Below are 57,671 nucleotides of genomic sequence, written 5' to 3'. Positions count from 1 at the left end.
GGCGCCTGTCGTTTCCGTACCGTTCCGGAACCGTCGGGGCAGCGACCCGGGAGGTAGTACGGACATGAGCACGAGCACAGTGGACACCGGTGCGGGCAGCGCCGACGCGGCGTCGCTGATCAGCGACGCGCGGCAGCGGATCGACGATCTGGACCAGCGCATCATCGGCCTGCTGGCCGAGCGCGTCACGGTCTCGGAGCAGATCCAACGCGAGCGGATCGCCTCCGGCGGGCGGCGGGTGCACCTGTCTCGCGAGATGGAGGTCATCAACCGCTACAACGGGGAGCTGGGCAGGCAGGGCACCGCTTTGGCCATGACGGTCCTCGCCCTGTGCAGGGGGCAACTCTGAGGCCGCTTCGGGGTTTCCCCGCCCGCCCTCTTCTCAGAAGCGCCCCCGACCCGCGACAAGCCGTGCGCGACGCCGGGCGAAGGCCGAGGGGCGCGTGTGACGGTGGGAGGAAGGCGGGCGCGGCGGCGCGCGGACGGCGCACACGGGCGCACCCGGGAGGCACGCCGCGGAAGGCCGCGCCAGCAGCCTTCCGGACATCACCCGTACGGCGCGTGACCAGGCAGGTGGCGGTTCGTTGGACCCGGTGTCCGTTCCAGCCAGGTGCGGTCGGGAGTAGTGATTACCACGCGTGGAGACCGCCCAGACGCAGCTGGGTGGATTCACCGGGGCGATGAGGCGTGCCTGGTCGCACGTCGTGGGACCTCGCCCTGGTTAACAGGTGACCGGTCAGCAGGGGACAGCAGCCCGGTCGCCCGACTGAAAACAGGCGGTCGGTCCTGGGGACGCTTGGGGCCGACCGCTCTGCGAAGCGGCGAAGAAACGCTCCGCGAGGCGGTACGCGATGCACCCTACCGCAAGCGACCCGCTGTGACGTTGATCACCGAAAAACCAGCGCGGGTGTGGGCAACTGCCCGAATTCAATGGTTTGAGCCGTGCGCCGCACAGAAGCGTCTCTGTGGCGGCTGTGAAGACACCGGCCACACAACCTCCACACGGCTTTACGATCAGCGCCTGCCGCACCGCGAGCCGCCCCCCACCACCGCGACGGCCTCTCATCTTTTTCTGACCTAGAAGAGGTCTCAATGAAGCTTCGCCGCGCCTTGGCCGCGGTCGCCACGACCGCAGCCATCGCCCCCGCCGCGCTGCTGAGCGCACCGAGCGCGTTCGCCGCGGACGCCGCCGCGCCCGTCCCCAGCGCCGCCACGGGCACCCCCTCGGCCGCCCCCGCGCCGCCCGCCTCCGCCACCGCGTCGGCGGAAGCGCCCAGCCCGAACACCCCGGCCGCCCACACCGGCACCACGCCGAGCGTGCCGCCGACCGCCACGCCCAGCGCGCCCGGCGTCTGCGTCGTGCGGAACCCCGGGTACAAGGCCGCCGTCCGCACCGCGATCAGCGGGCTGCCCGGCAGGATCGCCCGGGGCAGCGGCTGGCACGGCTTCACGCTGTCGGTGGACAACCCGACGTCGACCAGCGTCACGCGGATCAACCTGTTCGCGGGCGTCGGCCCGGCCGCCAAGCAGGCCCAGGCGTTCGCCACCAGCCAGGTGGAGTTGCAGGCGTACCACCCGAAGACCAAGCAGTGGCTGGACGTCACAGACGGTTCCGGTCGCTCCGTCGGCTACTTCGGCTGGGGCATGCTGCCCGCCCGCACCCACTTCGACGTGCCGATGCGCATCGAGGTCAAGAAGAACGCCCCGATCGGCAACGGGCTGACCCTCGGCGCCGGGTTCTACCTCGACAAGCAGTACGACTGCGTGGCGGCCAGCGCCGCCGCCTACCGGATCCAGATCGTGGCGCCGGGCACCCGGACCACCGGTTCCGTGCCTCAGCCGCAGACCGGCGGCGAGGCCCCGGTCCCGGCCCCCAAGACCGCACCGGACAGCGCCCAGAAGGCAAGCGCCAACGAGGTCGTGCCCGCCTCGGCGACGTCCACCGACAGCGCGACCGGCGGCACGCTGGCGCACACCGGTGCGTCGTCCGCGCTGCCCGCGATCGCCGGAGCCGGTGCCGCCGCGGTGGTGCTCGGCGGCGGCGCGGTGTTCCTCGTACGGCGCCGCAAGGGCGGCTCCGCCGCCTGACGGCCGCGCAAGGCCGCACCAGCAGAACCCCGGGACCCGCGCCACGGCGCGGGTCCCGGTCGCGTCTCAGGCCCTCGGCGGCACCTTCGGCACCGGCAGCACCAGCGCCGCGAACGCGCCCTTGGGCACCGCCGGTCGCCGCGGCTCGACCGGCGAGACCCGCACATAGCCCTCGCCCTGCGCCGGACGCGGGTCGGGCTCGCCCTTGTTGGGCCACAGCGACATCGCGCGCTCGGCCTGTGCGGTGATGGTCAGCGAGGGGTTGACGCCCAGGTTCGCGGAGACCGCCGAGCCGTCCACCACATGGATGCCCGGATAACCGTGCAGCCGGTGGTACGGGTCGATCACGCCGTGTTCCGGATCCTCGCCGATCGGACAGCCGCCGAGGAAGTGCGCGGTCATCGGCACATCCATGATCTCGCCGACGCTGCTGCCCGCGAAGCCGTTGATCTGCTCGGCCAGCACCCGGGCCGCGTGCGCGCCTTCGGGTATGTACGTGGGGTTGGGCGTGCCATGTCCCTGACGGGCCGTCAACAACCCCTTGCCCAGCCCCTTGCGCTTCCGGTACGTGGTCAGGGAGTTGTCGTGGGTCTGCATCACCAGGCCGATGATGGTCCGCTCCGACCAGCGGCGGTTGGACAGCGAACGCGCCGTCAGCGTCGGGTGTTTGACGCTGTTGGCCAGATAGGACAACCAGCGCGGCAGGCGTCCGCCGTACGGCACCTGGAGCACGGACAGCGCGCCCATCGCGTTGGAACCCCTGCCGTAGCGGACGGGTTCGATGTGCGTGGTGTCGTTGGGGTGGATCGAGGAGGTGATGGCCACCCCCCGGGTGAAGTCCGCGCGCTCGCCGCCGTGTGCGGCGCGGTATCGGCGGTCGGTGGTCTGCGCGCCGACCAGCGCCTCGGAGTTGGTCCGGGTCAGCTCGCCCAACCTCGCGGACATCCGGGGCAGTTCACCGCGGTCGCGCATGGCGTGCAGCAGGGTCTGGGTGCCGTAGGTGCCCGCGGCCAGCACGACGTGCGGGGCGCGCAGCACCTTCGGGGCGGCCCTGCGCCGGCCGGTCGGTACGGTGGCGACCCGGTAGCCGCCGTGCTCGGGGTCCTCGGCCAGGCCGACCACGGTGGTCATGGGGTGGATGACGGCACCGGCCCTCTCGGCCAGGTAGAGGTAGTTCTCGGTGAGCATGTTCTTGGCGCCGTGCCGGCAGCCGGTCATGCACTCGCCGCACTCCACGCACGCCCGGCGGGACGGTCCGGCGCCGCCGAAGTACGGGTCGGGGACCTCGGTGCCCGGTGGCACCTTCGCCGATCCCCCGGCGTCCTCGCCGTCCCCGAAGAACACGCCGACCGGCGCCATGTGGAAGGTGTCCGCCACGCCCATCTCCTCGGCGGTGGCCTTCAGATGGACGTCGGAGGGGGTGAGCGTGGGGTTCAGCCGTACCCCCAGCATCTTCCTGGCCTGCTCGTAGTACGGCGCCAGTTCCTCCCGCCAGTCGGTGATGTGGCCCCACTGGCGGTCGGTGAAGAACGGCTCCGGCGGTACGTAGAGGGTGTTGGCGTAGTTCAGCGAGCCGCCGCCGACCCCGGCGCCCGCCAGCACCAGGACGCTGCCCAGCAGATGGATGCGCTGGATGCCGTAGAGGCCGAGGGCGGGCGCCCACAGGTAGTCGCGCACCGCCCACGAGGTCTTGGGCAACGTCTCCCGGGTAAACCTCCGCCCCGCCTCCAACACCCCCACCCGGTACCCCTTCTCCGTCAGCCGCAGGGCGGCCACGGATCCGCCGAACCCGGATCCGACCACGATCACGTCGTAGGGGTACTCCTGATCCACGCGAAGTCCTTTCGTCGAACGGCGGGTTGGGGGCCGCGAGCGGCGGTCCGGGGGCCGAAGACCCCCGGGGGATCAGCGGAAGTGCAGGCGCTTGAGCGCCTTCAGGCTGCGGGTCATGAAGGCCGCGTACGCCTCGTCGTTCATGCCGAACGAGGGGGCCATGGGCAGGATTCGCTGGGTGGCCACCGTCTGCGGCTCGGTGTACTTGAGGATGCCCTCGGAGCCGTGCCTGCGGCCCAGGCCGGAGTCCTTCATGCCGCCCATCGGGGACTGCACACTGCCGTACGCCGCCGCGTAGCCCTCGTTGACGTTGACCGTCCCGGCGCGCAGGCGCGCGGCGACCGCGCGGCCACGGCGGGCGTCCCTGGTCCAGACGCTGGCGTTGAGGCCGTACGGCGTGGCGTTGGCGCGGGCGATCGCGTCGTCCTCGTCGTCGAAACGGTAGACGGACACGACCGGGCCGAACGTCTCCTCGGTGCACACCGCCATCGGCGGCTGGACACCGTCCAGGATGGTCGGCTCGTAGAACAACGGGCCGATGTCGGGGCGGGCGCGACCGCCCGCGAGCACCGTGGCGCCCTTGCTGACCGCCTCCTCGACGTGCCGGGTGACCGTCTCCAACTGCCGCTGCCCGACCAGCGATCCCATGTCCGCGCCGTAGGCCAGCCCCTTGCCGAGGCGCAACGCGCGGGTGCGCGCGGCGAACCGCTCAAGGAACGGCTCGGCGACCGAGGAGTGCACGTACAACCGCTCGATGGATATGCACAGTTGTCCCGCCGAGGCGAAGCACGCGCGGACCGCGCCCTCGGCGGCCTTGTCGAGGTCGGCGTCGCGCAGCACCAACATGGCGTTCTTGCCGCCGAGTTCGAGCGAGCAGCCGATCAGCCGGGCCGCCGCGCGCTGGGCGACGTCGCGCCCGGTGCGGGTGGAGCCGGTGAAGGAGACGTAGTCGGCGTGCTCCACCACGGCCGGGCCGACCACCGGCCCCTCGCCGATCACCACCTGCCAGACGGCGGGCGGCAGTCCGGCCTCGATGAGCTGCTCGCGCGCCCACAGCGCGGTCAGCGCGGTTTCCGTGTCGGGCTTCATCACGACCGCGTTACCGGCCACGAAGGCGGGCAGCGCGTCGCCGACGGACAGCTCGAACGGGTAGTTCCAGGGCGCGATCTGGCCCACCACACCGCGTGGTTGGCGCAGCTCGCTGACCTTGGTGAGGGCGGGCACGACGCCGGTGTGCCGCTTCGGGCGCAGATAGGCGGGCGCCTTGCGGCCGTAGTGCCGGGCGGCGACGGCGACAGCCTGCACCTCCTCGTGGGCGTGCAGCCGGGACTTGCCGGTCTCCACCTGGATGAGGTCGAGCACCTCGGACTGCCGCCGCAGCACGAGGTCGTGGAAGCGCAGCAGCACGGCCGCGCGCTGCCGCACCGGTACGGCGGCCCAGGCTCGCTGCGCCTCGCGGGCCGCCTCGAAGGCGCCGGTGATGTCCTCGGGGCCCGACTCCGGCAGTTCGGCGAGCCGCTCGCCGGTGAAGGGGGTGTGGTTGGCGGTGCGGCCGCTGCCCGCGACACCCCGGGTGAGCCGGGTGACCAGTTCGGCGGTGACCACATCGCCCGGCCCGCGGGTGCCCTCGGGGGCGACCGGGTTGCCGGATGTCTGCTGAGGCGTCTGTTGAGGCTTCGCGGAAATCTCCTGCGCGTCCGTCATGCCACGCGAGGTTACGGCTCCCGCCGGGTTTTGTGTACCCGGCAGTAACCCGATTTTGCCTGCCGGGGTGCACGGGGCCTGCCTCCGGCAGACGGTCCCGCCGCGACGGCGAGCACGCCCCACGGCGGCCACGACGGTGTCCGGGCGAACCGCGACCCGCCCACAGCTACTTGATCTGGCGCAACGCGTCCCCGATCGCCCGGTGGAACGTCGGATACGCCCAGATCTGCTCCCGCAGTACCGCCAGTGGGACGCGAGCGTGCACGGCGACCGACAGGGCGCCCAACACCTCACCGCCGTACGGACCGGCGGTCGTGCCGCCGACCAGCACACCGCTGAGCATGTCCGCGACCAGCTTGACGAAGCCGTCGTTGCCGATCTGGTGGGTGGTGCCGCGGGCGCTTGTCGACAGGTCCACCAGCCCGGTGCGCACCGCCAGGCCCCGCTCACGGGCCTCCCACTCGGTCAGCCCGACCGCACCGATCTCCGGGTCGGTGAACGTCACCCGGGGTACCGCGTGGTAGGCGGCGGGTGGACCGCCCTCGCCCAGGATCCCGCGCACCACCACGTCCGCCTGGTACATCGACACATGGGTGTAGGCGCCCTTGCCGGTGACATCGCCCAGCGCCCAGATGCCGGGCCGTCCGCTGACGGGCGGCGCCACCCGCAGCCGCTCGTCGACCGGGAGCGCGGGCGCCTCGGCGTCCACGTCGACGGCGAGCGCGCCCACCTTCGCCAGATCGCTGCGCCGTCCCGTCGCCACCAGCAGCCGCTCGGCGACCAGCCGTTCACCGCGGTCGCAGTACAACGTGAAGCCGGCGCCCTCCTCGTAGTCGACCGCGCCGACCCGGGCGCTGGTGTGCACCTCGATGCCGTTGTCGGTGAGTACCTTCAGCAGCAACTCGTGCGCCTCCGGCTCCTCGCGCGGCAGCAGCCGCTGCATGCCCTCGACCACGGTGACCGCGGTGCCGAACCGGCAGAAGACCTGGCCGAGTTCGAGCCCGATCGACCCGCCGCCGATCACCAGCAGCGAACCCGGTACCTCCTCCACCCGAATCGCCTCCCGGTTGGTCCAGTACGGCGTCCTGGCCAGCCCCGGGATCGGCGGTACGGCGGGCTCGCTGCCGACCGCCAGCACCACCGCCTGCCGGGCCCGCACCGCGGTCTCGTTGCCGTCCACGTCCGCGACCGTCACCTCGTCCCTGGCGGTCAGCCGCCCGGTGCCGCGCAGGAACCGCACACCGCGACCGATCAGCCGTTCCACGGCGATCTTGTCGTCCCAGTCGGCGGTGGCCTTGCGTACCGCCCGGGTCACCGGCCGCCATTCCGGGTGCACCATCGCGGTGCCGGCGTGCCCGGTGATCCGCCGCCCCTCGGCCAGCAGCCCGGCCGAGCGCACCATGATCTTGGACGGAATACAGCCGTAGTACGGGCACTCGCCCCCCACAAGGCCCTCTTCCACCCCCACCACGTCGAGCCCCGCCTCGGCCAGCCGTCCGGCCGCCTCCTCCCCGCCGGGGCCGAGCCCCACGACGACGACATCGGCGGTGTCCGCGCGGACAGCCATGGGGTCCTCCTCGCGTACGGGATGCGAACGGTTGGAGTCTTCTTCCACGGTACGCGCGCCAGGGGCCGTATGCCCGGTTACGGACCGGTCCGCTCGGGTCCGGCGCCCGGGTACTCGACGGGGTGGCAGTACGGCAGGTCATCGATGGGGCGGTCGGTGCAGAAGCGCAACAGGAGGTCGGTGAACTCCTCGATGCGTTCCATGTGCACCAGATGGTCGGCGTCCCTGACCGTCAGGAAGGCGGCACCGGGGAGTTGCGCCGCCGTCTCCCGCCCCATCCGCGGAGTGGTGAGCGAGTCGTACTCGCCGGTGAAGACCAGGGCGGACAGCGGTGGCACCGGTTCCGGGCGGTACCACTCGTGATTCAGCAGGCGGACGTTGTGGTCCACCACCGCCATGCCGATCTGCCGCGGCGTCTGCGCCATGAACTGCTGGTGGAGCAGTCGGGCGATGGCCGCGTGCCGCCGGATCCGCCGGGCGCCGGACGGTGACATGAACCGCGCCACCAGCTGGCCGGCCATCTCCTCACGGCGGTCCTCGTCCAGCATCCGCAGCCAGCGCGGAACCGCCTCCGCGTACTCCCGGGGCACCCTGGTGGTCATGCCGGCGAGCATCAGCCGCCGCAGGGCGTCCGGGTAGTGCTGGGCGAAGCGCAGCGCGATGGCGCCGCCGAAGCAGGCCCCCATCAGGTTGACCTTGGCCATGCCCAGTTCGTACAGGGTGTGCCGCACCGCGGCGGCCAGGAAGTCGATGCCGTACCTGGTGGGCAGCGGCTCGGCGGCACCGTACCCGGGCAGGTCGAGGGTGACCACGGTGCACGCCTCGGCCAGCCGCTCCTCGTGCCGCGCCCAGGAGAACCGGTCCTGGGAGGATCCGCCGAGCAGTACCAGCGGCTCGGTGACCGCGGCGTCCTGCCACACCACCCGGCACAGGTAGCCGAACCCGTCGAAGGAGAGCCGGTGTTCCGTCACGTCACACGGCGCCCGTTCCGCCGGGCGGGCGGGCGGCAGGCGTAGCGGTGCCGTCGTTTCGGTGGACATGCGGGACTCCCCAACTCGCCGGGTGGACAGCGGACTTGGAGCCGTTCGGCCGGACTGCCGGTGCCAACCGGGGCGCCGACGGCAACCCGGGATGTGTACCACCGCCGGCCGTCCCGCCCGGCGACGTTCACCCGTTGGAGGGCGCGCCGTTCGGATCCGCGCCGGTCAGCCGTTCGCGCGGAAGGTGAGCGTCGCCTTGTCGAAGTACTCGGAGATCACCGAGCGTTGGTCGTCGGGTCCGGTGAGCAGGACGATGTCGTACCGGCCACCGCGCGCGACCGCCATGTCGCGACCGTAGACCTGGTTGCCGGAGTCGGGGTCGCGCCAGGTGAACTCGCCCTCCGCGGCGGCCGCCCCGCCCGCGTCCAGGCGCTTGAGCCCGGCGGCCGAGGACCATGCGCTGGACCGGAACGGCGCCAACTCCGGTTCCCTGTCCAGGTAGGCGAGCGGGTCGGCGCCGTAGTCGGCCGTGCTGTCCCGGCCCACCACGACGACCAGCTGCATCATGTCGCCGCCGCTGGAGAAGACGGTCTCGCCGTTGGGGCCGGCGGCCCTGGTCCAGCCGTTGTGCACCGCGATCGAGAACCCCGCCGGGTCGCCGCGTACGGTGAAGTCCGATCCCAGCGACGGGGCTTGCTGGGTGGAGTGGTCGGTGGGCGTCGGAGCGTCCTGCGAGGCGGGCTCCGTCCGCCCCGCCGTCACGCCTCCGGAGACCTGCGCGGGCAGCGAGCGGCTGGAGGCGCCGCCCGCGCCCTTGGGCATGAACAGCACCGCGTACAGCACCAGCGCGGCCAGCAGCAGGAGGACCAGGCCGACCAGCAGCAGCCCCATCCGGTGCGGCGCCCTTGCGGCGGTCTGACTCAACTGTCCAGTGCGGCGCCGCACTTCGACCGTCTCACCGGCCGCGCCCGCCGGGGCGGGCCGCTGGCCGCGGCTGCGCGCGTGCCGGCCGTGTTGCGGGGCCGCGGCCATCGCGTCGCCGCCCGTGCGGCGACGTCTGCGCAGCCGGACCAGCTCGCCCCTGCGGCGCACCACGGGCAGCTTGTGCGGGTCGCCCGGACCGGCCGGCACCTGAACCATGCGGGCGCCGATGTCCGGCTCGGGCGCGGAGCGGACCAACGAGCGCAGCCAGCCGCTCAGTTCCTCGAACTCCGGCCGCTCGGTGGGGTCCTGGCGCAGCAGCGACTCCACGACCGGACGCAGCGGGCCGCAGTCCTCGGCGTGCGCGGGTGGCTCGGCGCAGACCAGGTCGACCAGTTCGGCCGCGCTCTCCTCGGGGAACGGCGGATGCCCCTGAACACAGCGGAACAGCAGCGCGCCGAGCGCCCACAGGTCGGCCGCCGGGCCGACGGGCGGCGCCAACTGCCAGTTCTGGTGCACCGGACCGGCCTGCTCCGGTGCCCAGCGCTCGGTGACCGGGCCGATCACGGTGATCCTGGCCTGCCGGGCGCGCTCCAGGGCCAGCGCGGAGTCCGGGCCGCCCCAACCGCCGCGCTCGGCGCGGTCGTCGCCGCCCGCGCCGGCCAGCACCTCGCGCGGCACCGGGTCGTAGCCGCACAGCGCCTCCTGGGCGGCGCCGAAGGCCAGTCCGTCCAGCATCGCCCGGCCGTCCTCGCAGACCAGCACGGTGCGGGCGGTGATGTTGCGGTGCGCCCAGCCGCGCGCGTGCAGTGCGCGCAGCGCGCCCAGCAGGTCGGCGGCGACCTCGGCGGCCCGGTACGGGGACAGCCGCCGGTCGGCCAGCAGCGAGGCGATCGGGCGGGCCGGGACCAGTTCGGAGACCACCCACAGGCTGCCGTCCTCCACCAGGACGTCGAAGACCTGGACCAGCGCGGGATGGTCCGGCACCGCGGCGGCGGCCCTGGCGGCTTCGAGAGCGCGGCCCGCGCTGTCCCCCGCACCGTTGTGCGCGGCGTCCGGCGCCGTCTCGTCGCCGACCACCTCGGCGTGCACGACCTCGGGCAGCAGCAACTGCCGTACCAGCACTTCCTGTCCGCTGTACGTGTCGAAGGCGCGGGTCTCCACCAGCTCGAACTCGTCGGCCGGCGGCCGGGGCAGCCGGTAGCGGCCCGCCAGCACCCGCCCGGCGTACTCGTCCACGGCTCCTCCCCATGAGCGTCGCATGAACGCGGTAGCACGGCTTTCGGTCAGGCGGCCGCACGGCACGGTGACGTCCGGCTGCCGGATGTTCGGTTTCTGGGCAGACGGCTTTCGGCCAAGCCGTCTTCGGTCAACCTCGGTCGGCGACGGACAGTCTGAGCCTTTTTACGATACGTGCTCATGGCCGGTCGGTTGACCGGTTTGAACGTGTTGAAGAAGGTCCGCCATGCGGTCGTCGGGCATACCGGACGCGTGTGAGGCGCCGGGCCGCTGACCGGACACGGCGCCGTCGGCGCGGTCGGCGGCGAAGGCCGTGCCGATGATGGCGCCCAGCACGGCGAGCACCACCACCGTCACCACTATCACCAGGGTGCGGCGCGGCACGACGTCGCTGAGCGGTGCGCGGGCCGGGGGGAAGCCGGAGGTGCGGGTGGGAGAGAACGGCGAGGTGACCGCGACCGGCTTCAACTTCGGCTCGGGGTCGGACTTCGCGGTGGCGGCGTTGGTCAACGCCCGCAGCGCGCCCAGCATCTTCTCCTGCTGGAACGACAGCGGCCGGGCGTCGGTCGGGGTGGGCTGCGGATCGGCCGGGATCGCCATCATGCGGGTCTCCTCGGCGTCCGGCGCCTCCGGGGCGTTGACCGCCTCCTTCAGCAACTCCCTTACGCCCGGCTCATCGAGGCGCTTCACCGGGTCCTTGATCAGCAGACCGTGGATGGCGTCCGCCAGCGGTCCGGTGACCTTCGGCGGATCGACGGGCTCGGTCATCACGGCGGTGAGCGTGGCGATCGCCGAGCCCTTGTCGTACGGCGGGCGGCCCTCGACCACCGCGTACAGCAGCGCGCCCAGCGACCACAGGTCGGACGGCGGTCCCGGCTTCTGGCCACGGGCCCGTTCGGGAGATATGTAGGACGGCGCGCCCACCAGCATGCCGGTCGAGGTCACCGACGGGTCGCCCTCGACCTGTGCGATGCCGAAGTCGGTGAGCACCACCCGCCCGTCGTCCGCGATCAGCACGTTGGACGGCTTCACGTCACGGTGCAGGATGCCCTCGCGGTGCGCCGCGCGCAGCACGTCGAGGACGGCGAGGCCGACCTCGGCCGCGCGTCTGGGTGGCAGCGGCCCGTCGGCGCGGATCGCGTCGGACAGCGAGCGGCCCTCGACCAGCTCCATCACGATCCACGGCCGCCTGTCCTCCTCGACCACGTCGAAGACGGTCACCGCGCCGTTCGCCCGGATCCGGGCGGTCGCCTTGGCCTCGCGCAGGGTGCGGGTGATCAGGCGGCGCTTCTCGTCGTCGTCGACGTTGCCGGGGAACCGCAGCTCCTTCACCGCGACGGTACGGCCCAGGGTCTCGTCGACCGCCCGCCACACCGTGCCCATACCGCCTTTGCCAAGGACCTCGCCGAGGCGGTAGCGGTCGGCGAGGAGACGGCCGGTGGTGCCTTGCGCCTGGGTCATCAACGTCCTCTGCAGATCGATATGACGGTGCATCGGGCGGCGCACGGGTCGACACGGGGTCGATGCGACTGCCCCATCACATCATCCCCTGTGGGTAGGACATCGGTACGCCTGCCCCCGGTTCCGGAACCGAGTGCTCATACTTCGACCGGTATACGCCGGTACTTCGACCGGTAAATGTCATCGCAGATGAGCGAGACCGGTCTCAGCCGCGCGGCTGGAAGGTCTTCACCGCGTTGTCGAAGGCCGGAAGCCGCTGCTGCCACTCGGAGTCCGGTGCCGAGAGGTAGATCGCGTACTCCGTGCCGCCCTCCTTGCCGAAGCCCAGGTCAATGGCGTGGTAGGTGCGGACCTTGCCGTTCCATTTCCACTCCCAGATCGCGGCCGGCACCTGCTGGCCGTTGATCTGCGCCTGGGTGGAGTTCATCCGAAGGGGGCTGTAGCCGTTGTTGTCGCCCTTCAACGTGACCTCCAGATCTCGGAAGTGCTGCAACGGACTCGGCCCGGCGTAGTCCTCGATGCTCACCAGCAGGTCGCACTTGCTCTGGGTGTCCACATAGTGGATGTTGCGGCCGTCCGAGTTCACCTGACGGGTCCAGCCGTTGGGCACCGCCATGGTGAAGCCCGCCGGGTCGTCGACCACATGGTAGCCGGGCGGCGCGGTCGGCGCGGGTCCCGTCGAGGGCCCCCCGGACGCTCCGCCGCCGGCCGTCTGCTTGACGTCCGACCCCCCGCCGTTCCGGGTCAGCAGCAGCCCGCCGGCAGCGACCGCGGCCACCACGACGACGGTGGCGGCACACCAGACGGCCACCCGCTTGCCGCGTCCGGTGCGGGGGGCGTCGTGCCGTGCGGGGTCGGCGGGGCGGGGCGCGGGTTGGGCGGACGCCGGGGCGGCGGCGGTCGGGGTGTGGACCTGTGCGGTTGGGTCCTCGGCGGACCGCTCGCCGTAGAGGTCACCGGTGTCCTGGGGGCGCTGGGTGCCCTGCGGGAGCTGGGTGACTTGTGGGTCCTGGGAGCCCTGCGGGTCCTGGGGGTCCGGTTCGGTGCGCTGCTCGGGGACGGCGGCGGGGGCGGCGGCGCGCTGGCCGACCACGGCGGTCGGCTGGTCGTCGGTGGCCTCGCGCAGCGCCCACGACGGGGTCGGCCGGGGGGCGCGGGTGGCGACCGTCTCCACGGAGGCGACCAGCAGTCGCTCGGCCTCCTCGGCGGTCATCCGCTTGTCGGGGTCCTTCTCCAGCAGCGACTCGATGACCGAGGTGAGCGGGCCCGCCCGGCGCGGGGTGGGCACCGGCTCGGAGGCGATGGCGTACGCGGTCTCGATCGGGGTGTCCCGGCGGAACGGCGCCACGCCCTCCACCGACTGGTACAGCGTCGCTCCCAGCGCCCACAGGTCGCAGGCCGGGCCGCCGGTGCCGCCGGTTATTCGCTCCGGCGCCAGGTAGTCGAAGGAGCCGATCAGCTCTCCGGTGCGGGTGAGGGTGGAGGTGCCGGTCGCGGAGGCGATACCGAAGTCGGTGAGCACCACGCGTCCACCCGGCCAACTCCCGCCGCCCTCCGGGCCCTCGGCGCTCAACAGCACGTTGGCGGGCTTGACATCACGGTGCAGCACTCCGGCGCGGTGTGCCGCGCGCAGCGCGGCGACCATGCCGCGGCCGATCCGCGCGGCCTCACGCGGCGTCACCGGACCGTCCTTCTTCAGTACGTCACCGAGTGTCCTGGACGGCACGTACTCCATCACGATGCACGGCAGGCCCTCGTCCTCGACCACGTCGTGCACCACGACCACGTTGGGGTGGGTGATCCGGGCGGCGCTGCGGGCCTCCCTGCGGGTGCGCTCGTAGAGCGTCTCCCGCTCGTCATCGTGCAACTGCGGTGGTACGCGCAGCTTCTTGACGGCGACCTGACGGCCGAGCAGTTCGTCCTCGGACCTCCAGACGGTGCCCATGCCGCCCCGGCCTATCAGCTCGACCAGCCGGTACCGCCCGGCCACCAGCCGCCCCTGATCGGACACTCTCCACCCCTCTCACTCCCCGTCACGCCTGAGATCCCGGTGGCCGCACGGTTTTTCTAGAGGGGCACGATATCTGGCGCACCCAAGCGAGCAGCGTCCGCGGTCAGATCGTCGGGTTGGCGTTGCGATTCACGTTCTGCCTCGACCCGCTTCTCGTAGTGCGTCACCTCCCTCTCCAGGTGTTCCTGGTCCCAACCCAGCACCGGTGCCACGAGTTCAGCCACCTCACGGGCGCTCAGAGTCCCGCGGTCGAAGGTCTCGATGGAGATCCTCGTACGGCGGGTGAGCACGTCGTCGAGATGCCGCGCGCCCTCGTGCGAGGCGGCGTACACCACCTCGGCCCGCAGGTAGTCGTCGGCCGCGGCGAGTGGCTCACCCAGCGTTGGGTCCGCGGCGATCAGATCCAACAGCTCGGTAATCAACGATCCATAACGATTCAATAGATGCTCGATCCTGGCCACATGCAGCCCCGCCTCGGCGGCGATCCGCGCCCGCGCGTTCCACACCGCGTGGTAGCCGTCCGCCCCGGCCAACGGCACCTCGTCGGTGCAGCACCGCGCGACCCCGCGGTCCAGTCCGTGCACCGCCGCGTCCACCGCGTCCTTGGCCATCACCCGGTACGTCGTGTACTTGCCGCCCGCCACAACGACCAGGCCCGGTACGGGATGAGCCACGATGTGCTCGCGCGACAGCTGGCTGGTCGCCTCCGACTCCCCGGCCAGCAGCGGGCGCAGTCCGGCGTACACCCCCTGCACGTCGTCACGGCTGAGCGGCACCGCGAGCACCGAGTTGACGTGCTCCAGCAGGTAGTCGATGTCGGCGCTGGACGCGGCCGGATGCGCCTTGTCCAGGTCCCAGTCGGTGTCGGTGGTGCCGACGATCCAGTGCCGCCCCCACGGGATCACGAACAGCACGCTCTTCTCGGTACGCAGGATCAACCCTGTCGTCGAATGGATCCGGTCCCTGGGTACGACCAGGTGGATGCCCTTGGACGCCCTGACATGGAACTGCCCCCTCTCCCCCACGAGTGCCTGCGTCTCGTCCGTCCACACCCCGGTCGCGTTGACGACCTGACGGGCCAGTACCTCGTACTCCCCGCCCTGTTCGACATCCTGCACCCTGGCACCGACAACGCGTTCCCCCTCGCGGAGGAACCCCACCACCCGGGCCCGGTTGGCGGCCAACGCGCCGTAGGAGGCGGCGGTGCGCACCAGGGTGGCCACATAACGGGCGTCGTCCATCTGGGCGTCGTAGTACTGCAGCGCGCCGACCAGCGCGTCCTTGCGCAGGCACGGCGCGACCCGCAGCGCCTTGCGCCGCGTCAGATGCCGGTGGCCGGGCAGGCCGCGGCTGTGCCCGGAGGACAGGCCCATGGCGTCGTACAGCGCGACCCCGCTTCCGGCGTACAGCCGCTCCCAGCCGTGGTGCGTCAACGGGTAGAGGAACGGCACCGGTTTGACCAGGTGCGGCGCCAGCCGCTGGGTGAGCAGCCCGCGTTCCTTGAGCGCCTCGCGCACCAGTGCGAAGTCCAGCATCTCCAGGTAGCGCAGCCCGCCGTGGATCAGCTTGCTGGACCGGCTGGACGTGCCCGACGCCCAGTCACGCGCCTCCACCACCCCGGTGAGCAGGCCGCGGGTCGCCGCGTCCAGCGCGGTCCCGGCGCCCACCACGCCGCCGCCGACGACCAGCACGTCGAGTTCCTGCTCGGCCATCCGGGCCAACGCCTCGCCACGCTGCTGCGGCCCCAGTAGTGCGGTCTTCACTGTGCCTCCCGTTGCGGACGCCCACGCTCCCCGTGGTTTCGATGGTGACCGGCATCAGAGGCGTCGGCCAGTCCGAAACCGCCTCGCGATGGTCGATACGGGCCATGGATCGCGCCACACTCCGCCACGCACAGCGTTCAATACTAAATTTCAGTCATATGTCCGCTTAACCTTAAATGCGCCATTCGGCACAACCAGACCTCCGGGAGAGGACTGAACCACCGTGCCCGCAGACCTCGCCGTCCTCGGCCTCCATCACTTCGGCCTTCCGCTCGCCCAGGCCGCGGCGGCCAGCGGCCTCGGCGTCATCGGCTATGACACCGACCGCGCCGTCGTCGACGGACTGAACGCCGGGCGCTCCCCGGTCGACGGGCTGAACGCCGCGGCGGTGCGCCGGATGCTCGCCGCCGGATTCCGCGCCACGGACGACCCCGCGGCGCTCGGCCGGGCCCGTACCGCGGTCATCTGCGCGCCGACACCGCTGGGCGAGGACCGCGCGCTCGACCTGTCGGCGGTCACCGAGGCCGCCCGCACCCTCGCCGCCCAGTTGCGACCCCACACCACCGTGATCCTGGAATCGACCGTCTACCCGGGCACCACCGAGGAGTTCCTGCGCGGCGTCCTCGAAGACGGCTCCGGGCTGCGCGCCGGACGCGACTTCCATCTGGCCTACTCCCCCAACCGGCTGGACCCGGGCAACCGAGTGCACGGCATCGCCAACACGCCCAAGGTCATCGGCGGGCTGACGTCCGCCTGTACGGAGGCCGCCGCCGCCTTCTACGGACGGCTCACCGAACGCGTGGTGCGCACCCGCGGACTACGCGAGGCCGAGGCGGTCAAGCTGCTGGAGACCAACTACCGGCAGGTCAACATCGCGCTCGTCAACGAGATGGCGGTCTTCTGCCATGACGCGGGGATCGACCTGTGGGACGTGATCCGCTGCGCGGAGACCAAGCCGTTCGGCTTCCAGGCGTTCCGGCCGGGCCCCGGCGTAGGCGGCCACGGCGTGGCGCTCGACCCCAACTACCTCGCGTACAAGGGCCGGACGCTGGGATACCCGCTGCGCATGGTGGAACTCGCGCAGGAGGTCAACGGGCGTATGCCGCGCTATGTCGTACAGCGCTGCGCCACCCTGCTCAACGAGCACGGCAAGTCGGTGCGCGGCGCCAGGGTGCTGCTGCTCGGCGTCACCTACAAGGCCGACCTGGCCGACCAGGAGGGCGCCCCCGCACGGGAGGTCGGCTCCCGGTTGATCGACCTGGGGGCGGCACTGAGCTACCACGATCCCTATGTGCCGGAGTGGCGCGTGATGGACCGTCCGGTGCCACGCGCCGACTCGCTGTGGGAGGCCGCCGCGGAGGCCGACCTCACCGTGCTGCTCCAGCACCACCGCACCTACGACCTGCAAGGGCTGGCGGTCAAGGCGCAGTTGCTGCTCGACACCCGGGGCGCGACTCCGGCGTGCGCCGCAGCCCGACTGTGAACGTTTTCGGTCAGTTCCGGCGCCGGGCGAACGCGATCGGTCGGCTCCAGAGCCAGCGGGCGAACGTGTTTGGTCAGTCCCGGCCCCTGCGGCGCGCCTGGCGCATCTTGTAGGCGCCCGCGAGCAGTGCCAGCAGCACCCCGCCCGCGATGATCGCCACCGCGCCCACCGAGAACTTGCGGACGGTCACCCGGAAGGTGAGCGGATCGCCCCACGGTCTGCCGTTGGCCTTGGTGTAGAGCCGGGCGGTGACCTGAACAGGTCCGTTGGTGTGGGCCTCGACCTTGATCTGCTCGGTGTGGTTGGCGGCGGCGGGCGCGGTGATGGGGATCAACGGGGTGGTGACCGTCAACCGGCTCGGCATCGAGGAGGTGACCCGCAACTCCAGTCCGGCCAGGCCCTGTTGGAGCCCGTTGACAAGGGTGACGGGTACCGATGCGGAGCCGCCCGCCACGGTGAGCGCGCCGACCTTGGGCAACAGGCGCACCGAGGTGATGGAATTGTCGACGTACGCCTCCACGCCCTCGGAGTACGACTCCGCGCCCTGGGTGTTGGTCCGCCAGCCGGTGGAGACCGCGCGCAGCATCGCCCGGTGCACCGCGCTCGTCGTACGGTCCGGATCGGACAGCACCCGGGACAGCGTGTCCAGGTCCGGCTGGATGCTGTCCACCGCCTTGATGTCCTGGGTGGACAGCTCGGTGTCCCGCAGCTCCTGTGGGTAGCCGCCCACCGTCGCGACCGTCGCGGGCGGCGGCTTGTCGGCCACCTGTTCAGGCGCGACGAGGTGGATCCAGCCCGCGTCGCTCGCCGACCGCAACGCGTCGGCCAGCACCTGCGCCGCCTGCCCGGTCAGCTGCCGGGGCGGCACCACCACCAGCCCACTCTGGGTGTCGGGCGAGCGGCGCTGTGCGTCCAGCAGGTCGCCCAGCAGCTCCTGACGGGCCGCCACGGGGTCGCCCTCGCCGGTCAGGTCGCGCTCCAGCACCGCGTCCGACGCCGGGTCACCCACCAAGGCGGTGGCCGCACCGCCCAGCGACACCCGGGGCTGCGAGGTGCCGGTGGACAGCCCGACACCGGAGGAGACCACGGTGTTCAGGGCGAGCTTTCCGGTGAGCGAGACGATCGACCGGTCCACCGCGCCGCCGTAGGGCCACGCCATCTCGGTGTGCGGCGGGCCGCCCAGCGTGCCCGCCACGATCTGGCCGCCGAGCCCCACCGCGGGCCCGAGTTGCGCGGCCAGGGCGTCACGGCTGGAGCCGTTGTGGGCGATGGATGCCAGGTCGGGATCGGCGTACGGCAGGGCGGCCACCGTGCGTCCCCTGGCCGCGCTCTTGACCGCGGTCAGCCAGGCGGTCGCCATCTTGTCGCCGGTGCCCCTGCGGCTGTCCTGCGGATTGCCGCTGTCCGGGGTCTTGGCGACCTGGTAGCCGCTCGCCATGGAGCGCGCCTCGTCCAGCAGCCCCGGGTCGGCCACCCAGGTGACCGGCAGCCCGGCGCCCGCGGCGACCACCTGGCGCAGTCTGCCGCCCGGCGCGAACTCGTCCGCCAGCGCGTCGTCCCGGAACACCGGTTTGGCGTTCTCCCCGGTGCCGAGCGAAACCGCCTCCATGTGCGGCGTGTCGGTGAGCGGCCAGAGCGCCGCGACGTTGAGTGGCGGCCCCCCGGTGTTGGGCGGGTACCACGGCAGATGGGTGCGCAGCAGTCCCAGTACCGTGCCGTCCTCGCCCACGAACGCGAGGCCGATCCGGTAGTCCCGGGCGGCGGACAGGCCGAGCGCGGACACCGGCACGTCGAAGGTGAACGGCAGGCTCTGACCGGGCACCAGCGGCGCGACGTCCACGGTGTGCCCGGCGATCTCACCCTCCTGGTCGACCCGCACCCCCAGGTGGGCGCCGGTGATCTGCCGGGTCGTGTTGTTGACCAGGCGTCCGGTGACGGTGACCGTCGAGTCGGGCTTGGGCACGGCGGGGGTCAGCGTGTCCATGATGACGTCGACGGGATACGTGGCGCCGGTGTCGTCCTGGCCGCTGCGGGGTGAGCGGGGAGTGAGGACCGGGGCGTCCGCGCCGTCCGCCGTGCCGGGGGCGCCCAGCGCGAGCATCGCCAGCGGCCCCAGCGCCAGCCCGCCGAGCAGGGCGGCGAGGCCCACGAGCACTACGGCGCGCAGCGCACGGCCGCGCGCCCCCACCGCACTCCCCTGATAGCCGGCAGGGGGCACCCCAGCGCCGTACGCCACCTGGCCACGTACCCCCGTCCGTGTTCGCCGTCGTCTGCTCCACTCAACGCGCGACGGACCACTCGCGTCACTTGCCGCGGGCACCCGGCCCGACGACGCCGTCAGACCCTCGCCACGGCGTGCGTGTACGAGGGCGGCGAGGCGTCCAGCACCCGCTTCAACGACGCGAAGTCCTCAACGCACTTGCCGGTGCCGATCGCCACGCAGTCCAGCGGCTTTTCGGCGGTGATCACCGGCATCTGCAGTTCGGTGCGCAGCCGCTCGTCCAGACCGCGCAGCAGCGCGCCGCCGCCGGTGAGCACGATGCCGCGATCCATGATGTCGCCCGCCAGCTCCGGCGGGCACAGGTCGAGGGTGTGGCGCACCGCGTCCATGATCGAGTCCACCGGCTCGCTGATCGCGTGCCGCACCTGGTCGGCGTCGAGGTCCAGGTTCTTCGGCAGCCCGCTGACCTGGTCCCGGCCGCGCACCCGGCAGCGCTCCGCGCTGGGCAGCGTCTGTGTGACCTCCACATCGCCCGCCGGCACGTCGTCGCCCTCGTTCCCCTCGGCACCCAGCGGGGGGCGTCCGTCGAAGCGCTGGGTCAGTTCCCGGCCCAGTTCCCGGTCGAGTTCCCGGTCGAGTTCCGGGTCCAACTCCTCGTCAAGGCGGTGCGCCCGGTCCGACCAGGCGCCCGCGGGGGCGGCCGAACCGATGGCCATCTTGACCTCTTCGGCGGTGCGCTCGCCGATGATCAGCGAGTGCTCTCGCCGTACGTACGACATGATCGCGGCGTCGATCGCGTCGCCCGCGATGCGCACCGAGCGGGCCGCCACGATGCCGCCCAGCGAGACCACCGCGACCTCGGTGGTGCCGCCGCCGATGTCCACCACCATGGAGCCTATGGGGTCGCTCACCGGCAGGCCCGCGCCTATGGCCGCCGCCATCGGCTCATCGACCAGATGCACCTGGCGGGCACCCGCGTTGGTCGCGGCCTCGATGACCGCGCGCCGCTCGACACCGGTGATCCCCGACGGCACGCAGATCACCACCCTGGGGCGTGCGTAACGCCGATTGCCCGTCACCTTGCGGATGAAGTGGGCGAGCATCCGCTCGGCCATCTCGAAGTCGGCTATCACGCCGTCGCGCAGCGGACGGACCGCCACAATGTGCGTCGGTGTTCGGCCGATGGTGGACTTCGCCTCGGTGCCCACGCTGACCACCTCGCCACTGACGGCGTTGACGGCCACCACTGACGGCTCGTTGAGCACGACTCCCTGCCCTCGGACGTACACCAACGTGTTGGCGGTGCCGAGGTCGATACCCATGTCACGACTGGAGAACGTCTTCTTCTGCGCCATAAACACTAATTATTGCCATAGTCGTATTTATCTGCCCCTTGAGCGGCAGTCGGCCCGACCCCTTACCTCGCCCTTACAGCCAAGCTGTTGAGCCCCTGTCAGAGCCCACTGCTAGCCTCTGGCCGAAAATCTCATTCACGGGGGACAACACCATGAGCCAGCCCTGGCCGCAGCCATCCGGCAACAACCCGTACGCCCAACCGGGTTACGGACAGCAGCCGCAGCCCCAGCCCGGCTACGGATTTCCGCCGGGGCAGCCGCATGCCGCGGCCCCCGGTGGCTACCCGCCGCCCCAGGCACCGGCCCCCGGTGGCTACCCGCCGCCCGCCGGTAATCCCTACGCGGCGCAGCCGGTGCCGCCGGTGGCCGCCATACCGCGGCGCCCGGACACCGTCGGCGCCGGCGTGCTGGCGGGTCTCGGCACGGCGGTGGTCGCCGCGCTGCTGTACGCCGCCATCATCCGGTTCACCAACCACGAGATCGGCTACGTGGCGCTCGTCGTCGGGCTGCTGATCGGCGCCGCGATGGGCAAGGCGGGCGGGCGCAACGCCGCGCTGCCGGTGCTCGGCATCGTCTTCTCACTGCTCGCGGTCTGGCTCGGCCAACTCATCGGCATCGCCTGGCTCGCAACCCACCTGGACCCGGGCCTGTCGTTCGTCCACCTGTTCTTCGGCCAGTTCGGTGCGCTGCTCAAGGCGTGGCAGAACGGCCTGGACGCCAAGGACTTCCTGTTCTTCGGCATAGCGGGCCTTGAGGGTTGGGCCGTCACCCGGCGGGTGGGCCGCAACCGCTGAGCCCGGTGGCGCAGACGCAAAAGGGGCGGCCCCGGACTCGCAAGCCCGGGACCGCCCCTTCTACGCGGTGTCAGCGGTGCGCGGCGGCGGGCGCGACGGTGACCTCGACCCGCTGGAACTCCTTGAGCTCCGAGTAGCCGGTGGTCGCCATCGCGCGGCGCAGCGCGCCGAAGAAGTTCATCGAACCGTCCGGGGCGTGCGAGGGGCCGAGGAGGATCTCCTCGGTGGTCCCGGCCGCACCGAGGTTCATCCGCTTGCCGCGCGGCAGTTCCTCGTGCACCGCCTCCATGCCCCAGTGGAAGCCCCGGCCCGGAGCATCGGTGGCGCGCGCCAGCGGCGAGCCCATCATGACCGCGTCCGCACCGCAGGCGAACGCCTTCGGCAGGTCACCGCTGGCCCCGAAGCCGCCGTCCGCGATGACGTGCACGTACCGGCCGCCGGACTCGTCCATGTAGTCCCGGCGGGCCGCCGCCACATCGGCGACCGCGGTCGCCATCGGCACCTGGATGCCCAGCACGTTGCGAGTGGTGTGCGCCGCACCGCCGCCGAAACCGACCAGCACACCCGCGGCACCGGTACGCATCAGGTGCAGCGCGGCGGTGTACGTGGCGCAGCCGCCGACGATCACCGGCACATCCAACTCGTAGATGAACTGCTTGAGGTTGAGCGGCTCGTGCGAGCTCGAAACGTGCTCGGCCGACACCGTGGTGCCGCGGATCACGAACAGGTCAACGCCCGCGTCCACCACGGCCTTGGAGAACTGCGCGGTGCGCTGCGGCGAGAGCGCGGCGGCGGTGACCACGCCCGCGTCGCGCACCTCCTTGATGCGCTGGCCGATCAGGTCCTCGCGGATCGGGGCCGCGTAGATCTCCTGCAACCGCCGGGTCGCCGAGGTGTCGTCCAACTCGGCGATCTCGGCCAGCAGCGGCTCCGGGTCCTCGTACCGCGTCCACAGGCCCTCGAGGTTGAGCACGCCGAGGCCACCGAGGTTGCCGATGCGGATCGCGGTCTCCGGGGAGACCACCGAGTCCATCGGCGCGGCGAGGAACGGCAGCTCAAAGCGGTAGGCGTCGATCTGCCAGGCGATCGAGACCTCCTTGGGGTCCCGGGTGCGCCGGCTCGGGACGACGGCGATGTCGTCGAATGCGTAGGCCCTGCGGCCGCGCTTGCCCCGCCCGATCTCGATCTCAGTCACTGTTCGCCTTTCTTCGTGGCCTGCTCGTCCAGTATCCCCGAGACGGCAGGCGTGAGCCCGCGGCCCTTGCGGGACGCGGGCTCGCCGCCGGTCGGACGGGTGTCAGCGCGCGTGGTAGTTCGGCGCCTCGGTGGTCATCTGGATGTCGTGCGGGTGGCTTTCCTTCAGGCCCGCCGCCGTGATGCGCACGAAGCGGCCCTTCTCCTTCAGCTCCGGCACGGTCGCCGCGCCCACGTACCCCATGGACGAGCGCAGGCCGCCGATCAGCTGGTGCGCCACGGCCGCCAGCGGGCCGCGGTAGGGCACCTGGCCCTCGATGCCCTCGGGCACCAGCTTGTCCTCGGAGAGCACGTTGTCCTGGAAGTAGCGGTCCTTGGAGTACGACTTGGCCTGGCCGCGGCCCTGCATCGCACCGAGCGAGCCCATGCCGCGGTAGGACTTGAACTGCTTGCCGTTGATGAACAGCAGCTCGCCGGGCGACTCCTCGCACCCGGCCAGCAGGCTGCCCAGCATCACGGTGTCGGCACCGGCCGCGATGGCCTTGGCGATGTCACCGGAGTACTGCAGGCCACCGTCGCCGATCAGCGGAACGCCCGCCGGACCCGCGGCCAGCGACGCCTCGTAGATCGCGGTCACCTGCGGCGCGCCGACACCGGCGACCACGCGGGTGGTGCAGATGGAACCCGGGCCGACGCCCACCTTGACGCCGTCGGCGCCCGCGTCGATCAGCGCCTGGGCGCCGTCCCGGGTGGCGACGTTGCCTGCCACCACCTCGGTGCGCAGGTTGGCCTTCACCTTGGCGACCATGTCGAGGATGCCGCGGCTGTGGCCGTGCGCGCTGTCGATGACCAGGAAGTCGACACCGGCCACCACCAGCGCCTCGGCACGGACGAACGCCTCGTCGCCGACGCCCACCGCGGCGCCGACCAGCAGTCGGCCGTCGGCGTCCTTGGCGGCGTTCGGGTACTGCTCAGCCTTGACGAAGTCCTTGACCGTGATCAGGCCCTTGAGGCGGCCCTGGTCGTCCACCAGTGGCAGCTTCTCGATCTTGTGGCGGCGCAGCAGGTCCATGGCGTCCGTACCGGAGATGCCGACCTTGCCGGTGACCAGCGGCATCGGGGTCATGACCTCGCGCACCTGGCGGCTGCGGTCGGACTCGAAGGCCATGTCGCGGTTGGTGACGATGCCCAGCAGCTTGCCCGCCGCGTCGGTGACCGGCACACCGCTGATCCGGAACTTGGCGCACAGCGCGTCGGCCTCGGCGAGCGTGGCGTCCGGGCGCACCGTGATCGGGTCGGTGACCATGCCGGACTCGGAGCGCTTGACCAGGTCGACCTGGTTGACCTGGTCCTCGATCGACAGGTTCCGGTGCAGTACGCCGACGCCGCCCTGACGGGCCATCGCGATGGCCATCCGGGCCTCGGTCACCTTGTCCATCGCCGCGGACAGCAGCGGGATGTTGACCTTGATGTTCCGGGTGATCCGGGAAGCGGTGCTGACCTGGTTCGGAACCACGTCCGACGCGCCCGGCAGCAGCAGCACGTCGTCGTAGGTGAGCCCGAGGTAGCCGAACTTCTCGGCGATCTTCTCGGCCACTCCGTCGGCGTTCGCAGTCATGACACCTTCCCCAATGCTCTTGCCCGGCGTGGCATCCCATGCTACTGGGGTTCGCGACCATTCCCGTCCGGCTGCTTTCGGCCTGATCCGGCGGCCCGTCCCTCCGCTGTGTGCTGTCCCCCGAACGTGATGTTCCGGGGCCCTGATGTGCCCGGTACGCCGTGCGTCCGGAACGCCGCTATGCCGTGAGTCCTCTGGCGCCGTCGGCCCGCATCGCCTCCGCCTGCTCGGCGAGCGCCCGCAGCCTGCTCAGTGCTCGGTGCTGGGCGACCCGTACCGCGCCCGGCGACATGCCCAGCATCTGCCCGGTCTCCTCCGCCGTCAGCCCGACGGCGACCCGCAGCAGCACGAGCTCGCGCTGGGTCGCGGGCAGATTCGCCAGCAGCGCCTTCGCCCACTCGGCGTCGCTGCTGAGCACCGCGCGCTCCTCCGGGCCGAGCGAGTCGTCCGGGGTCTCCGGCAGGTCCTCGGACGGGACCGCGGTCGAGCCCGGACCGCGCATGGCCGACCGCTGGAGGTCGGCGACCTTGTGCGAGGCGATGGCGAAGACGAACGCCTCGAAGGGGCGGCCCTGGTCGCGATAGCGCGGCAGCGCGCACAGCACGGCCAGGCAGACCTCCTGCGCGAGGTCGTCCACGAAGTGCCGGGCGTCACCGGGCAGCCGGGACAGCCGGGTGCGGCAGTAGCGCAGCGCCAGCGGATGGACGTGCGCCAGCAGGTCGTGCGTGGCCTGCTCGTCGCCTTCGGCGGCGCGCCGTACCAGGGCACCGATGCTTCCCGCGGCCATCCGGGACCCCCTCTGCTCGTCGGCCGCCTTGTCGCGCATCGGTCCATGGTGCCCTGCCGCCGCCGCGTTCGGGGCACCGCGTCCCGGGTCGTGCGCCGGAGCGTCCTCCACCGGGGCGCCCGAATCGGCCGGTGGGACGGCCGAGTTGCGCGCCGCGGCGCCGCCCTCGGCGGGCGGCGGAACGTGAGGCGGAACACCCTGGGCGCGCGGGGCGTCATCGCCGCCCGGCGGCGTCTGGTGCGCGGGCGCGTCGACGTCCTGGGGTGATGCGCCCGCTGCCGTGATGTCGCGCACCCCGTTTCCCTCCCGCGCGCCCTTGCCCTGTAGTGCCGACGACTCAAGTGCCGTCCCCGCCGTGTGGAGCGCCGAATCCTGGCCGCTCCGCTCGCCTCTGGCCTCCGGCAAGGGTGCCACCATCACCGCGACCCCTGGCGGAACCGACGCACACTGCCCCGCCCATCCGTCGCCCACCACCACTGCCGGAGGCGCTCCGCGCAGCCCCGCTCGCCGGTCCCCGAGGAAGTCCATACCCCAAGGATGCGTCCTCGCGCGGGCATCCGGAACTTCATGCCGCGGTCCATACCGTGACCGGTCGCCGATGCCGCGCCCGGACCGGGCCGTCCGCGGGGTGGTCCGGATGGGCGCGGCCCGGTGCGGGACGGTCGGCCGGGGTGCGCGGCGGCTCGGCGGAGGGTCGGGTTCCGGCGGGGTGGTCGCCCCCGTTGGCGGCGCACGGCGCGGACCTCAGCGCACCAGGCCCCAGCGGAATCCGAGTGCCACCGCGTGCGCCCGGTCGGACGCTCCCAGCTTCTTGAACAGGCGCCGGGCGTGCGTCTTGACCGTGTCCTCCGACAGGAACAGCTCGCGGCCGATCTCCGCGTTGGAGCGGCCGTGGCTCATGCCCTCCAGCACCTGGATCTCCCGCGCGGTCAGCGTGGGCGCGGCGCCCATCTCGGCCGAGCGCAGTCTGCGCGGCGCCAGCCGCCATGTCGGGTCGGCCAGCGCCTGGGTGACGGTGGCCCGCAACTCGGCACGCGAGGCGTCCTTGTGCAGATAACCGCGGGCACCCGCGGCGACCGCGAGCGCCACCCCGTCGAGGTCCTCCGCGACGGTCAGCATGATGATGCGCGCGCCGGGGTCCGCGGACAGCAGCCGACGCACGGTTTCGACACCACCGAGGCCGGGCATCCGGACATCCATAAGGATGAGGTCGGAACGGTCGGCGCCCCAGCGGCGGAGGACTTCCTCGCCGTTGGCCGCCGTCGTCACGCGCTCGACGCCGGGCACGGTCGCGACCGCACGGCGAAGCGCTTCTCGGGCGAGCGGGGAGTCGTCGCAGACGAGGACGGATGTCATGACCGCCCTCCGTAGCTGATCCGCGTCACGTTGAGCCTCCAGGCTGGTACGAATCGTCACCGGTGGGCTGACGGCGTCGGGCACTTGCCCGATTGCCTCGCCGTCCAACCACCTCCGCACTCTCAACGACGCTCACTCGAAAGAGTTACGGAGTCTGGCAGCCGTCCTCGATACTCTACGTGATCGCCGCAACACGGATCGGCGACAGCGCTCACCAACCGTTGCATCACGCCCACCGGCGGAGCGCTACAGGCGCGTGCGGCGGACGCGCCCGCGCCGGTTCCGCCGACCGCGCCCGCCCGCCGGACACTCCCGGGCGCCGCGGATGCCGCGCACCCCGGACGGGGGAACGGCCCGAAGGCCGACGTCCAGCCCGACACCTGGGGCAAGTGCCGGATTTTGAACTATTTGGCGGCTTTTTTTACCAGATGGGGATGTTGAGACTAGATTGGCAATCAGTCATATTTACATCCAGTTACACGGTGAATGTGTCCGGATGAGCACGGCCGCGGGCCGCACGTCCCGTAGGCAGACCTTCCGAGGGGATGAGCGATGGCAGATTTCTCCCGACTCCCTGGCCCCAATGCCGATCTATGGGACTGGCAACTGGTGGCCGCCTGCCGCGGCGTCGACAGCTCGCTGTTCTTCCACCCTGAGGGCGAGCGGGGCGCTGCCCGCAGCTCCCGCGAGGCCGCCGCCAAGGAGGTGTGCATGCGCTGCCCGGTCCGCGCGGCGTGTGCGGCCCATGCGCTGGCGGTGCGTGAGCCGTACGGCGTCTGGGGCGGGCTCACCGAGGACGAGCGCGAGGAGATGATGGGCCGTTCGCGGAACCGGCTGATCAGCAGTCCCAGCAACTGAAGGAACGCTTCTGCGTCCCGCTGCCGGGCCTCCCTCCACGGGACGGCCACCCGCGGGACCAGCCGAACAAGGCGCGCCGCACGGCGCGTTGGGTTTTCGCATGCGCCGGAAGGCACGGCCCCCCGCGACGGCCGTTTGCACCGTTCGAGCGATCCCGACGGGTGCGTGCGCCGAATGGCCTAACACGTCCGACGCAACAGAACCACCCGTGCGGCGGCTCCCCATCACCCGTTCGGATCAACCGGCCGGGGCTCATCGCGGGACGGCCGCGCTCCCGCCGGTCACAGAGCGGCCAGGGCGCGGGCGGCCGCGGTCTCCAGATGCGTGAGCATCGCGTTCACCGCGGGCACGTGCTCCAGGTCGGGCAGCGTCAGGGCGACGACCTCACGGCGCACCGCCGGGGCCGTCTCGACCACCGCGATCCCCTTGGGGCGTACCGACTGCAGTGCGAGCTCCGGCAGCATCGCGACGCCGAGGCCGGCACCGACCAGACCCGCGACGGCCGGGTAGTCGTCGGTGGCGAAGTCGATCCGGGGGGTGAAACCCGCGTCCTCGCACACCTCCACCAGGTGGCGGCGGCAGCGCGGGCAGCCCGCGATCCACTGCTCGTCGGCGAGCTGGGCGATCTCCACCGGGCCGCGCTCGGCGGCCGCCCGCGCCAGCCGGTGCCCGGTCGGCACCAGGCCGACCAGGCGGTCGGTGAGCAGCGGCCGCACCACCAGGTCGCCCCACTCCGTCTCGGCGGGCTCGGCGGGCACGTCGAGGTAGCGGAAGGCGAGGGCCACCTCGCAGTCGCCGCCACGCACCATCTCGACGGACTGCGGCGGCTCGGCCTCCTCGAGCGAGACCTGCGTCCCGGGGTGCGCGGTACGCATCTCCGCCACGGCGGCGGGCACGATCGTCGAGCTGCCCGAAGGGAACGAGACCATCCGCACCCGCCCGGCGCGCAGCCCGGCGATGGCGGCGACCTCCTCCTCGGCCGCGGTGAGCCCGGCGAGGATCCCGGCGGCGTGCCGGGTGAGCGCCTCGCCCGCCTCCGTCAGCCGCATCTCCCGGCCGGCGCGGATGAGCAGCGGCGTGCCCGCGGACTGCTCCAGCGCCTTCATCTGCTGGCTCACCGCGGGCTGGGTGCAGCCGAGTTCACGCGCGGCGGCGGAGAAGGAACCGCTTCGGGAAACCGCGCGCAGTACCCGGAGATGGCGTGCTTCGATCACGCTCCAACCATAAGACGCCCTTAGGGGTGAATGTCAATTTTCGGCATGGACTTTGAGGTCGGCGGCGGGCACTCTGGTGTTCGAGGGAGGGCATCATGAGTCACACGGACAACGACAGCAGGGGCACGGCGAACGGCCTGACCAGCCTGGCGGAGGCCGAGTTCGCGCCGCGCACCACGTATCTCAACACCGCGTCCAGCGGCCTCGGCCCGGCGAGGGCGGCGGAGGCGGTCCAGCGCGCCGCACGGGGCTGGCCCACCGGGGACTTCTCCGACTACGACCCGGCGGTGGCCGCGTCCCGAGCGGCGTTCGCCCGCATCGCGGGGGTTCCCCCAGAACGGGTCGCCGCGGGCGCCTCGGTCTCGGTGTACGCGGGGCTGATCGCGGCTGGTCTGCCGTCGGGCGCCGAAGTGCTGGTCGCCGAGGGCGACTTCAGTTCGCTGGTCAATCCGTTCGCGGTCCGCGCCGACCTCAAGCTGCGCACCGCGCCGCTGGAGCGGATGGCCGAGGAGATCGGCCCGGGCACGGCGCTGGTGGCCGTCAGCTCGGTCCAGTCGGCCGACGGCCGGCTCGCCGACCTCGACGCGATACGGACCGCGGCCGCCGCGCACGGCGCCCGCACCCTGGTCGACGCCACGCAGTCGGCGGGCTGGCTGCCACTGCGCGCCGGTGACTTCGACTATGTGGTGTGCGCGGGCTTCAAGTGGCTGCTCGCTCCGCGGGGCGTGTGCTTCCTGGCGATAGGCGAGTCCGCGGCCGCCGAGTTGCCGCCCGCCTTCGCGGGGTGGCTGGCGGGCGAGGAGCCGTGGGAGTCCTGCTACGGGCCGATCGCCCAACTCGCCACCTCGGCACGGCGGTTCGACCACTCCCCGGCGTACCTGTGCTACATCGGCGCCGCCGCGTCACTGGCGTTGATCGAGGAGACCGGCGTCGAGACGATCCACGCGCACAACCTGGCGCTGGCCGACCGGTTCACCGCGGGCCTCGCCGAGTTGGGGTACCAGGCGGTGGGCACCGGTGGCTCCGCCATCGTCTCCGTGCCCGGCCTGGGAGCGGCGGCGGAGCAACTGGAACGCGCCGGTATCCAGGTATCGGCGCGGGCGGGGAACCTGCGCGCGTCCTTCCATCTGTACAACTCGGCCCAGGACGTGGACCGGATACTCGACGCCCTGCCGGCGCCCGTCCACTAGTCCCGCGGGGGACGCGTAATGCTGTCGCCTCCAGTGGTCTTCGCCCGTAGCGTCGGAGCATGAGGCTGCTGTCGGTGAACATCGGGGTGGAGCGCTCCAACCCGTGGAAGAAGAACGCGACGGGCACCGGGATCGACAAGCGACCGGTCAAGGGTGCGGTCGAGGTCCGGGCGCCCGGACCGAAGGGCACCGGTGCGGTCGGGCTGGCGGGCGACCGGGTGCACGACGTGAAGAACCACGGCGGGGACGACCAGGCCGTGTACGCCTATGCGAGGGAGGATCTGGATGACTGGGAGACGATAGTCGGCCGGGAACTGCCCAACGGCGCCTTCGGGGAGAACCTGACCACCTCCGGCCTGGATGTCAACAACGCGCTGATCGGGGAGCGTTGGCGCATCGGCCCCGACGTACTGCTCGAAGTCTCCTGCCCGCGCATCCCGTGTTCGACGTTCCAGGGCTGGCTGGACCGTCCTGGCTGGATCAGGCAGTTCACCGTCGCCGCGCTGCCCGGACCGTATCTGCGGGTGGTCCAGCCCGGCGAGATCCGGGCCGGGGACCCCATCGTGATCGAGTCCCGGCCATCCCACCGGGTGACCGTCTCGCTCACCTTTCGGGCGATGACGAGGCAACCGCAGCTGCTGCCAAGGCTGTTGGAGGCAGGGGCGCTTCCCGACGAGATCAAGGAGGTCGCCCGAAGGAGGACGAGCTGAAGCGGTGGCGGAGGCCCTAGCCTCGCTTCATGACCACTTCACTGATCACGGGAGCGACGGCGGGCGTCGGTGCCGCCTTCGCACGGCGGCTGGCGGACGACGGGCATGATCTGGTCCTGGTGGCGCGCGACGGCAAACGGCTGGAGGACAGCGCGCAGGAACTGCGCAAGCGCCATGGCGTGCGGGTACAGGTGCTGGTCGCCGACCTGTCCACCGAGGAGGGCGTCACGGCGGTGGAGTCACGGCTCGCCGACCGGTCCGAGCCCGTTGACGTGCTGGTGAACAACGCGGGCTTCGGCAACCGCGAGGCGTTCTTGAACGCACCGGTGGCCGAGGAGTTGACGATGCTCAAGGTGCACTGCGAGGCGGTGCTTCGGCTCACCTACGCGGCGGCGGAGGCGATGCGGGAGCGCGGCCGGGGCTTCGTCATCAACGTGGCGTCGGTGGCGGCGTTCCTGCCACGCGGTACGTACGCGGCGAGCAAGGCGTGGGTGGTGCGGTTCACCCAGGGTGTGGCCCGTGAACTCGCGGGCAGCGGTGTGCGGTTGATGGCGCTGTGCCCGGGGTTCGTGCGCACGGAGTTCCACCAGCGGGCCGGTATGGACGCCAGCGGCATCCCCGACTGGGCCTGGCTGGACGCGGACAAGGTGGTGGCCGCGGCCATCCGCGACCTGGCGGTGGGCAAGGTGGTGAGCGTGCCCGACGTGCGGTACAAGGCGGTCGTCGGGCTGGCGAAGGTCGTACCGAGCGGGGTGTTCGCCCGGGTCTCCACGAAGGCGGGGCGGCGCTTCGGCCCCCGCTGAGCGTCAGCCCGGCCGGCAACGCACGAGGCCCCGGGCCCACCGCTCGGCGGTGGGAACCCGGGACCTTCGTGGAACTACGCGCTACCCAGCTCAGTGGGCGTGGCCGTGGCCGTGACCGTGACCGGCCTCGGCGGGCTCCTCTTCCTTCTTCTCCACGACCAGGGTCTCGGTCGTGAGCAGCAGGGAGGCGATGGACGCGGCGTTCTCCAGCGCGGAACGGGTGACCTTCACCGGGTCGATGACACCGGCCTTGACCAGGTCGCCGTACTCCCCGGTGGCGGCGTTGAAGCCGTGGCCCTTCTCCAGCTCGGCCACCTTGGAGGTGATCACGTAGCCCTCAAGGCCGGCGTTCTCGGCGATCCAGCGCAGCGGCTCGACCACGGCCTTGCGCACGACCGCGACACCGGTGGCCTCGTCGCCCGCCTTGCCCAGCGAGTCGCCGAGCACCTTGGAGGCGTGCACCAGCGCCGAGCCACCACCGGAGACGATGCCCTCCTCGACCGCGGCGCGGGTCGCGGAGATGGCGTCCTCCAGACGGTGCTTGCGCTCCTTCAGCTCGACCTCGGTGGCCGCGCCGACGCGGATCACGCAGACGCCACCGGCCAGCTTGGCGAGGCGCTCCTGGAGCTTCTCGCGGTCCCAGTCGGAGTCGGTGGCGGCGATCTCGGCCTTGATCTGGTTGATCCGGCCCTCCAGCTCGGCCTTGTCACCGGCGCCGTCGACGATGGTGGTGTCGTCCTTGGTGACGGTCACCCGGCGGGCGGTGCCCAGTACGTCCAGGCCGACCTGGTCGAGCTTGAGGCCGACCTCCTCGGCGACCACGGTGGCACCGGTGAGCACCGCCATGTCGCCGAGCATCGCCTTGCGGCGGTCGCCGAAGCCGGGCGCCTTGACCGCGACCGCGTTGAAGGTGCCGCGGATCTTGTTGACGACCAGGGTGGAGAGCGCCTCGCCCTCGACGTCCTCGGCGATGATCAGCAGCGGCTTGCTGGCGCCCGCCTGGATGATCTTCTCCAGCAGCGGCAGCAGGTCCTGGATCGAGGAGATCTTGCCCTGGTGGATCAGGATGTACGGGTCCTCGAGGACCGCTTCCATCCGCTCCTGGTCGGTGACGAAGTAGGGCGAGAGGTAGCCCTTGTCGAAGGCCATGCCCTCGGTGAAGTCCAGCTCCAGACCGAAGGTGTTGGACTCCTCGACGGTGATGACACCGTCCTTGCCGACCTTGTCCATCGCCTCGGCGATCAGCTCGCCGACCTGCTTGTCCTGAGCGGACAGCGCGGCGACGGCGGCGATGTCGGTCTTGGAGTCGATCGGCCGGGCGGTGGCCAGCAGGTCCTCGGAGATGGCCTTCACCGCGGCGTCGATACCGCGCTTCAGGGCGGCCGGGGAGGCACCGGCGGCGACGTTGCGCAGACCCTCGCGGACCAGCGCCTGGGCCAGCACGGTGGCGGTGGTGGTGCCGTCACCCGCGATGTCGTTGGTCTTGGTCGCCACCTCCTTGACCAGCTGGGCGCCCAGGTTCTCGTACGCGTCCTCGATCTCGACCTCGCGGGCGATGGTGACGCCATCGTTGGTGATGGTCGGAGCGCCGAACTTCTTGTCGATGACGACGTTGCGTCCCTTGGGGCCGATGGTCACCTTGACGGTGTCGGCAAGCTTGTTGACGCCGCGCTCAAGAGCGCGACGGGCGTCCTCGTCGAACTTCAGGATCTTGGCCATACCTGCGTACTACCTCGTCTATTCCTCGTCAGAGACCGCGCCCCGGGCCCCGGTCCAACGGACGCGGAAAACCCGGGGCGGGATCACGGCTGCGTGTAGTGGAGCCGGTCGGCACGCCCCTCGGGCGCGCCTTGATTACTTCTCGACGATCGCGAGGACGTCGCGGGCCGAGAGGACGAGGTACTCCTCGTTGTTGTACTTGACCTCGGTGCCGCCGTACTTGCTGTACAGCACGACGTCACCGACCTTGACGTCGAGCTCGACGCGCTTGCCGTCCTCGAAGCGACCCGGGCCGATGGCGAGGACGACGCCCTCCTGGGGCTTCTCCTTCGCAGTGTCCGGGATGACCAGGCCCGAGGCCGTGGTCTGCTCGGCGTCGAGCGGCTGGACCACGATGCGGTCCTCGAGCGGCTTGATGGCAACCTTGCTGGCGGTCGTCACGATCCGACCTCCCCCTTCGGAGAGTTCACAGGAGTGTGTGTCTTGGGGTGGCGACCTGGTAGATCCGTCGTCGCGGGTGCCGGACCTGCCTCGTCGCTGTTGGCACTCTGCGGTGCGGAGTGCCAGAGCCGAGCCTAGAACTCCGTTAGCACTCGGTCAAGCGGAGTGCCAGCGCGCCGGGGTGCGCCGCCGCGGGCTTCCCTCCTCGCGGGGGCGGGCACCCACTCCCCGTTCGGGACCGCCACCCCGGAGCACGAGAATGGTGCTGTGGATGTTGACGGCTTCTCCTCTCTTCTCGCCCCCGACGGCCAGGCCTTGCTCGACCAGTTGCGCGGGTTCGACCCCGCGGACGAGATCGCGATCGTGACGCGGTTGCGGCGGGCGTACCCGGCGGAGATCGTGGGGGCGGCGCTGACGCAGGCGCGCTTGCGGGGGCGGGCGGAGGCCAAGTTCGGGGCGGACGCGCACCGGATGTACTTCACCCCGGACGGCGTCGAGCAGGCGACGCGGACCGTGGTGGCGGAGCACCGGGCGGCACGGTTCGCCGGGCTGGGGACGCGGCGGGTGGCCGACCTGTGCTGCGGGATCGGCGGCGACGCGATCGCCCTCGCCCGCAAGGGGATCGAGGTGCTCGCCGTGGACCGCTCACCGCTGACCTGCGCGGTCGCCCAGGCCAACGCCCGCGCCCTGGGCCTGGACGGACTGATCGAGGTGCGCCGGGCGGATGTCGCCGAGGTGGCGACGGACGGGTACGACGCGGTCTTCGTCGACCCGGCCCGACGCGGCGGCCGTGGCCGGGTGTTCGACCCCGAGGCGTACTCGCCCCCGCTGTCCTGGGCGGTGGCCGCCGCCCGCAAGGCCCCGCACGCCGCGCTCAAGGTCGCCCCCGGCATCCCGCACGACGCGGTACCGGAGGACGCCGAGGCCGAGTGGGTCTCGGACCGGGGAGACGTCAAGGAGGCCGTGCTGTGGTTCGGCACCGGACCCGGCGCCCGGCGCGCCACCCTGCTGCCCGACGGCGCCGCGCTGACCGGCGGCGGCCTGCCGGCACCGCCGGTGGGGCCGGTCGGACGGTACCTCTACGAGCCGGACGGCGCGGTGATCCGTGCCCACCTCGTGGCGGAGGTCGCGGCGGAACTCGGCGGCCGACTCATCGACGAGACGATCGCCTACATCACCGCGGACGAGCTGCGCCCCACCCCGTACGCCACCGCCTACGAGATCACCGACACGCTGCCGTTCAACCTCAAGAGGCTCAAGGCGCTGCTGCGGGAGCGCGACGTGGGCACGCTCACCGTCAAGAAGCGCGGCTCGGCCGTCGAACCGGAGGAGCTGCGCAGGCGGCTCAAGCCGCAGGGGCCGAACTCGGCGACGGTACTGCTCACCAGGGTGGCCGGAGCGCCGGCCATGCTCATCGGCGCACCCGCCTGACGCCCGTCAACCGTCCTTGGAGTCCCCGGAGTCGGTGAGGCGGTCCAGTTCCGTACGCATCCGGGTGGCGGCCTGCTCCGCCGCGTCGGCGAGCGAGGCGAGGACATCACCGTTGACGGCGTAGGAGATGGTCTCAAGGCCGGACTCGGAAGGGCGTCCGGTGGGGCCGAGGTGCGCGGAGCGCAGATGGTACGCGGTCTGACCGGCGGCGGTGATCATGGCGGTGAGGAACTCCCGGGTGGCGACCAGCAGTTCGTGCTGCGGACGCCCGTCGCCCTCCGTGCCGAACAGTGCCCGGACGTACTCCGCGGCCAGCCCCAGGTGGGTGATCAGGTGCTCGTGGACCGGGAGATGGCGGTGCTCGGGATAGTCGTGCACGTTCTGCACACCGCGTGCCAGGACCGCCGGGCCACCGTAGACCAGCTGCGGATCGGCGGCCGTCTCACGGAACGGGGCCACGGCGGCGGCCAGCAACGTGGCATGCTGGAAGGCGAGGTCGGCCGCCGGATCGTCGGCGCGCTCGGGACTGCGGCCGAGGACGACCAAGGCCGCGGCCACGGAGTCCGCGCGCTGGCGCAGTCTCCTTCGGCCGCTCTCCGGCTCCTCCAAAGGGCACCCCCTCGCATCGGCGACGCCCGTCAGACTACGAACCGGCACCCCACCCAAGGGATATGGTCGCGGCCAATCCCACCTATACGAGGGAACCTGCCGAAGGCCGCCCGCTCAGCCGCCGACCGACTCGAACCGCCAGCGGTGCACCGCGCGGCGCACCAAATCCGCTGGTGGATCAGGGAGTTCCGGCACCTCGGCGCGATATCCGCCCTCCCACCAGGTGATCACGAGCACCCGGTCCTCGGGCGCGGTGAGGATCTCGCGGCGCAGCGGTTGACGCTCACCGTCGGGCTTCAGCTCCCGTACCCACGCCAGGAGCTCGGCCCCGTGCCCCGATACGGCGCGCGCCTCCCACATCAACGCGACGGTCGGCATCACGCGGCGTGGTGCTGGCCGGGGACATGCGGTTCGGTCACCGGAAGCGAGGAGTCGGCGGGCAGCTCCCAGTCCGAGGCGGCCCGGCCGCGCGCCACCATCTCGGCGCCCAGCGCGGCCACCATCGCGCCGTTGTCGGTGCACAACTTCGGTCGCGGCACCCGCAGTTCGATCCCGGCCGCCGCACACCGCTCCTCGGCCATCGCCCGCAGCCGCGAGTTGGCCGCGACGCCGCCGCCCAGCATCAGGTGCTCCACCCCGTGGTCCTTGCAGGCGCGGACCGCCTTGCGGGTCAGCACGTCGGTCACCGCCTCCTGGAACGACGCCGCGACGTCCGCCACCGGCACCGTCTCGCCCGCGGCCCGCCTGGCCTCGATCCACCGGGCCACCGCGGTCTTCAGCCCCGAGAAGGAGAAGTCGTACAGCGGGTCGCGCGGCCCGGTCAGCCCTCGCGGGAAGCGGATCGCGTCGGGGTCGCCCTCGCGTGCGTAGCGGTCGATCACCGGACCGCCGGGGAAGCCCAGCCCCAGCACCCGGGCGACCTTGTCGAACGCCTCGCCCGCCGCGTCGTCGATGGTCGAGCCGAGCGGGCGCACGTCCGCGGTGATGTCGGGGGCCAGCAGCAGCGAGGAGTGGCCGCCGGAGACCAGCAGCGCCATCGTCGGCTCGGGCAGCGCGCCGTGCTCCAACTGGTCCACGCAGATGTGCGAGGCCAGGTGGTTGACGCCGTACAGCGGCTTGCCCAGCGCGTAGGCGTACGCCTTCGCCGCCGAGACGCCGACCAGCAGCGCTCCGGCCAGCCCCGGGCCCGCGGTCACCGCGATGCCGTCCAGGTCGCGGGCGGTGACACCGGCGTCCTTGAGCGCCCGCTGGATGGTCGGGACCATCGCCTCCAGGTGCGCCCGGCTGGCGACCTCCGGCACCACGCCGCCGAACCTGGCGTGTTCGTCCACGCTGGACGCGACCGCGTCGGCCAGCAGCGTGTGGCCGCGGACCACGCCCACGCCGGTCTCGTCGCAGGAGGTCTCGATGCCCAGGACGAGGGGTTCGTCAGCCATGGATCAGTCCTTGCAGGGGTACGGATGAGGGGTCGGTCAGTCGCATGACGAGGGCGTCCACGTTGCCCGGCTGGTAGTAGCCGCGCCGGAACCCGATCGGCTCGAAGCCGAAGCGCTCGTAGAGGCGTTGGGCGCGGGCGTTGTCGACCCGCACCTCCAGGAGCACCTCTCGGCACTCCATGGCGGTGGCCCGGCGCAGCAGGTCGCCGAGCAGCCGGGCGCCGAGTCCGCTGCCCCAGTGGTCGGTGGCGACCGCGATGGTCTGTACGTCACCGGTCCCGGCCACCGCGGCGAGACCGGCGTAGCCGACGATCCGGCCGCCGTCCTCGGCCACCACGTAGTAGCGTGTCGCCTCCCGGTGCCGGACTCCGGCCAGTTCGGACCAGAACATGCCGCGCGACCAGGCGTCCTCCGGGAACAGCGCTTCCTCAAGCGCCATCACCGGGTCGATGTCCCACCAGCGCATCTCGCGCAGCGCGGCGGTCATTTCGGCATGACCGCCTTGTACCCGGCGGGCACCTGGGCGTCCGGTCGCCGCAGGTACAGCGGCAGCGGAGGCAGGAAGTCCGCGCCGCTCGCCAGCCGTTCGGCGGCCAGCGCGGCCAGCGCCGCGGCCGACTGGTGCTGCGGGCCGTGCGCGCGGGCACCGGTGAAGACCTGCGGGTAGAGCACGGCGCCCGCGCCGACCGCCGGGAGCCCCGCCACCTCGTCGGCGATGTCCGCCGGGCGGTCCACCGCCGGGTCGCTGGTACGGGTACGGGGGTCGGTGTACCGCGCCCAGTACACCTCCTTGCGGCGGGCGTCGGTCGCCACGACGAACGGCCCGTCCAGGTCGCCCATCCGCCCGGCGGCGTACGCGATGCCGTCGAGCGTGCAGACGCCGTACACGGGGATGCCCAGCGCGTCGCCGAAGGCGGCGGCGGTCACCAGGCCGACCCGCAGTCCGGTGTACGGGCCGGGGCCCACGCCGACCACGATGCCGGTCACCGCGTCCAGCTTGATGCCCGCCTCGCTCAGCACCGTGTCCACCGTGGGGAGCAGCAACTCGCCGTGGCGGCGGGCGTCGACCTGGGTCGACTCGGCGCGCACGGCGGTGCCGTCGTGGACGGCGGCGGTGATGGCGGGGGTGGCGGTGTCGAAGGCGAGTAGCACGGTAGACAGCCTACGGCGCGTTTTGGTGGTCTTAATTTGGGTTCCGGCGCACTGTGGCCGGCGGTGGGGAAATTCCCACCCGCACGCGCGCAGCCGCGAACAGGTGCCCGGGTGGGAAAAACCCGAACGCCAACGGGTCAGTGACCCGGTGCTAACGTCTCCCCATGGCAAGGATTGCCTCCGGCACGATCGTCACCGGCCTCACCGCCGCCGCGCTAGCGGCCATCGGCGTACTCGCCTGGCAGGCGTCCGCCGCCCCCGACCACACCGGCCGGTCGCACACCGCGCCCAGCGCCTCCGCCCGTCCGAGCACGGCTCCTTCGACGGCGCCCTCCCCCGAGCCGGTCGCACTGCCCCCCGCCTCCGGGCACGGCAAGCGCATCGTGTACTCCCTGGCGCAGCGCCGGGTGTGGCTGGTGTCCGCCGACGACCAGGTGGAGCGCGGCTTCACGGTCACTCCCGGCTCGGTCTCCCCGACCCCGGGCACGTACACGGTGACCTCCCGCTCCGAGCGGGTCACCGGCACGGACGGGGTGCCGATCGAGCATGTGGTGCGGTTCGCCGTGGTGCGGGGTACGACGATCGGCTTCTCCGCCGCGGTGGACGGCTCCGTGCCGTCCCCGCAGACCGCCAAGAAGACCGGCGGGGTGCGGGAGAAGGCCGCGGACGGCACCGCGATGTGGCAGTTCGCGCTGATCGGCGCGAAGGTGATCGTCGTCCCCTGAGTCCCCCGGGCGCTGCGCCGGACTAGGCGGCGTCCTGCTCCCGCTCGGCGTCCTCCGGGTCGTCCTCCGGCGCACGGGGCGGGGTGCAGACCGCCTGCGCGGCGGCGCTCGCGGCCAGCAGCGCACTCATCGGCGGCATCGGTGTCTCGTCCCGGTAATCACGCGATTCCGGGGAAACCTCTGCACGACCGTCGGCCGACATGTCGCCTCCCGGGCCAGAACTTAGGCAGGCCTAACCAACCTCTGACCTCAAGCACACCATGCCCGGCGGCCCCCGCGCAACATCTTCCCGACGTCCTGTCGGAATACTGTCGCGAAAGACCGCGGGTACGGGCAGCGGTGGGAAGGCGCCGGTTACCCGAGCTCCGTCAGCAGAGCGTCCGTCCAGCGCTCCCCCACCCCGGTGATCACGACCTCCCGCACATCGTGCGCCTCGTCGCCGGTACCGCGGTGGATGGCGACGTGCAGCCGGTCCTCGGACAGGTCCTCGACCTTGCCCTCGCCCCACTCCACGACGACCACCGACTCCGTCAGCGACACATCGAGGTCGAGGTCCTCCATCTCGTCCAGCCCGCCGCCCAGCCGGTACGCGTCCACATGGACCAGCGCCGGGCCTCCGGTCAGCGAGGGGTGGACCCGTGCGATCACGAACGTCGGTGAGGTGACCGCGCCCCGCACGCCGAGTCCCTCACCCAGGCCGCGGGTCAGCGTGGTCTTCCCCGCGCCCAGCTCGCCGCTGAGCAGCACCAGATCACCCGGCCGAAGCAGCGCGGCCAGCCGACGGCCCAGCTCCCGCATGCGGTCGGCGGTCTCCACGGTGATCCGCGCCCGTACGTCCAAGTCCTGCGTCGTACCCATGGTTGTCGATGCTACGCAAGACCGGAGGCCCGCGGCGCCGCTACGCCCGAGCGGCCTGCGTCACCTCATGGCCGGAGGCCAGCTCGCGCACCGCGTCCGGCAGCGGCGCCCGTACCGCGTCCGCGGCGCGCGCCAGCAGCGCGGCGAGATGGGCGTTGACCACCTCCGGGTGCTCCAGCATCACCAGGTGACCCGCGGCGGGAACGACGACGAGTTCGGCGCTCGGCAGCCGCTCGGCGATCGCCGCACTGTGGTCGCTGGGCGTCAGCAGGTCCTTGTCGCCCGCCATCACCAGCGCCGGACGGCCGTCCAGGACGACCAGCGACTCCGCCTTCTCGTGCTCGGTGAACGCCGGATAGAACTCGGCGACCACGTCGATAGGCGTTGACTCGATCATGCGCTCGGCGAGCCGGGCGACCGCCGGGTCGACTTCCGAGCCGAACGAGTAGCGCTTGACGATCCCGGCGAACAGGTCGGCGGTGGCCCGCCTACCGCGCTCGACCAGCGTCGCCTGGCTGCCCAGCGCCCTCAGCACGCTCGGCGCCAGCACACGGAACGCCCGGGCGCCCATCGCGGGCAGTCCCAGCGACACCGCCGACAGCTTGCCCGCCGAGGTGCCCACGAAGAACACGCCCGCGACGCGCTCCCGCACCAGTTCCGGGAACTGCGCGGCGAACGCCATCACCGTCATGCCGCCCATCGAGTGCCCGGCCAGCACCAGCGGCCCCTCGGGCGCGGCGGCGTCGATCACCGCCCTGAGATCACGGCCGAGCTGGTCGATGGTGGCGGGCTCGCCGTCCAGCTGGGCGTGCCCGCGCGCGGAGCGGCCGTGGCTGCGCTGGTCCCAGTAGACCGCCCGGACCTTGCCGCGCAGCGCCAGCCGCTGGAAGTGCCAGGCGTCCTGGCTCAGGCAGTAGCCGTGGCTGAAGACGACGGTCAGCGGCGCGGTCCCGTTGCGGCGGAACAGGCCCGGCCGCCCGCGCCCGTCCGGCTCGGGCTCCTCGACCTCGTAGCGCAGCGCGGTGCCGTCCTCGGCGTACGCCACGCCCGGGGTGCCGCGCAGCGTGCCGAACGGGCCGGTGGCGTCCAGCGCGAGGCGCGCCTTGCTGCGTATGGCACGGCCCACGGTCATCCGCTCTATGGCGACGCCTGCGGCGGCGCCCGCCGCGAGCACCCCGATCGCCGCGCCGACCAGCCCGGCGGACCTGCCCGCGGACTTCAGCCCACCACCACTGCCACTGCCACTGCCACTGCTGTCAGTCATCGTGGATCAGATACCCCCGTGACGGCCTGGCTCCCACTTCCGTCGTCATCCGTGTGCAGATGGACCCGCGGCACCCGCGCGCCGATCCGGGTGACGATCTCGTACGCGATGGTGCCGCACGCCCGCGCCCAGTCCTCGACCGTCGGCTCGCCCTGGTCGCCCGGCCCGAACAGCACCGCCGGATCGCCCACCTGGGCGCTGTCGCCGCCGAGGTCCACCACGAACTGGTCCATGGCGACCCGCCCGGCCACCGTGCGCCACTTGCCCGCGACCAGCACCGGACCGGTGTTGGAGGCGTGCCGCGGAATGCCGTCCGCGTAACCGGCCGGAACCAGCGCCAAGGTGGTCTCCCCCGGCGTGGTGTACAGGTGGCCGTAGCTGACGCCGTGGTCGCCCGGCACCCGCTTGACCTGGGCCAGCCGGGCCCGCAGCGTCATCACCGGACGCAGCCCGAAGTCCGCCGGCGCGCCGACCTGCGGCACCGGCGAGACGCCGTACATCGCGATACCGGTGCGCACCAGGTCCAAGTGCGTCTCCGGAAGGGTCAGCGTGGCGGGCGAGTTGGCGATGTGCCGCACCTCGGGCTCCAGGCCCGCCGCCCGCGCGGCCTCCAACGCCTCGTGGAAAACGGAGAGTTGGGCGGCGATCGACGGGTGGCCCGGCTCGTCCGCGCAGGCGAAGTGCGACCAGATGCCGGTGACCTTGGCCAGCCCGGCGGCTTCCGCGGCGCGGGCGGCGGCCACCAACTCCGGCCAGTCCGCGGGCTGGCAGCCGTTGCGGCCCAGGCCGGTGTCCGACTTCAGCTGGATACGTGCCGGACGCCCGGCGGCGCGGGCGGCGGCGGTCGCCTCGCGCAGCGCCCACATGCCGCTGACCGACACGTCGACATCCGCCTCGATCGCCTCCCGCCACGGCCCGCCCGGGGTCCACAGCCAGCACAGCATCCGGCCGTCCACCCCGGCGGCGCGCAGGTCCAGCGCCTCCTGCGGGGTGGCGGTGCCGATCCAGGACGCACCGGCCGCGCGGGCCGCCCGGGCACAGGCCAACGCGCCGTGCCCGTATCCGTCGGCCTTCACCACGGCCATCAGGGCGGCCCCGCCTATACGGGCGCGCAGCGCCGCCACATTGGCCCGCAGCGCGGCGAGGTCGACCTCGGCCCACACCCGCAGGGCCGTGCCGGGGGCCGAGTGCTCGTCCTCATCAAGTGCAGCGTTCATCCCCGTCAGTGTCTCAGGCGGGGCGCCGCTCGTGCCTATGGCATTCGCCTCACCCCCGGGCGGGAACCGTTCGGGGGCGGCGCGACGGTGGCTAGTCGTCGTCATTGTTCATTTGCCTGACCCCCCAGACATAGACCCGGTCGCCCTGCTGGAGGATGTCCCACGCCTCCTGCGCGTCCCGCATCCGCAGGTTCACACAGCCGTACGAGCCGTCCGGGCCGTAGACGTCCCCGATGATCCCGTGCAGCGCCTGGCCGCCGGAGAAGAACTGGGCGAAGGGCATCGGGGTGTGGTAGATCGTCGACACGTGGTCGCGGTGCCGCCAGTAGATGCTGTGCATGCCGTTGCGGGTGCGGTAGCCGGGCAGGCCGGTGCGCACCGGCACCGGGCCGAAGACGATCTCGTCGCCGTTCTGGATCCACAGCTCCTGGTTGTCCTGGTCCACACAGGCGATCCGGAACGGGCCGGTCGGGCAGGCCCAGCGGGCGCTCGACTTGATCAGCGCCTTCCGGTCCATCGCCCGGGTGCGCACCGAGTCGCGCATCATGCCCCAGGTGACCGGACCGGCGAAGCCGATCGCCGGACGGATGCCGTGCGCCCGCTGGTAGCCGCGGATCGCCCGGCAGGTGGCCCGGCTCTGCCGGTTGCGCACCAGCAGGCGCAGGAAGCGGGTGATCTGCCGCTGGTACGGCCCGGCGTGCGGCGAGCAGTACCGCCGCGCCCCCTTGGCCCGCACCACGGCCGCGTCCTCGCGCGGCACGTACTCGGTGAGCCGGGCCGCCCGGATCTGCGCGGCGGTCAGCGCCGGCCGACGGTGCCGGGCGGGGGTGCGGCCGTAGACGATCCGCTGCGTGTACGTCTCGTCCGGCGTCACCGCCACCCCGCGCGGCAGCGGTACGCCCGGCACCAGCCGGTACAGCGGCACCCGCGGGTCTCCTGATCTGCCGCCCGCCGCGGCGGTGCCGCCGCCGAGCAGCAGGGGCAGCACCGTGACCGCCGTCAGCAGCCCCGCCCAGACTCGCAACCTCACCACACCAGCCATCGCACCGGCCTTTCGTCAGCCGCGGCGGACCCGCCGCGCACCGGAGTAGGACGGCATCAGTCGTACGACAATCGCACTTCACTCCCCGGTACCCTCGCCGTACGCCCCGGCGTGGTCCACTCGGGTGGCCGACGCCGTCGTCCACCCGCTCACCGGGCCCCCCTAAGCTGACCCCCATGTGCGGAATCGTGGGTTACGTGGGCGCCCAGAACGCCCTCGACGTTGTCATCACCGGGCTCAAGCGGCTGGAGTACCGCGGCTATGACTCGGCCGGGGTCGCGGTGCTGGCCGACGGCGGGCTGGCCGCCGCCAAGAAGGCGGGCAAACTGGCCAACCTGGAGAAGGAGCTGGCCGACCGTCCGCTGCCCACCGGCACCACCGGCATCGGCCACACCCGCTGGGCCACCCACGGCGCTCCCAACGACGCCAACGCCCACCCGCACCTGGACAACGCCGGACGGGTCGCCGTCGTACACAACGGCATCATCGAGAACTTCGCGGAACTGCGCGCCGAACTCGTCGAGCGCGGCCACGAGTTGCTCTCCGAGACCGACACCGAGGTGGTCTCCCACCTGCTCGCCGAGGCGTACTCCTCGGCCGGTGACCTCGCCGAGGCGATGCGCCAGGTGTGCCGCCGCCTGGAGGGCGCGTTCACCCTGGTGTCGGTGAGCGCCGACGCGCCCGACGTGGTGGTCGCGGCGCGCCGCAACTCGCCGCTGGTGGTGGGCCTCGGCGACGGCGAGAACTTCCTCGCCTCCGACGTGGCCGCGTTCATCGCGTACACCCGCGACGCCATGGAACTCGGCCAGGACCAGGTGGTCGAGCTGCGCCGGGACGGCGTCACCGTCACCGGCTTCGACGGCAACCCGGGCACCTACCGCGAGTACCACGTGGACTGGGACGCCTCCGCCGCCGAGAAGGCGGGCTACGACTACTTCATGCTCAAGGAGATCGCCGAGCAGCCCAAGGCGGTCGCCGACACCCTGCTCGGCCGGATCGACGCCAGCGGTCGGCTCACCCTGGACGAGGTCAGGATCGACGCGCACGCGCTGCGCGAGATCGACAAGATCGTGATCGTGGCCTGCGGGACGGCGTTCCACGCCGGGATGATCGCCAAGTACGCGATCGAGCACTGGACCCGGATCCCCTGCGAGACCGAACTCGCCAGCGAGTTCCGGTACCGGGACCCGATCCTCGACCCGCGCACCCTGGTCGTCGCGATCAGCCAGTCCGGCGAGACCATGGACACGCTGATGGCGCTGCGGCACGCCCGCGAGCAGGGCTCGAAGGTGCTGGCCATCTGCAACACCAACGGGTCCACGATTCCCCGCGAGTCGGACGCGGTGCTCTACACCCACGCCGGACCGGAGGTCGCGGTCGCCTCCACCAAGGCGTTCCTGACCCAGCTGGTGGCCTGCTACCTGGTGGCGCTGTACCTGGGGCAGGTGCGCGGCACCAAGTGGGGCGACGAGGTCTCCTCCGTGGTGCGCGAACTGTCCGACATCGCCAAGCAGGTCGACCAGGTCCTGGAGACCATGGAGCCGGTGCGGGAGCTGGCGCGCTCCCTGAAGGACAAGAACACGGTGCTGTTCCTGGGCCGCCACGTCGGCTACCCGGTCGCGCTGGAAGGCGCGTTGAAGCTCAAGGAACTCGCCTACATGCACGCGGAGGGCTTCGCCGCGGGCGAGTTGAAGCACGGGCCGATCGCGCTGGTCGAGGACGACCTGCCGGTCGTGGTGGTGGTTCCGTCGCCGCGCGGGCGGTCGGTGCTGCACGACAAGATCGTCTCCAACATCCAGGAGATCAGGGCGCGTGGCGCGCGGACCATCGTCATCGCCGAGGAGGGCGACGAGACGGTCGTCCCGTACGCCGACCACCTGATCCGCATCCCGGCCACCCCGACACTCCTTCAACCGCTCGTGGCCACCGTGCCGTTGCAGGTCTTCGCCTGCGAGTTGGCGACGGCCCGCGGCAACGAGGTCGACCAGCCGCGGAACCTGGCGAAGTCCGTCACGGTGGAGTGAGCGGCCGATGATCATCGGGGTGGGCATCGACGTCGCCGAAATCGCCCGGTTCCAGGCCGCGTTGGAGCGGACGCCGAGCATGGTGGAGCGGCTGTTCAACGACGAGGAGCTGTACCTGCCGGACGGCGAGCGACGCGGCATCGCGTCGCTCGCCGCCCGGTTCGCCGCGAAGGAGGCGGTGGCGAAGGCACTCGGCGCGCCGGGCGGCCTGCACTGGCGTGACGCCACCGTGGTGACCGAGGACTCGGGCCGCCCCCGACTCACCGTCACCGGCACGGTGGCGGCCCGCGCCACGGAACTGGGCGTACGGAGCTGGCACGTCTCGCTGAGCCACGACGCGGGCGTAGCGTCCGCGGTGGTAGTCGCAGAAGGCTGAGCACGCCGGGGGGCCGCCGCCCGGACATCCCACCCCCCCTTCCGCGAGCCGCCGCACTACCACCGCCAGACGGAATGCGAACCCCAGACAACCAGAAAAGGACCCAAAAGGAATCGCACCCCCCGGCCGCCGAACGACCACCGGCCCGCGAGCGCAGAGAACACCGTGAGGGGCCGGGGGCGGAGGGGTGGGGGTCCTGGACGCTGACGTGTATTTGCGGGCCGAACTTCCGGGGCACACAACGCTGGGGGCAACCGGCCCGTAAATATGCGGTCCAGGACCCCCACCCCTTCGCCCCCGGCCCCGCCCCACGAACAGACAGCGCGCGAGGTTGCCCATACGATCCCGGTAACGGGTGGGGAGGGTGGGCATCCCCCACGGAAGGAACCGCATGCGGCACGCGCACACCGTAGAGACCGTCCGAGCAGCCGAACGCACCCTCATGCCCCGGCTCCCCCCGGGCACCCTGATGCAGCGCGCCGCCGCCGGCCTCGCCGCCGCCTGCGGCGCCCTGATGCACGGCGCCTACAGCAGGCGCGTCGTCGTACTGGCCGGATCCGGCGACAACGGCGGCGACGCCCTCTACGCCGCCGCCCGCCTCGCCCGCCGCGGCGCCGGCGTCACCGCCGTACTGCTCAACCCGGACAAGGCCCACCCCGGCGGCCTGGCCGCACTGCGCCGCGCCGGCGGCCGAACCCTGGCCCCTGAAGACGCCGCCCCGGCCATCGCCGACGCCCACCTCGTCATGGACGGAATCGTCGGCATCGGCGGCAGGGGCGGGCTGCGCCCGCAGGCCGCCCAGCTCGCACGCGCCGCACGGGAGTCCCACGCCACCGTCGTCGCCGTCGACCTGCCCAGCGGCATCGACCCGGACACCGGCGAGACCCCGGGCGAAGCCGTACACGCCGACGCCACCGTCACCTTCGGCACGTACAAGCCCGGCCTGCTCATCGACCCGGCCGCGGAACACGCCGGCGCACTGCGGCTGATCGACATCGGCCTCGGCCCGTACCTCCCGGCACCCGCGCTGGAAGCGCTCCAGCACGCGGATGTGGCCGCGCTGCTCCCCTCCCCCAGCGGCGAGAGCGACAAGTACCGGCGCGGCGTGGTCGGCGTGGTCGCCGGTTCCGAGCGCTACCCGGGCGCGGCGGTACTCGCGGTGAGCGGCGCGCTGCGCGGCGGCGCGGGCGCGGTGCGGTACGTGGGGCCCGGCGCGGCGGCGGTCATCGCACGCTACCCGGAGACGCTGGTGTCCTCGGGTCCGCCGTCGAAGGCGGGCCGGGTGCAGGCCTGGGTGGTCGGACCGGGCCTCGGCGACGACCGGGCGGCCCGGCAGGCGGTGACCGAGGTGCTCGGCTCCGACGTGCCCGTGCTGGTGGACGCGGACGGGCTGCGGCTGGCCGACCGCGACCAGATCCGCCGCCGTACCGCCGCCACCGTGCTCACCCCGCACGCCGGTGAGGCGGCGGCCCTGCTCTCCGTCGACCGCGCCGACGTGGAGGCGGCCCGCCTGGCACACGTGAAGCGGCTCGCCGAGTCGTACGACGCGACAGTGCTGCTCAAGGGCTCGACCACCCTCGTCGCCGGCCAGGGCCACCCGGTGCGGGTGAACCCCACCGGAACCGCCTGGCTGTCCACCGCGGGCAGCGGCGACGTGCTGTCCGGGCTGACCGGCTCGCTGCTGGCCGCGGGCCTGGCGGCGCGCGACGCGGCGTCCGTCGGCGCCTATCTGCACGGCCTGGCCGGCCGAGAGGCCCCCGTGCCGTTCGGCGCCCACGAACTCGCCGACCGCATCCCGCGGGTGTGGCGGTCCGTGCACCCCCGAACATGAACGCCGCATTACGCGGTCGCACAATGGTTCCCGTGTCATCACCGACAACGGCCGCCCGCCGCGAGGCGACCCCCTACGTGGACCTGTCCCGCGCCGAGTGGAGCGCGCTGCGCGAGCGGACGCCGCTGCCGCTGACCGCCGAGGAGGTCGAGCGGCTGCGCGGGCTCGGCGACCTGATGGACCTGGACGAGGTACGGGACGTCTACCTGCCGCTGTCGCGGCTGCTCAACCTGTACGTCGGCGCCACGACGGAGCTGCGCGGCGCGCTGAACACGTTCCTCGGCGACGCGCGCACCGGGCACGGCGCACAGTCCGGCACGCCGTTCGTCATAGGCGTGGCGGGCAGCGTCGCGGTCGGCAAGTCGACCACCGCCCGCATCCTGAAGGCGCTGCTGGCCCGCTGGCCGGAGCATCCGCGGGTGGAACTGGTCACCACCGACGGCTTCCTGCTGCCCAACGCCGAACTGCACCGTCGCGGCCTGATGTCCCGCAAGGGGTTCCCCGAGTCGTACGACCGGCGGGCGCTCACCCGGTTCGTGGCGGACGTGAAGGCGGGCAAGGACGAGGTCAGCGCGCCGGTCTACTCGCACCTGATCTACGACATCGTGCCGGGCGAACGGCTCACCGTGCGGCGGCCCGACGTCCTGATCGTGGAGGGGCTGAACGTGCTGCAGCCCGCGCTACCGGGCAAGGACGGACTGACCCGGGTCGGTCTCGCCGACTACTTCGACTTCAGCGTGTACGTCGACGCGCGCACCGAGGACATCGAGCGGTGGTACCTGGACCGGTTCCGGATGCTGCGGCAGACCGCGTTCCAGAACCGGTTCTCGTACTTCCGCAAGTACACCGAGGTGCCGGAGGAGGAGGCGGTGGACTACGCGCGGATGCTGTGGCGCACCATCAACCGCCCCAACCTGGAACAGAACGTGGCCCCCACACGGGGCCGGGCGACGCTGATACTCCGCAAGGGCCCGGACCACAAGGTGCGGCGGTTGTCACTTCGGAAGCTCTGAGAGGGAGTTGGGGAGGCGAGCCCCCCCAACTCCCTCGAACTCACCTAGCCCAGCGTGGACTTGACCACGTCGGCCAGGCGCCCGGCGACCGCGTGCGCCTGGTCGATGTCGGCCGCCTCCACCATCACGCGGACCAGCGGCTCGGTACCGGACGGGCGCAGCAACACCCGGCCGGTGCCGCCCAGCTCACGCTCCGCCTCGGTGACCGCGGTGGTCAGCGCGGGCGTACTGGCCACCCGGGTCTTGTCCACGTCGGGCACGTTCACCAGCACCTGCGGCAGCCGCTTCATCACGCCCGCCAGCTCGGCCAGCGGGCGGCCGGTGGCGGCGACCCGGGCGGCCAGCATCAGACCGGTCAGCGTGCCGTCTCCGGTGGTGGCGTGGTCGAGGATGATGACATGGCCGGACTGCTCGCCGCCGAGCGCGAAGCCGTTCTCCTTCATCGACTCCAGCACGTAGCGGTCGCCCACCGCGGTCTGCACCAGGTCGATGCCCTCGCGCTCCATCGCCAGCTTGAAGCCGAGGTTGGACATCACGGTGCCGACGACGGTGTTCTTGCGCAGCGCGCCGGACTCCCGCATCGCCAGCGCCAGTACCGCGAGGATCTGGTCGCCGTCGACCTCCTCGCCCTTGGCGTCCACCGCCAGGCAGCGGTCGGCGTCCCCGTCGTGCGCCACGCCCAGGTCCGCGCCGTGCTCCACGACGGCGGCGCGCAGCTTCTCGATGTGGGTGGAGCCGCACTGCGCGTTGATGTTGAGGCCGTCGGGGTCGGTCCCGATGGTGACCACCTCGGCGCCGGCCCGGGCGAACGCCTCCGGGGAGACCCGGGCGGCGGCGCCGTGCGCCCCGTCGATGACGATCTTGAGCCCGTCGAGGCGGTTGGGCAGCACGCCGATCAGGTGGGCGACGTAGTTGTCGAAGCCCTCGTCGTAGTCCCGCACCCGGCCCACTCCGGCGCCGGTCGGACGGTTCCACGGCTGACCGGCGGAGTGCCCGCGGTAGGTCTCCTCGATCCGGTCCTCCAGCTCGTCGGCGAGCTTGTGGCCGCCGCGGGCGAAGAACTTGATGCCGTTGTCCGGCATCGGGTTGTGGCTGGCGGACAGCATGACCCCGAGGTCGGCGCCCAGCGCACCGGTGAGATACGCCACCGCCGGGGTGGGCAGCACACCGACCCGCAGCACGTCCACGCCCGCGCTGGCCAGGCCCGCCACGACGGCGGCCTCCAGGAACTCACCAGAGGCGCGCGGATCGCGCCCGACGACGGCCACCGGCCGATGATCGTCGAACGTGCCGGCCTCACCGAGCACATGCGCCGCGGCGACCGACAGACCGAGCGCCAGCTCGGCGGTCAGGTCGGCGTTGGCGACACCGCGGACTCCGTCCGTACCGAAGAGTCGTCCCACTGTGCTTCCTCCGAGAAATTGGGGGTCTGGGTGACTTGTCCCCCAGGAAATGCGGTCCCAAAAAGCACCGGTTAAGCGAACGCCCCGGAGGCGCACAAAGTGCCTCCGGGGCGTATCGACAAGGCGTGATCAGCGCTTGCTGTACTGCGGCGCCTTGCGGGCCTTCTTCAGACCGGCCTTCTTGCGCTCGATCTCACGAGCGTCACGGGTCAGGAAGCCAGCCTTCTTGAGGGTCGGACGGTTGTTGTCGACGTCCGCCTCGTTCAGGGCGCGGGCGACACCCAGGCGCAGCGCACCGGCCTGGCCGGAGATGCCGCCGCCGCTGATGCGCGCGACGACGTCGTAACGGTTGTCCAGCTCAAGAACCTTGAACGGCTCGTTGACTTCCTGCTGGTGCACCTTGTTGGGGAAGTACTCCTCCAGGGTGCGGCCGTTGATCTTCCACTTGCCGGAGCCCGGCACGATGCGGACGCGGGCGACGGAGCGCTTGCGGCGGCCGGTGCCGGCGGCCGGCTGCGGCTCGCCGAAGCGGGACGCCATGGACTCGGAGGTGTACTCCTCCAGGCCCGCGACGGTCTCGGTGGTGTACTCGCCTGCGAACTCGTCCTCGGCCAGCGGGGCCTCAGGGGTGGTCTCAGCCACGATTCTCCTCAGATGCTTTCTCTAGTCGATGGTGGCTGGGACTCAGCCCTGCGAAATCTGGGTGATCTCGAACGGCACCGGCTGCTGAGCGCCGTGCGGGTGCTGGTCGCCCGAGTACACCTTCAGCTTGGACAGCATCTGGCGGCCCAGGGTGTTCTTCGGCAGCATGCCCTTGACGGCCTTCTCGATGGCCTTCTCCGGGTTCTTCTCCAGCAGCTCGTCGTAGCGGACGGAGCGCAGACCACCCGGGTAGCCGGAGTGGCGGTAGGCCATCTTCTGGGTCCGCTTGTTGCCGGACAGGTGCACCTTGTCGGCGTTGACGATGATGACGAAGTCACCAGTGTCGACGTGAGGCGCGTACACCGGCTTGTGCTTGCCCCTCAGGAGGGACGCGGCCGTGGAGGCCAGACGGCCCAGGACAACGTCCTGCGCGTCAATGACGTGCCACTGGCGCTGGACATCGCCGGGCTTGGGGCTGTACGTACGCACGGTCGTAGCCTTCGCTTCTTCAGTGAGTGGGTCCTGACAAGACCACCCGGACGATCACGACAGCCCTGGCGACACACGGTTGACGCATACCGTGTGCCTCCGCTGGTCATCGGCCCGGTGGACCGGCGTAACGGCCTCTCACGTGAGAACGAGCAAGCCAATACGCATAAATTTCGAATCTGAAGCGTACCCGGGCATCGCCGCACAGGTCAAAACGCTGCCCGGGACCCCGCCGTCCGGGCCTCCGCGGCCCCGCCCTGCTCGGGCACCAGCACCCGCCGACCGCGCAGGCAGCGCCAGGCCAGCACGGCCGCCAGGCCGCACAGCATCGCCGCGTCCTTGAAGGCCCGCCGGGTCACCGGCACCAGCAGCGGCCACTGGATCACCGGCACCTGCGGCACCAGCGCCAGCCAGAACCACGGCGTGCGCACCACCGAGTCCGGCACCACCGCCGAGGCCAGCAGGGTGGGCAGTACGACCAGCGCGTAGTGCTCGAACGACGGGCGGGAGACGAGGAAGGCGCTGAGCATCAGCATCGCACCGGTCTCCACCAGCCGTAGCCGCTCGGCCCGGCTGGTACCGCCGATCCCGGCACCGGACCAGCGCCGCCAGGCGCACCACACCCCGGCTCCGGCCGCAGCCACGGCGACCAGCAGCGCCACGTCCTGCGGCACGCCCAGCCGGGGCAGCACGGCGACCAGCGACGCGTCGAAGGGGCGGGCGAACTGGTCCTGGCCGTGCAGCAGGAAGGGCAGGGTGCGGGAGAAGAAGAAGGTGGGGTTCGGCATGGCGGCCGCCGCCGCGGCCGAGGCCACCGCGGGGATGGCCGCGGCGAGGGCGAACGCCCGCGGGCGGCGGGCGAACAGGAACAGCAGGGCGAACGGGATGAGCATCGGCTTGAGCGCGATCGCCACCCCGACCACCGCACCGGCCACGGTCCACCGCGAGCGGGTGATCAGCAGCAGTGCGCAGGGCAGGGCGGCGGCGCAGGCGGCCGTCCAGTTGCCGAGCAGCACCAGGCTGCGGAAGGGCGCGAAGAACGCGAGGCCCGCGCCGACCAGCACGCCGAGGCGGCTGCGGCCCGGCACGTCGAACACGCGCAGGGCGCACCACCAGCCGGCGAGCACGAGTGCCGTGGTGACGGCCGGGACCAGGGCGCGCAGCAGGACGGCGGGGAGCAGCGCCTCGGGGACGGCGGCGAGCACGCTGCTGGGCAGGTAGAGGAAGCGGCGGTCGGAGTAGGGCGAGCCGCCGTCGAGGAAGCTGTGGGCGGCTCTGACGACGAAGGCGTTGTCCATGCCGTCGGTGCCGCCGCGTCGGTAGGCCTCGAAGATCACGACCAGGAGCAGGACGGCGGTGGCGGCCTGCATCGGCCGTGAGGCGCGTTGCACCAGCCAGACCGTAACACCTGGTTCTTCCGATTTGCCCGAATTCACACGTCGCATGCTAAGACGCCACCGGGCTTGCCGGTGCCGTCCAACACGCAGCAACCACCGCGGGCCCGCGGCCGGCCCCGGGGCCGCGGTCGGCTCGGCACCGCCGGTCCCCGCCGCGGCGGTTCCTCTACCGGTCCCGGGCCACCCGGCGCTCGTCCCATACGGGGTGCGGGGCCTCCCGGACCGTGCCGTCGGCAGCGAAGATCAGGAAGCGGTCGAAGGAGCGGGCGAACCAGCGGTCATGGGTGACCGCGAGCACCGTGCCGGAATAGCTCTCCAGGCCCGCCTGGAGAGCGTCCGCGCTCTCCAGGTCCAGGTTGTCCGTCGGCTCGTCCAACAGCAGCGCGGTCGTCCCCGCCAGCTCCAGCAACAGGATCTGGAACCGGGCCTGCTGCCCGCCCGAGAGGTCCTCGAAGCGCTGGTCCCCCTGCCGCTCCAACTCGTACCGGCGCAGCGCGCTCATCGCCTTGCCCCGGTCCCGGGCGTGCTCGGTCCACAGGATGTCCACCAGCGTGCGGCCCAGCAGCTCGGGATGGGCGTGCGTCTGCGCGAAGTGCCCTGGCACCACCCGCGCCCCCAACCGCCACTCACCGGTGTGCTCGACCTCCTCACCCGCGAGCAGCCGCAGGAAGTGCGACTTGCCGGAACCGTTGGAGCCGAGCACCGCCACCCGTTCCCCGTAGAAGACCTCCAGGTCGAACGGCTTCATCAGGCCGGTGAGCCCGAGCCCCTTGGCGGTCAGCGCCCGCACCCCGGTACGGCCGCCCGCCAGCCGCATGGAGATCCGCTGCTCGCGCGGCGGCTCCTGCGGCGGCCCGGCGTCCTCGAACTTCTTCAGCCGGGTCTGCGCGGCGTGGTACCGCGACGCCATGTCCGCACTGTTGGCCGCCTGTTGGCGCAGCCTGAGCACCAACGCCCTTAGCCTGCCGTGCTCCTCCTCCCAGCGCCTGCGCAACTCCTCGAAGCGGGCGAACCGTTCCCTGCGCGCCTCGTGGTAGGTGGCGAAGCCGCCACCGTGCACCCACACGTCACTGCCCGCCGGACCCGGCTCAACGCTGATGATCTTCTGCGCCGAGCGGGCCAGCAACTCCCGGTCGTGGCTGACGAACAGGACCGTCTTGCGGGTCTGCGCCAACTGCTCCTCAAGCCAGCGCTTGCCCGGCACGTCCAGGTAGTTGTCCGGCTCGTCGAGCAGCAGCACCTCGTCCCCGCCGCGCAGCAGCGCCTCCAGCACCAGGCGCTTCTGCTCGCCGCCGGACAGCGTGCGCACCTCCCGCCACTGCGCCCGCTCGTACGGCACACCGAGCGCCGCCGTGGTGCACATGTCCCACAGCGTCTCGGCCTCGTAGCCCCCGGCCTCCGCCCAGTCGCTGAGCGCCTGCGCGTACGCGAGCTGCGCGGGCTCGTCGTCCTGCGCCATGATCGCCAGCTCGGCGGAGTCCACCGCCGCCGCGGCCAGCCGGATGCGCGGCGCAGCGACGGAGACCAGTAGATCGCGCACCGTACGGTCGTCCCGTACCGAGCCGACGAACTGCGGCATCACGCCGAGGCCGCCGCTGACCGTCACCGTGCCGCCGTGCGGCGCCAGTTCACCCGCGATCAGCCGCAACAGCGTGGTCTTCCCCGCACCGTTGGCCCCCACCAGCGCGACCGCGGCGCCCTCGCCGACCCGGAAGGAGACATCGCCGAGCAACACCCGGCCGTCCGGCAGGTAGTACTCGAGGTGTGCGGCGTCCACATGGCCCATGGCGCGATTCTCACCCGTCGACGCCGCCCGCCCAAAGCGGTTTTCACCCGGGTCCCAAGGACTAATCGCAGCTAATAGGATGCGCGCCATGACGGAAGGGCCTTCGCAGCCGCAGCACCCCGGTCCCGACGAGGGGGGTACCCCCCATGCCTTCGGCCAGGGGTACGGATACCCCGGACCCGGCTCCCAGCAGTCCTTCGGCCCCGCCTACGGCTACCCACCCCGACAACCGCAACCGCAACCACAGCGACCGCAGGAACCGGACTGGTCGGCGCTCGCGGAGCGTACCGAGGCCGGCAACCGGCGCCGCAGGCTGCTGCTCATAGGCGGCGGTGTGCTCGGTGCCGCGGCGATAGCGGGCATCGTCGCCACCGCCGTCATCGCCACCGGCCACCACGGCCAGCCGCGGCCGGGCCCCAGCGGACAGGCCACCGGCAGCGCCCAGCCGACGCCCACCACCAGCTTCCCGGCGATCACCCCGCCGCCTCCGCCGAACCCGCTGGCCGTCATCTCAGACGCCCGCAAGGACACCGCGCCGATCACCCCGGACAGCCTCTTCCCCGGCGCCAGGGTGACCGTGCAGGGCCGCACCTACGCCAAGGCCACCACCGGCTCCACCAACAGCTGCGCCGGCGCCGCGGCGGGCGGCCTGGGCACCGCCCTGGCCGACAACGGCTGCCGCAAGCTGCTGCGCGCCACCTACACCAGGGGCGGGGTGGCGGTCACCGTCGGCGTCGCCGTCTTCGACACCAAGTCAGCCGCGGACGCCGCCAAGAACCAGGCGCAGGGCTATGTGCTACCGCTGTCCGGCGGCGGCGTGGGCACGTTCTGCCACGCCGCGGCCTGCCGGATGAGCACCAACTCCATCGGCCGCTACGCCTACTTCACCATCGCGGGCCTGGCCAACGGCGGTTCGCTGACCGCCGACGACACCCAGGGCCTCCAGTCGGGCAACGACATCGCGACGTTCGTGTTCAACGAAATCGTCCAACGGGGCAACGCCCAACGCTAGTTCGGGATCCCCCGGACAACGGAGCCTTCCGCTGCCAGCTCAGCAACCGGGCAGCGTCCGCTTGTTGCGCGCCTCGGCGGCTCGCTCGGCCAGCAACTCGTCGGCCGGATAACCGACTTCCTCCAGCGTCAGGCCGTGCGGCCGCACCACGTTGACCGCCGAGTGCCGCACCCGACCGGCCAGCACCTCACCGGGGAAGCCCACCGGCCGGTGCCCGTCGCCGACCAACAGCATCGCGCCGACCAGCGCCCGCACCATGTTGTGGCAGAAGGCGTCCGCCCGTACCGTCGCCACCGCCAGGCCGTCCGCGGTGCGCTCCCAGTGCAGTTCGAGCAGCCTGCGGATGGTGGTGGCGCCCTCGCGCTTCTTGCAGTACGCGGCGAAGTCGTGCTCACCCAGCAGCAGGGTGGCCGCCTCGTTCATCAGGTTGACGTCCACCGGCCGGTCGTGCCACAGCACGTGCCCGCGCAGCAGCGGGTCCACCCCGCCGGGGTGGTCGCCCACCCGGTAGGCGTACCGCCGCCAGATCGCCGAGAAGCGCGCGTTGAACCCGGCGGGCGCCTCGCCGACCCGCCACACCCGTACGTCGTGCGGCAACCGCCCGGCCAGCCGGCGCAGCAGCTTGCCGCTCTCCCGCGCCCAGACCTCCTCGGGCAGGTCCACGTGTGCGACCTGCCCCCGGGCGTGCACCCCGGCGTCGGTGCGTCCGGCGACCGTCAGCTCCACCGGCTCCGGCAACCGAAGCACCGTGGTGATGGCCGACTCCAGCTCGCCCTGCACGGTCCGGCGGGAGCGCTGGCGCGCCCAGCCGGAGAACTCCGCGCCGTGGTACGCCAGGTCAAGCCGTACCCGTACGAAACCGGGCGCTACGTCATCGCTCACGCGGTGAATCCTCTCAAACACGCCAATCGCCGGGTGGGCTCCACTGAGCCCACCCGGCGATGGTGACGATGCCTGGCGTCAGGCCTGCTCGGCCTCGGGCTTGGCGTCCTCGACGGCCTCGGTCGCCTCAGCGGCCTCAGCCTTGGCCTCGGACTCCTTCACGGCACGCTTGGCGGCCGCCTCAGCCTCGGCAACGGTGGCCTTCTTGGCGATCTCGCCCTCGACCAGCTCGATGACCGCCATGGGCGCGTTGTCGCCACGACGGTTACCGATCTTGGTGATGCGGGTGTAGCCACCCGGACGCTCGGCGTAGCGCGGAGCGATCTCGGTGAAGAGGGTGTGCACGACGCTCTTGTCGGTGATCGTCTGCAGCACCAGGCGACGGTTGTGGATGTCGCCCTTCTTCGCCTTGGTGATCAGGCGCTCCGCGACCGGACGCAGCCGGCGCGCCTTGGCCTCGGTGGTGGTGATGCGGCCGTGCTCGAACAGCGACTTGGCGAGGTTCGCCAGCAGAAGCTTCTCGTGCGCGGCGCTGCCGCCCAGACGGGCACCCTTGGTGGGCTTCGGCATTGTTTCTCCTTCTGGCTGCACCGGCCGTACCAGGTACCGGTGTCAGGACCCGTGGGGCGGCCGCCCCACGGCAGATTTCGTGCCGGACGGGCTCATCAGAGCCCGTCCGGCGATTGAGGACGAAGCCTCACTCCGACGGACGGAGCCGGTATGTTCCGGGCGCACCCAGAACCCGGCCCCCCGGCCGGAGGCGAATCAGTACTGCTCGGTCTCGACGAAGCCCGCGTCGTCGTCGTCCGCGCCGAAGGCGTCGGCCGCGGCGGTCGGGTCGAATCCGGGCGGGCTGTCCTTGAGCGCCAGGCCCATGCCGGCCAGCTTCGCCTTGACCTCGTCGATCGACTTCGCACCGAAGTTGCGGATGTCGAGCAGGTCCGCCTCGGAGCGGGCGACGAGCTCACCCACGGAGTGGATGCCCTCGCGCTTGAGGCAGTTGTAGGAGCGGACGGTGAGCTCCAGCTCCTCGATCGGCAGCGCCAGGTCGGCGGCGAGCGCGGCGTCCGTCGGGGACGGACCCATGTCGATGCCCTCGGCGTCGACGTTCAGCTCGCGGGCCAGACCGAACAGCTCGACCAGGGTCTTACCGGCCGACGCCATGGCGTCACGCGGCCGCATGGCCTGCTTGGTCTCGACATCGACGATCAGCTTGTCGAAGTCGGTGCGCTGCTCGACACGGGTCGCCTCGACCTTGTAGGTGACCTTGAGCACCGGGCTGTAGATCGAGTCGACCGGGATCCGGCCGATCTCCTGGCCCTGCTGCTTGTTCTGGACGGCGGAGACGTAGCCGCGACCGCGCTCGACGGTCAGCTCCATCTCCAGCTTGCCCTTGCTGTTGAGCGTGGCGAGGACCAGGTCGGGGTTGTGCACCTCGACACCGGCCGGCGGCGCGATGTCGGCGGCGGTGACCAGACCCGGGCCCTGCTTGCGCAGGTACATCACGACCGGCTCGTCGTGCTCGGAGGAGACGACCAGCTGCTTGATGTTCAGGATCAGGTCGGTGACGTCCTCCTTGACGCCCGGCACGGTGGTGAACTCGTGCAGAACGCCGTCGATCCGGATCGACGTGACCGCCGCACCGGGAATCGAGGAGAGGAGCGTACGACGCAGGGAGTTGCCGAGGGTGTAGCCGAAGCCCGGCTCCAGCGGCTCGATGACGAACCGGGAGCGGTACTCGTCCACCACCTCTTCGGTCAGAGAGGGGCGCT

The 57,671-nt window shown here is 71.9% G+C and carries 48 protein-coding genes and 1 pseudogene (1 of these 49 only partly in view); 15 read left to right on the top strand and 34 right to left on the bottom strand.

The window, feature by feature from the left end; all coding sequences use genetic code 11:
• The first annotated feature begins 64 nt into the window (after positions 1–64).
• On the top strand, positions 65–349 hold the full coding sequence (locus tag P3G67_RS17915) for a chorismate mutase (protein WP_276094343.1): 285 nt from the start codon (positions 65–67) through the stop codon (positions 347–349).
• Between the two features lie 743 nt (positions 350–1,092).
• Positions 1,093–2,088, top strand: coding sequence for an LAETG motif-containing sortase-dependent surface protein (locus P3G67_RS17910; RefSeq protein WP_276094342.1), 996 nt, complete (start codon positions 1,093–1,095; stop codon positions 2,086–2,088).
• Positions 2,089–2,154: 66 nt separating this feature from the next.
• Here the strand turns inward: P3G67_RS17910 and P3G67_RS17905 are convergent, their stop codons facing one another.
• From P3G67_RS17905 to P3G67_RS17870, 8 genes and pseudogenes are all read right to left on the bottom strand, one after another.
• Positions 2,155–3,921, bottom strand: coding sequence for a GMC family oxidoreductase (locus P3G67_RS17905; protein ID WP_276094341.1), 1,767 nt, complete (start codon positions 3,919–3,921; stop codon positions 2,155–2,157).
• 72 nt (positions 3,922–3,993) lie between these two features.
• On the bottom strand, positions 3,994–5,625 hold the full coding sequence (locus P3G67_RS17900) for a succinic semialdehyde dehydrogenase (RefSeq protein WP_276094340.1): 1,632 nt from the start codon (positions 5,623–5,625) through the stop codon (positions 3,994–3,996).
• Positions 5,626–5,791: 166 nt separating this feature from the next.
• Positions 5,792–7,192, bottom strand: a complete 1,401-nt coding sequence (locus P3G67_RS17895) for a dihydrolipoyl dehydrogenase family protein (RefSeq protein WP_276094339.1) — start codon at positions 7,190–7,192, stop codon at positions 5,792–5,794.
• A gap of 77 nt (positions 7,193–7,269) precedes the next feature.
• On the bottom strand, positions 7,270–8,232 hold the full coding sequence (locus P3G67_RS17890; RefSeq protein ID WP_276094338.1) for an alpha/beta fold hydrolase: 963 nt from the start codon (positions 8,230–8,232) through the stop codon (positions 7,270–7,272).
• A gap of 165 nt (positions 8,233–8,397) precedes the next feature.
• The gene (locus P3G67_RS17885) at positions 8,398–10,332 is read right to left on the bottom strand and encodes a protein kinase (RefSeq protein WP_276094337.1); all 1,935 of its coding nucleotides are present in this window, start codon (positions 10,330–10,332) and stop codon (positions 8,398–8,400) included.
• A gap of 246 nt (positions 10,333–10,578) precedes the next feature.
• Positions 10,579–11,793 (bottom strand): annotated as a pseudogene (locus P3G67_RS17880) (serine/threonine-protein kinase); the annotation flags it as partial.
• Between the two features lie 205 nt (positions 11,794–11,998).
• Complete coding sequence (locus P3G67_RS17875; RefSeq protein WP_276094336.1) at positions 11,999–13,804, bottom strand: serine/threonine-protein kinase; 1,806 nt, start codon at positions 13,802–13,804, stop codon at positions 11,999–12,001.
• A gap of 56 nt (positions 13,805–13,860) precedes the next feature.
• Positions 13,861–15,567: a glycerol-3-phosphate dehydrogenase/oxidase gene (locus tag P3G67_RS17870; protein ID WP_276094335.1), complete on the bottom strand. Its 1,707-nt coding sequence runs from the start codon at positions 15,565–15,567 to the stop codon at positions 13,861–13,863.
• A 223-nt stretch (positions 15,568–15,790) separates the two neighbouring features.
• Between P3G67_RS17870 and P3G67_RS17865 the strand changes: the two genes are divergently transcribed.
• Positions 15,791–17,050 (top strand): nucleotide sugar dehydrogenase, encoded by a 1,260-nt coding sequence (locus P3G67_RS17865; RefSeq protein WP_276094334.1) that lies wholly within the window; start codon positions 15,791–15,793, stop codon positions 17,048–17,050.
• Positions 17,051–17,123: 73 nt separating this feature from the next.
• Here the strand turns inward: P3G67_RS17865 and P3G67_RS17860 are convergent, their stop codons facing one another.
• Together P3G67_RS17860 and P3G67_RS17855 are read right to left on the bottom strand one after the other, a co-directional pair.
• The gene (locus P3G67_RS17860; protein WP_276094333.1) at positions 17,124–19,238 is read right to left on the bottom strand and encodes a DUF6049 family protein; all 2,115 of its coding nucleotides are present in this window, start codon (positions 19,236–19,238) and stop codon (positions 17,124–17,126) included.
• 149 nt (positions 19,239–19,387) lie between these two features.
• Positions 19,388–20,626, bottom strand: coding sequence for a rod shape-determining protein (locus P3G67_RS17855; RefSeq protein ID WP_276094332.1), 1,239 nt, complete (start codon positions 20,624–20,626; stop codon positions 19,388–19,390).
• A 152-nt stretch (positions 20,627–20,778) separates the two neighbouring features.
• On the opposite strand from P3G67_RS17855, the gene P3G67_RS17850 reads away from it, so the two are divergent.
• A complete protein-coding gene (locus P3G67_RS17850) occupies positions 20,779–21,420 on the top strand; it encodes a hypothetical protein (protein ID WP_276094331.1) in 642 nt (213 codons plus the stop codon).
• A 70-nt stretch (positions 21,421–21,490) separates the two neighbouring features.
• Here the strand turns inward: P3G67_RS17850 and P3G67_RS17845 are convergent, their stop codons facing one another.
• The 4 genes from P3G67_RS17845 to P3G67_RS17830 form a co-directional block, all read right to left on the bottom strand.
• Positions 21,491–22,615, bottom strand: coding sequence for a GuaB3 family IMP dehydrogenase-related protein (locus P3G67_RS17845; RefSeq protein WP_276094330.1), 1,125 nt, complete (start codon positions 22,613–22,615; stop codon positions 21,491–21,493).
• Positions 22,616–22,717: 102 nt separating this feature from the next.
• Positions 22,718–24,232, bottom strand: a complete 1,515-nt coding sequence (gene guaB, locus P3G67_RS17840) for an IMP dehydrogenase (RefSeq protein WP_276094329.1) — start codon at positions 24,230–24,232, stop codon at positions 22,718–22,720.
• Positions 24,233–24,410: 178 nt separating this feature from the next.
• Positions 24,411–25,019 (bottom strand): sigma-70 family RNA polymerase sigma factor, encoded by a 609-nt coding sequence (locus P3G67_RS17835; protein WP_391858287.1) that lies wholly within the window; start codon positions 25,017–25,019, stop codon positions 24,411–24,413.
• Between the two features lie 744 nt (positions 25,020–25,763).
• Positions 25,764–26,375 (bottom strand): response regulator transcription factor, encoded by a 612-nt coding sequence (locus P3G67_RS17830; protein ID WP_003948568.1) that lies wholly within the window; start codon positions 26,373–26,375, stop codon positions 25,764–25,766.
• A 552-nt stretch (positions 26,376–26,927) separates the two neighbouring features.
• Between P3G67_RS17830 and P3G67_RS17825 the strand changes: the two genes are divergently transcribed.
• Positions 26,928–27,233 carry a WhiB family transcriptional regulator gene (locus tag P3G67_RS17825; protein ID WP_255932531.1) on the top strand — a complete coding sequence of 102 codons (306 nt, stop codon included), beginning with the start codon at positions 26,928–26,930 and terminating at the stop codon, positions 27,231–27,233.
• Positions 27,234–27,514: 281 nt separating this feature from the next.
• Here the strand turns inward: P3G67_RS17825 and P3G67_RS17820 are convergent, their stop codons facing one another.
• Complete coding sequence (locus tag P3G67_RS17820) at positions 27,515–28,447, bottom strand: LysR family transcriptional regulator (RefSeq protein WP_269853692.1); 933 nt, start codon at positions 28,445–28,447, stop codon at positions 27,515–27,517.
• A 95-nt stretch (positions 28,448–28,542) separates the two neighbouring features.
• On the opposite strand from P3G67_RS17820, the gene P3G67_RS17815 reads away from it, so the two are divergent.
• Genes P3G67_RS17815 through P3G67_RS17805 form a run of 3 tightly spaced genes read left to right on the top strand, consistent with a single transcriptional unit; the run spans position 28,543 to position 31,150 of the window.
• On the top strand, positions 28,543–29,637 hold the full coding sequence (locus P3G67_RS17815; RefSeq protein ID WP_276094328.1) for an aminotransferase class V-fold PLP-dependent enzyme: 1,095 nt from the start codon (positions 28,543–28,545) through the stop codon (positions 29,635–29,637).
• A gap of 59 nt (positions 29,638–29,696) precedes the next feature.
• Positions 29,697–30,347, top strand: a complete 651-nt coding sequence (locus P3G67_RS17810; protein ID WP_276094327.1) for an MOSC domain-containing protein — start codon at positions 29,697–29,699, stop codon at positions 30,345–30,347.
• 29 nt (positions 30,348–30,376) lie between these two features.
• Positions 30,377–31,150: an SDR family NAD(P)-dependent oxidoreductase gene (locus P3G67_RS17805; RefSeq protein WP_276094326.1), complete on the top strand. Its 774-nt coding sequence runs from the start codon at positions 30,377–30,379 to the stop codon at positions 31,148–31,150.
• Positions 31,151–31,240: 90 nt separating this feature from the next.
• On the opposite strand, the gene groL is transcribed toward P3G67_RS17805, so the two are convergent.
• Both groL and groES read right to left on the bottom strand, forming a co-directional pair.
• The gene (groL, locus tag P3G67_RS17800; protein WP_269853696.1) at positions 31,241–32,869 is read right to left on the bottom strand and encodes a chaperonin GroEL; all 1,629 of its coding nucleotides are present in this window, start codon (positions 32,867–32,869) and stop codon (positions 31,241–31,243) included.
• A gap of 135 nt (positions 32,870–33,004) precedes the next feature.
• Positions 33,005–33,313, bottom strand: a complete 309-nt coding sequence (groES, locus tag P3G67_RS17795; protein ID WP_269853915.1) for a co-chaperone GroES — start codon at positions 33,311–33,313, stop codon at positions 33,005–33,007.
• Positions 33,314–33,577: 264 nt separating this feature from the next.
• On the opposite strand from groES, the gene P3G67_RS17790 reads away from it, so the two are divergent.
• The gene (locus P3G67_RS17790) at positions 33,578–34,741 is read left to right on the top strand and encodes a THUMP-like domain-containing protein (protein WP_276094325.1); all 1,164 of its coding nucleotides are present in this window, start codon (positions 33,578–33,580) and stop codon (positions 34,739–34,741) included.
• Positions 34,742–34,747: 6 nt separating this feature from the next.
• Here the strand turns inward: P3G67_RS17790 and P3G67_RS17785 are convergent, their stop codons facing one another.
• From P3G67_RS17785 to tsaB, 5 genes are all read right to left on the bottom strand, one after another.
• Positions 34,748–35,350, bottom strand: coding sequence for a hypothetical protein (locus P3G67_RS17785; RefSeq protein ID WP_269853698.1), 603 nt, complete (start codon positions 35,348–35,350; stop codon positions 34,748–34,750).
• A 114-nt stretch (positions 35,351–35,464) separates the two neighbouring features.
• Positions 35,465–35,728 carry a hypothetical protein gene (locus P3G67_RS17780; RefSeq protein ID WP_276094324.1) on the bottom strand — a complete coding sequence of 88 codons (264 nt, stop codon included), beginning with the start codon at positions 35,726–35,728 and terminating at the stop codon, positions 35,465–35,467.
• Positions 35,728–36,786, bottom strand: a complete 1,059-nt coding sequence (gene tsaD, locus P3G67_RS17775; RefSeq protein WP_269853700.1) for a tRNA (adenosine(37)-N6)-threonylcarbamoyltransferase complex transferase subunit TsaD — start codon at positions 36,784–36,786, stop codon at positions 35,728–35,730. Before tsaD ends, P3G67_RS17780 begins: the two co-directional genes overlap by 1 nt.
• Positions 36,779–37,273: a ribosomal protein S18-alanine N-acetyltransferase gene (rimI, locus tag P3G67_RS17770; protein ID WP_276094323.1), complete on the bottom strand. Its 495-nt coding sequence runs from the start codon at positions 37,271–37,273 to the stop codon at positions 36,779–36,781. The genes tsaD and rimI overlap by 8 nt, the downstream gene beginning before the upstream one ends.
• Positions 37,270–37,938 carry a tRNA (adenosine(37)-N6)-threonylcarbamoyltransferase complex dimerization subunit type 1 TsaB gene (gene tsaB / locus P3G67_RS17765; protein ID WP_276094322.1) on the bottom strand — a complete coding sequence of 223 codons (669 nt, stop codon included), beginning with the start codon at positions 37,936–37,938 and terminating at the stop codon, positions 37,270–37,272. Before tsaB ends, rimI begins: the two co-directional genes overlap by 4 nt.
• Before the next feature lie 164 nt (positions 37,939–38,102).
• Here tsaB and P3G67_RS17760 point away from each other — a divergent pair, with 164 nt between their 5' ends.
• Positions 38,103–38,663 (top strand): hypothetical protein, encoded by a 561-nt coding sequence (locus P3G67_RS17760; RefSeq protein WP_276094321.1) that lies wholly within the window; start codon positions 38,103–38,105, stop codon positions 38,661–38,663.
• A 354-nt stretch (positions 38,664–39,017) separates the two neighbouring features.
• Here P3G67_RS17760 and tsaE read toward each other — a convergent pair whose 3' ends face one another.
• From tsaE to P3G67_RS17740, 4 genes are all read right to left on the bottom strand, one after another.
• On the bottom strand, positions 39,018–39,521 hold the full coding sequence (tsaE, locus tag P3G67_RS17755) for a tRNA (adenosine(37)-N6)-threonylcarbamoyltransferase complex ATPase subunit type 1 TsaE (protein WP_276094320.1): 504 nt from the start codon (positions 39,519–39,521) through the stop codon (positions 39,018–39,020).
• A 40-nt stretch (positions 39,522–39,561) separates the two neighbouring features.
• Complete coding sequence (locus P3G67_RS17750; RefSeq protein ID WP_276094319.1) at positions 39,562–40,785, bottom strand: alpha/beta fold hydrolase; 1,224 nt, start codon at positions 40,783–40,785, stop codon at positions 39,562–39,564.
• Positions 40,782–42,002, bottom strand: coding sequence for an alanine racemase (gene alr / locus P3G67_RS17745; RefSeq protein ID WP_276094318.1), 1,221 nt, complete (start codon positions 42,000–42,002; stop codon positions 40,782–40,784). Before alr ends, P3G67_RS17750 begins: the two co-directional genes overlap by 4 nt.
• A gap of 91 nt (positions 42,003–42,093) precedes the next feature.
• Complete coding sequence (locus tag P3G67_RS17740; protein ID WP_269853707.1) at positions 42,094–43,035, bottom strand: L,D-transpeptidase; 942 nt, start codon at positions 43,033–43,035, stop codon at positions 42,094–42,096.
• A 185-nt stretch (positions 43,036–43,220) separates the two neighbouring features.
• Here P3G67_RS17740 and glmS point away from each other — a divergent pair, with 185 nt between their 5' ends.
• The 4 genes from glmS to coaA all read left to right on the top strand — a co-directional run bounded on the left by glmS (position 43,221) and on the right by coaA (position 48,288).
• Positions 43,221–45,068, top strand: coding sequence for a glutamine--fructose-6-phosphate transaminase (isomerizing) (gene glmS, locus P3G67_RS17735; protein WP_269853708.1), 1,848 nt, complete (start codon positions 43,221–43,223; stop codon positions 45,066–45,068).
• Between the two features lie 7 nt (positions 45,069–45,075).
• A complete protein-coding gene (locus P3G67_RS17730) occupies positions 45,076–45,444 on the top strand; it encodes a holo-ACP synthase (RefSeq protein ID WP_276094317.1) in 369 nt (122 codons plus the stop codon).
• A 391-nt stretch (positions 45,445–45,835) separates the two neighbouring features.
• On the top strand, positions 45,836–47,275 hold the full coding sequence (locus P3G67_RS17725) for an NAD(P)H-hydrate dehydratase (protein WP_276094316.1): 1,440 nt from the start codon (positions 45,836–45,838) through the stop codon (positions 47,273–47,275).
• Positions 47,276–47,298: 23 nt separating this feature from the next.
• A complete protein-coding gene (gene coaA, locus P3G67_RS17720; RefSeq protein ID WP_276094315.1) occupies positions 47,299–48,288 on the top strand; it encodes a type I pantothenate kinase in 990 nt (329 codons plus the stop codon).
• 44 nt (positions 48,289–48,332) lie between these two features.
• On the opposite strand, the gene glmM is transcribed toward coaA, so the two are convergent.
• The 5 genes from glmM to P3G67_RS17695 form a co-directional block, all read right to left on the bottom strand.
• Positions 48,333–49,691: a phosphoglucosamine mutase gene (glmM, locus tag P3G67_RS17715; protein WP_276094314.1), complete on the bottom strand. Its 1,359-nt coding sequence runs from the start codon at positions 49,689–49,691 to the stop codon at positions 48,333–48,335.
• 129 nt (positions 49,692–49,820) lie between these two features.
• Entirely contained in the window at positions 49,821–50,333 is a 513-nt protein-coding gene (rpsI, locus tag P3G67_RS17710) for a 30S ribosomal protein S9 (RefSeq protein ID WP_276094313.1), read from the bottom strand.
• A 42-nt stretch (positions 50,334–50,375) separates the two neighbouring features.
• Positions 50,376–50,822, bottom strand: a complete 447-nt coding sequence (gene rplM, locus P3G67_RS17705; RefSeq protein WP_276094312.1) for a 50S ribosomal protein L13 — start codon at positions 50,820–50,822, stop codon at positions 50,376–50,378.
• Positions 50,823–51,031: 209 nt separating this feature from the next.
• Positions 51,032–52,213: a glycosyltransferase family 87 protein gene (locus P3G67_RS17700; protein WP_276094311.1), complete on the bottom strand. Its 1,182-nt coding sequence runs from the start codon at positions 52,211–52,213 to the stop codon at positions 51,032–51,034.
• A 172-nt stretch (positions 52,214–52,385) separates the two neighbouring features.
• The gene (locus tag P3G67_RS17695) at positions 52,386–54,005 is read right to left on the bottom strand and encodes an ABC-F family ATP-binding cassette domain-containing protein (protein ID WP_276094310.1); all 1,620 of its coding nucleotides are present in this window, start codon (positions 54,003–54,005) and stop codon (positions 52,386–52,388) included.
• 88 nt (positions 54,006–54,093) lie between these two features.
• Here P3G67_RS17695 and P3G67_RS17690 point away from each other — a divergent pair, with 88 nt between their 5' ends.
• Positions 54,094–55,017, top strand: coding sequence for a hypothetical protein (locus P3G67_RS17690; RefSeq protein ID WP_276094309.1), 924 nt, complete (start codon positions 54,094–54,096; stop codon positions 55,015–55,017).
• A 39-nt stretch (positions 55,018–55,056) separates the two neighbouring features.
• Here the strand turns inward: P3G67_RS17690 and truA are convergent, their stop codons facing one another.
• The 3 genes from truA to P3G67_RS17675 all read right to left on the bottom strand — a co-directional run.
• A complete protein-coding gene (gene truA / locus P3G67_RS17685) occupies positions 55,057–55,899 on the bottom strand; it encodes a tRNA pseudouridine(38-40) synthase TruA (protein WP_269853718.1) in 843 nt (280 codons plus the stop codon).
• 78 nt (positions 55,900–55,977) lie between these two features.
• The gene (rplQ, locus tag P3G67_RS17680; RefSeq protein WP_269853719.1) at positions 55,978–56,469 is read right to left on the bottom strand and encodes a 50S ribosomal protein L17; all 492 of its coding nucleotides are present in this window, start codon (positions 56,467–56,469) and stop codon (positions 55,978–55,980) included.
• A 195-nt stretch (positions 56,470–56,664) separates the two neighbouring features.
• Positions 56,665–57,671: the 3' portion of a DNA-directed RNA polymerase subunit alpha gene (locus P3G67_RS17675; RefSeq protein WP_269853720.1), read on the bottom strand. Its footprint extends 13 nt past the window's final position; only the last 1,007 of its 1,020 coding nucleotides appear in the window; the start codon falls outside the window, past its right edge; the stop codon is at positions 56,665–56,667.

It is taken from the genome of Streptomyces silvisoli (assembly GCF_029269905.1).
In the GTDB taxonomy this organism is placed as follows: domain Bacteria; phylum Actinomycetota; class Actinomycetes; order Streptomycetales; family Streptomycetaceae; genus Streptantibioticus_A; species Streptantibioticus_A silvisoli_A.
This window is presented reverse-complemented; position numbering and strand designations above follow the sequence as displayed.

Excerpts from the sequence above, each read along its gene's own strand:
- P3G67_RS17760 (WP_276094321.1), top strand. The coding sequence starts at position 38,103 with ATGGCAAGGATTGCCTCCGGCACGATCGTCACCGGCCTCACCGCCGCC.
- P3G67_RS17725 (WP_276094316.1), top strand. The coding sequence starts at position 45,836 with ATGCGGCACGCGCACACCGTAGAGACCGTCCGAGCAGCCGAACGCACC.
- P3G67_RS17895 (WP_276094339.1), bottom strand. The coding sequence starts at position 7,192 with ATGGCTGTCCGCGCGGACACCGCCGATGTCGTCGTCGTGGGGCTCGGC.
- P3G67_RS17750 (WP_276094319.1), bottom strand. The coding sequence starts at position 40,785 with ATGACTGACAGCAGTGGCAGTGGCAGTGGCAGTGGTGGTGGGCTGAAG.
- P3G67_RS17825 (WP_255932531.1), top strand. The coding sequence starts at position 26,928 with ATGGCAGATTTCTCCCGACTCCCTGGCCCCAATGCCGATCTATGGGAC.
- glmS (WP_269853708.1), top strand. The coding sequence starts at position 43,221 with ATGTGCGGAATCGTGGGTTACGTGGGCGCCCAGAACGCCCTCGACGTT.
- groL (WP_269853696.1), bottom strand. The coding sequence starts at position 32,869 with ATGGCCAAGATCCTGAAGTTCGACGAGGACGCCCGTCGCGCTCTTGAG.
- P3G67_RS17890 (WP_276094338.1), bottom strand. The coding sequence starts at position 8,232 with ATGTCCACCGAAACGACGGCACCGCTACGCCTGCCGCCCGCCCGCCCG.
- P3G67_RS17915 (WP_276094343.1), top strand. The coding sequence starts at position 65 with ATGAGCACGAGCACAGTGGACACCGGTGCGGGCAGCGCCGACGCGGCG.
- P3G67_RS17850 (WP_276094331.1), top strand. The coding sequence starts at position 20,779 with ATGAGCCAGCCCTGGCCGCAGCCATCCGGCAACAACCCGTACGCCCAA.
- P3G67_RS17900 (WP_276094340.1), bottom strand. The coding sequence starts at position 5,625 with ATGACGGACGCGCAGGAGATTTCCGCGAAGCCTCAACAGACGCCTCAG.
- P3G67_RS17805 (WP_276094326.1), top strand. The coding sequence starts at position 30,377 with ATGACCACTTCACTGATCACGGGAGCGACGGCGGGCGTCGGTGCCGCC.
- P3G67_RS17815 (WP_276094328.1), top strand. The coding sequence starts at position 28,543 with ATGAGTCACACGGACAACGACAGCAGGGGCACGGCGAACGGCCTGACC.
- alr (WP_276094318.1), bottom strand. The coding sequence starts at position 42,002 with ATGAACGCTGCACTTGATGAGGACGAGCACTCGGCCCCCGGCACGGCC.
- P3G67_RS17910 (WP_276094342.1), top strand. The coding sequence starts at position 1,093 with ATGAAGCTTCGCCGCGCCTTGGCCGCGGTCGCCACGACCGCAGCCATC.
- guaB (WP_276094329.1), bottom strand. The coding sequence starts at position 24,232 with ATGACTGCGAACGCCGACGGAGTGGCCGAGAAGATCGCCGAGAAGTTC.
- P3G67_RS17855 (WP_276094332.1), bottom strand. The coding sequence starts at position 20,626 with ATGGCGCAGAAGAAGACGTTCTCCAGTCGTGACATGGGTATCGACCTC.
- coaA (WP_276094315.1), top strand. The coding sequence starts at position 47,299 with ATGGTTCCCGTGTCATCACCGACAACGGCCGCCCGCCGCGAGGCGACC.
- tsaD (WP_269853700.1), bottom strand. The coding sequence starts at position 36,786 with ATGGCTGACGAACCCCTCGTCCTGGGCATCGAGACCTCCTGCGACGAG.
- tsaE (WP_276094320.1), bottom strand. The coding sequence starts at position 39,521 with ATGGGTACGACGCAGGACTTGGACGTACGGGCGCGGATCACCGTGGAG.
- P3G67_RS17690 (WP_276094309.1), top strand. The coding sequence starts at position 54,094 with ATGACGGAAGGGCCTTCGCAGCCGCAGCACCCCGGTCCCGACGAGGGG.
- rplQ (WP_269853719.1), bottom strand. The coding sequence starts at position 56,469 with ATGCCGAAGCCCACCAAGGGTGCCCGTCTGGGCGGCAGCGCCGCGCAC.
- rimI (WP_276094323.1), bottom strand. The coding sequence starts at position 37,273 with ATGACCGCCGCGCTGCGCGAGATGCGCTGGTGGGACATCGACCCGGTG.
- P3G67_RS17810 (WP_276094327.1), top strand. The coding sequence starts at position 29,697 with ATGAGGCTGCTGTCGGTGAACATCGGGGTGGAGCGCTCCAACCCGTGG.
- P3G67_RS17730 (WP_276094317.1), top strand. The coding sequence starts at position 45,076 with ATGATCATCGGGGTGGGCATCGACGTCGCCGAAATCGCCCGGTTCCAG.
- P3G67_RS17835 (WP_391858287.1), bottom strand. The coding sequence starts at position 25,019 with ATGGCCGCGGGAAGCATCGGTGCCCTGGTACGGCGCGCCGCCGAAGGC.
- P3G67_RS17695 (WP_276094310.1), bottom strand. The coding sequence starts at position 54,005 with ATGGGCCATGTGGACGCCGCACACCTCGAGTACTACCTGCCGGACGGC.
- P3G67_RS17780 (WP_276094324.1), bottom strand. The coding sequence starts at position 35,728 with ATGCCGACCGTCGCGTTGATGTGGGAGGCGCGCGCCGTATCGGGGCAC.
- P3G67_RS17830 (WP_003948568.1), bottom strand. The coding sequence starts at position 26,375 with ATGACATCCGTCCTCGTCTGCGACGACTCCCCGCTCGCCCGAGAAGCG.